Genomic DNA, 55,646 nt, shown 5'->3' on the forward strand with positions numbered 1-55,646 from the left:
GCCGGAGGGCCGCGCCCGGTGAGGGGCAGACATAATGCTAGATCATCGTGCGTCATATTTGGCGCACGATGATCTAGTCGGCATTCGAAACGAAGACGGCGGCATCCGCGAGGGTGCCGCCGTTTTTGTTGGGAGGAGGCGATGTCTTGGAGCGCGGGCTGCCTCGCCCGCTACAGCAGAACCCCCACCAGGGCGGCGGTCAGGCAACTGGCCAGGGTGCCCGACACGATGGCCTTGCCGCCCAGCGCCACGATCTCGGAGCGGCGTTCCGGCGCCATCACCGACAGACCGGCGATGAGAATCCCCAGCGAGCCCAGATTGGCGAAGCCGCACAGGCCATAGGTCATGATCAGGCGCGAGCGCTCGCTCAACGCCCCCGGCGGCAGGCGGGCCAGTTCCAGATAGGCCAGCAGCTCGTTGAGCACGATCTTGGTGCCCATCAGGGCTCCGGCGGTGACCATCTCGTCGGACGGCACCCCCATCAGCCAGGCCACCGGAGCCATGGCCCAGCCCAGCAGGCGCTGCAGGGTCAGGGGCGCGTCGAACACGGCGGGCCCCAGCTTCAGCAGGCCGTTGGCGAGGCTGACCAGGGCCACCAGCACGATCAGCATGGCCACGATGCCCACCAACAGCCGCACCCCGTCCAGGGTGCCCTTGACCACCGCGTCCATGGCGCCTTCGTAGGAATGGGCGGCGCTCAGGGAATGGGCGCCGGTGCGCGACTCGTCGGGAATCATGATCTTGCCGATCATCAGGGCGGCGGGCACCGAGATCAGCGAGGCCGTCAGCAGATGGCCGATGGGATCGGGCACCACGCCAGCCAGGAAGGTGGCGTACAGCACCATGACGGTTCCGGCGATGGTGGCCATGCCGGTGGTCATCACCAGGAACAGCTCGCCCCGCGACAGCTTGGCCAGATAGGGCCTAACCAGCAGCGGCGCCTCGATCATTCCGATGAAGGCGGTGGCCGACGCCGAGATGCCGACGGCGCCGCCCACCCCCATGCTGCGTTCCAACAGGCGCGACGCCGCCTTGACCACCACCGGCAGGATGCGCCAGTGATACAGCAGGGCGGAAACCGCGCTGATCAGCAGCACCATGGGCAGCGCCTGGAAGGCCAGCACGAAACCGGCCGCCGGGTCGTTCACGGTCCAGGGCGCAGGGCCGCCGCCCACATAGCCGAACACGAAGGAGGTTCCCGCCCGCGTCGCCGATTGCAGGGCCTCGACGGCGTGGTTGAGCGCCAGGAACAGGGTCTTGGCGGCGGGAACCTTCAGCAGCAGCAGGGCCAGCAGGATCTGGACGCCCAGACCGGCGGCGACCACCCGCCAAGAAACGCGGCGTCGATCCTCGGACAGGGCGATGGCGACCGCGACCAAGGCGATGATACCCAAGAGACTTTGGAGCATGTTCTTCCCCCCCCCATCAGCAACAAAAAGCCCCTCCCCTTTGATGGGGAGGGGTTGGGGTGGGGTGATCGTGTCGGCGGACGTTCGTTCGGTGGCCCCCACCCCGGCCCTCCCCGCGAGGGGGAGGGGGAATGTCGGTTTCTACTCCGCCGCCGCCGGTTTCTCGGTGTGATAGATCTCGGCGCCGTCCTTGACGAACTTGTCGCTCATCTCGGCCATGCCCTGTTCGGCGGCGGCGAAGTCGCGGACCTCCTGGCTGATCTTCATGGAGCAGAACTTGGGTCCGCACATGGAGCAGAAATGGGCCAGCTTGGCGCCCTCGGCGGGCAGGTGCTGGTCGTGGAAGGCCAGCGCCTTCTCCGGGTCCAGCGACAGGTTGAACTGATCCTTCCAGCGGAACTCGAAGCGGGCGCGGGACAAGGCGTTGTCGCGCAACTGGGCGCCGGGATGGCCCTTGGCCAGATCGGCGGCATGGGCGGCCAGCTTGTAGGTGACGACGCCTTCGCGCACGTCCTGCTTGTCGGGCAGGCCGAGATGCTCCTTGGGCGTCACGTAGCACAGCATGGCGGTGCCGAACCAGCCGATCATGGCGGCGCCGATGGCGCTGGTGATGTGGTCGTAGCCCGGCGCGATGTCGGTGACCAGCGGCCCGAGGGTGTAGAACGGCGCCTCGCCGCACAGCTCGATCTGCTTTTCCACGTTCTTCTTGATCTTGTGCATGGGCACATGACCGGGGCCTTCGATGATGACCTGGCAGTCATGGGCCCAGGCCTTGTGGGTCAGCTCGCCCAGGGTCTCCAGCTCGCCGAACTGGGCGGCGTCGTTGGCGTCGGCGATGGAGCCGGGCCGCAACCCGTCGCCCAGCGAGAAGCCGACGTCATAGGCCTTCAGCAGCTCGCAGATGTCCTCGAAATGGGTGTAGAGGAAGTTTTCCTTGTGATGGGCCAGACACCATTTCGCCATGATGGAGCCGCCCCGGCTGACGATGCCGGTGGTGCGCTTGGCAGTCAGCGGGATATAGCGCAACAGCACGCCCGCATGGATGGTGAAGTAGTCGACGCCTTGCTCGGCCTGCTCGATCAGGGTGTCGCGGAAGATTTCCCAGCTCAGCTCCTCGGCCTTGCCGTCGACCTTTTCCAGCGCCTGATAGATCGGCACGGTGCCGATGGGAACCGGGGAATTGCGGATGATCCATTCGCGGGTGGCGTGGATATGCCGCCCGGTGGACAGGTCCATCACCGTGTCGGCGCCCCAGCGGGTGGCCCAGACCATCTTCTCCACCTCTTCCTCGACGGACGAGGCGACGGCGGAATTGCCGATATTGGCGTTGATCTTGGTCAGGAAGTTGCGCCCGATGATCATGGGCTCGGCTTCGGGGTGGTTGACATTGGCGGGCAGCACGGCGCGGCCGCGCGCGATCTCGGAGCGCACGAATTCCGGGGTTACCTCGTCGGGGATGTCGGCGCCGAAATCCTCGCCGTCGCGCGCGGTTTCGGCCCGCTTCATGTTCTCGCGGATGGCGACGTATTCCATCTCGGGGGTGATGATGCCGGCCCGGGCATAGGCCAGTTGGGTGGGCGCCTTGCCCGACTTGCCGCGCAGGGGGCGGCGGCCGGTGCGGTCGAACACCGGAACCGAGATGGTCTCGCCCGGCTTCAGCCCGTCATCCTCGGGGCGATGGGCGCGGCCCTCGTAATGCTCCACGTCGCCGCGTTCCAGGATCCATTGGGCGCGCAGCGCCGGAACGCCCTTGGCGATGTCGACGCGCAGGGCCGGGTCGGTGAAGGGGCCGGAACAGTCATAGACGCGCACCGGCGCTTCGCCGCAGGCGGCTTCCAGGGCGATTTCGCGCATGGCGACCCGAATGTCGGGGCGCGAGCCCTCCACATAGATCTTGCGGGAACCGGGCAGGGGGCCGGTGGTGATCTTGGGCAGCGGGGCGGTATCGGGCATCGTCGTGTTCTTTCCACCAAGGGCATGGGGGCCATGGCGACGACGGAAAGCGGAAGCATTGGTTCCGATCCCTTCGCCGGAATGACCCGGATCAGGTTCCAAGGGTCGCCGGATTGGGCACCGGCCTCTCAGCCCCTATTGCCTGGGGCTCCCCTTCGGAGAAGTGAAACAGTGGGACGCTTGGCCCGTGAAAGTCAAGCTTTGCAAGACCTTACTTTTCAGTCGTCTTCGTAGATGCCCTTTTCCGCCGCCGGGTGGCAGGCGACGCAGTTGGACTTGGTCACCACGCCGGGGCGCTTCCACACCCGCTCGGGCAGATCGTGCTTGCGCTGAAACCATGCTGTTTCGGTGATACGCAGCGGCGTGGCGCCCGCCGCTTGGCGCTTCATCACCTTCGATCCCATTCGGCCACCATTGGTATCGGCGGCGCCGTCCATCAGCACCTTGCGGATCTGGGCCGCCTTGTCGGGCGCCATGGTGGCGTTGTCGCCGAAATGGTCTGCCGGATTGGCCATCATCTTGTCCCAGGATCGGGCGGGCAGGAAGGAGGGCTGGAAGGCCATATGGCATTCGCCGCAGGCCTTCAGCGTCACGGGATCGGTGATGGGCGGAGCGAAATCGGCCAGGGCGGGCGAAGCGGCAAGGCAGAAGGCGAGGGCGAACTTCTTCATGATGGCGTTCCTTACTTCGCGGCCAGGAAGGTCACGTAATCGCCCTTTTCCAGGGCGGAGCAGGCGCGTCCCAGCACCGTCTGGCAGTCGCGGGTAAAGCGTTCCTCCACCTTGGCCGCATCGGTGAAGCGCTTGGGATTGGCCGAGACCGCCACCGGCTCGATCACCCGTCCGGTCTTGGCGTGCTGGCCGCGCGCGGCGGGGTCGTTGGTGTGGCAGGTGGCGCAGGATGCGAAATCGGGGCTGGCGGTGTTCTTGGACCGATACAGAGCCTCGCCCCGCGCCGCCGAGAACGGCTGGCCCGCTTCCTTGGCGTATGCGGCCAGGATGGCGTCGCGGGCGGGGTCGCCCGCCTGGGCCGGTCCCGCCGCCAGCACGGCGGCGATCAGGGCGGCTCCGCTCAGGAATTCGCGGATGCGCCTGCCCTGGAAGATCCAGGCGATGGTGGCGGCATGGGCGATCACCAGCCACAGCCCAGCCTGGGCCAGGCCTTCGTGCAGATCCTCGGCCTTGGGGATGCCGTCGGCGATGATGCCCGAAACGGCGCCCAGCGCCAGGGCGGGCAGCAGCAGCGCCGCCATCCAGGCGAACAGCGGGTTGCGGCCGGGTTTCCCGAACGACAGGCTGGGGCGGCGCAGCCGCAGCGGTCCGGCCTCCGAACCGGCCAGCGCCAGCAGCAGCCGCGAGGCCAGGGCGCCCAGCACCCAATAGCCCGCGAAGACATGCATGCGGTAGGTATCCTCGTCGGCGGTCACATAGGCCACCACGAAGCCGCCCGCCAGGGCCGCGTGCCACAGGCGCAGCAGGGTGAATTCCAGCTTCGGGCTCATGATGCGGCCTCCGAATGGGTGGAGGCCGGGACCGGCGTCTTGGCGGAAGCGGCATAGCCGAAGGCGAGCACCGCGACGATCACCGTCGCCGCCAGACCCTGTAGTATCATCTTGCCGATCATGGCAAATCACTCCTTTGCTCGATCATCTGGGGCAACCATAGGCGAGGACGCCTGAACCGACGGTGACGCAGCGGTTCATGGACGGTTCATGAAAACAGGATCAAGCTGGCGCCATGAAATACGCCCTTCTCCTTCTGATGCTGGTTGTCGGCCTGCCCGCCCGGGCGCACGACCATGACGACGCCCGCCGGGCGGTGCAGGCGGGCGAGATATTGCCGCTGTCGGCCATTCTGGAACGGGTCAATGCCGAGTATTCCGGCGATCTGATCGAGGCGGAGCTGGAACGCAAGCACGGACGGCCGGTCTACGAGATCAAGCTGCTGAGCAAGGACGGCAAGCTGTTGAAGCTGCATTACGACGCTCGTGACGGCAGCGCCCTGCCGGGCAAGGGGCGGCCATGAGGCTCCTGGTGGTGGAGGACGAGCCGCAACTGACCCTGCGTCTGCAACAGGCGCTGGAAGCGGTGGGTTTCGCGGTCGACGTGGCCTATGACGGCGAGGAAGGCCTCTATCTCGGCGAGACCGAGGCCTATGACGCGGTGGTGCTGGATCTGGGCCTGCCCAAGCTGGACGGCGTCAGCGTGCTGGGCCGCTGGCGCGAAATGGGGCGCGCCATGCCGGTGCTGGTGCTGACGGCGCGCAACCGCTGGGCCGACAAATCCGCCGCCTTCGCCGCCGGGGCCGACGACTACGTCACCAAGCCGTTCGAGATGGACGAGGTGGTGACCCGCATCCGCGCCCTGATCCGCCGCGCCGCCGGTCACGCCTCGCCGGAGATCACCTGCGGCCCGCTGCGGCTCGACACCATCGGCGGCCGGGTCAGCCTGGACGGCATGCCGGTGCAATTGACCGCCCAGGAATTCCGCATCCTGTCCTATCTGGCCCATCACCAGGGCCGGGTGGTGGGGCGCGGCGAGTTGGTGGAGCATGTCTACGACCGCAACGCCGATCCCGATTCCAACGTGCTGGACGTGCTGGTGGCCCGCATCCGCCGCAAGCTGAAGGCGGACCTCATCCATACGATGCGCGGCCAGGGCTGGCGCATGGAGCCGCCGAATAATGCCGGCTAGATCGCTCCGGCAGCGCCTGATCCTCGGAGCCGGATTGTGGCTGGCCCTGGCGCTTGGCGTCGGCGGGGTGGTGCTTGGACTGGCCTTCCGCGACGCGGCCGAACACGGCTTCCACGAACGGCTGGATGCCTATTTGCGCGCATTGTCGGCGGTGGTCGAGATCAATGCCGACGGTTCGGTCGCCGTGGGCAAGCCGGTGGGCGACCCCCGGTTCGAACAGGCCTATTCCGGTTGGTACTGGCAGGTGTCCGATGGGGCGGAGGTCCGGGCGCGGTCCCGCTCGCTGTGGGATTTCGCCCTGCCGGTGGGCGGGCCCGTCGCCGCCGGGCAGATGCATGCCCGCCGCGACACGGGGCCGCGTGGCGAAAGCCTCGCGGTGGTGGAGCGCGACCTGCTGTTTCCCGACGGCATCCGGCCGCTGCATCTGAGCGTCGCCGCCAATCGGCGCGAGGTGGAGGCCGAGGTGGCCCGCTTCGATCTGCTGCTGGCGCTGGCCCTGGGTGGGCTGGGCCTGGGGCTGATCATCGCCATCGCGCTACAGGTGGGCTATGGCTTGCGGCCGCTGGCGCGTTTGACCGGCGAGTTGGAAGAGGTGCGGGTCTCGGGCGGGCGCATCGGCGAGGCCTATCCCGGCGAGGTGGCGCCATTGGTGCTGGCCATGAATCAGGTGCTCGACCATGACGCCCGGCTGATCGAACGGGCCCGTGCCCATGTGGGCAATCTTGCCCATGGGCTGAAGACGCCGCTGGCGGTGCTGGAAGCGGAACTGGCGAGCCCAAGTCCCGATCATGGGGTGCTGGGCGATCAGCTGGACCGCCTGAACCGGCTGGTGGACATCCATTTGGGTCGCGCCCGCGCCGAGGCGGTCTCCGCCGAACCGGCCAGGGCCAAGGTCGCGGTGGGCGAGGTGGCCAATGACATCGCCGCCGCGCTTCGGAAAATCTATGCCGAGCGGGGGCTGAGCCTTTCGGTGGATTGCGCCCCTGGGGCGCGCTTTCCCGGCAATGGCGACGATCTGGCGGAAATCCTCGGCAATCTGATGGACAATGCCTGCAAATGGGCGTCCTCCCAAGTGCGGATCACCGCCGATACCGTCTCCCTCACGGTGGAGGACGACGGCCCCGGCCTGACGCCCGCCCAGGCGGAAACCGCCACCAGGCGCGGCTTGCGGCTGGATGAATCGGCGCCCGGCTCCGGCCTCGGCCTCGCCATCGTCGCCGATCTGGCGGGAATGATGGGGCTCGATGTGCGGTTCGGCCGTTCCGACCTGGGCGGTCTGTGCGTGCGCGTCGCCTTTCCGGCTGCTAGACTCCCCCCGACATAACGGAGCGACGGATATGGCCGCGAAGACGGTGATGCTGGTTCTCGACGACGAGCTTGCCCAACGGTTCGAACGCTTCGCCAGGGAGCACGGCCATGACGAGGCCGGGGCGCTGGACCATGCCCTGCGCGCCTTCCTCGACGCCGAGGACAAGGCGCGGAATGCCACGGAGGTCATGCTGGCGGCGGCCCAGGAGGGCGAGGCCACATCCGGTTTCGGGCTGGCGTCCCATCACGACGATATCCGCCGCTGGCTGCTGAGCTGGGGGTCGGAAGCCGAACGCAAGCGGCCGCGCTCGTGCTGAGCTGGGCCGATTCCGCCCTGGACGATCTCCACCTGATCCGCGCCGGTCTGGCCACGGAGGCGGCGGCGCGGGTGGGACGCATCATCGCCGAGGCCAGCGACGTGCTGACGGAATTTCCCGATCGCGGCCGGGTGGGAAAGGTGCCCGACACCCGCGAACTTCCGCTGCCGGGATTGCCGTGGCGGCTGGTCTATCGGATCGGGGGCAAGGGACGGCTGACGGTGCTGCGGGTGCTGGCCTAGGCCTTGTCCGCGGCCTTCTTCTCGGCCTCGGCGGCGGCGGCGTCCTGCTTGGCCTTGCGGATGGCGCGCGGCACCGCCATGCCGGCGGCGAGGGCCGGGCTCAGATAGGGGCTGCGGCCTTCGGGCAGGCGCACGGGCTGTAGTCCCGCATCGGACAAGGCGGAGATGATTTCCCGAAATTCTGCCGGTCCCAGCATCATTGGCCTCGGTTCATTGACGACGGCTTCAGTCTGCACCAATTCGGGCAGCGGAAGCGAGATGATTTTGTGCGCTGCAACATTGTCATGGCGACATAGCCGCCACGAGGGATGACTCTAGCAGAAATCCGGGCTAACTTCCCGCTCTTCTCTTGCATGGAAAGCATGTTGCCATGACCGACCTCGCCCAATTCGCCCGTACCGCTTCCGCCTGGCCGTTCCAGGAGGCCCGTTCCCTGCTGGACGATCGGCTGAAGGGCGCGAAACCGGAAAAGGGCTATGTGCTGTTCGAGACCGGCTATGGCCCGTCGGGCCTGCCCCATATCGGCACCTTCGGCGAGGTGGCGCGCACCACCATGGTGCGGCGCGCCTTTTCCATCCTGGCGCCCGAGATTCCCACCCGCCTGTTCGCCTTTTCCGACGACATGGACGGGCTGCGCAAAGTGCCCGACAACATCCCCAACAAGGAGATGGTGGCGAAGCATCTGGGCAAGCCGCTGACCCGCATTCCCGATCCCTTCGGCACCCATGAAAGCTTCGGCCATCACAACAACGCCCGGCTGCGGTCGTTCCTCGACACCTTCGGGTTCGAGTACGAGTTCCAGTCGGCCACCGACTGGTACACCTCGGGCCGTTTCGATCAGGCCCTGCTCGGGGTGCTGCGCCACTATGACGAGGTCATCAACGTGGTGCTGCCGACGCTCGGCGACGAGCGCCGCGCCACCTATTCCCCTTTCCTGCCAGTCTGTCCCAAGACCGGAGTGGTGCTGCAGGTGCCGGTCGTCGAGCGCGATGCGGACGCGGGCACCATCGTCTACAGGAACGAGGACGGCACCCTGGTGGAGACGCCGGTCACCGGCGGCGCCTGCAAACTGCAATGGAAGGCCGATTGGGGCATGCGCTGGGTGGCGCTGGGCGTCGATTACGAGATGAGCGGCAAGGATCTGATTCCGTCGGTGCAACTGTCCACCCGTATCGCCACCATCCTGGGCGGCCGCCCGCCCATGAACCTGACCTACGAGCTGTTCCTGGACGATCAGGGCCAGAAGATCTCAAAGTCCAAGGGCAATGGGCTGGCCGTCGAGGATTGGCTGAAATACGCCCCGGCCGAAAGTCTTGCCCTGTTCATGTACCAAAAGCCCAAGACCGCCAAGCGGCTGTATTTCGACGCCATCCCCCGGGTGGTGGACGACTACCTGACCTTCCTCGGCAAGTTCCCCGCCGAGGAGCCCGCCAAGCAGTTGGACAATCCGGTCTGGCACATCCACGGCGGCAAGCCGCCCGCCGAGGACGCCCATCTGTCCTTCAACATCCTGATGAATCTGGTGGGCGTCTGCCATTCGGAAGACCCGGCGGTGATCTGGGGCTTCATCCAGCGCTACGCGCCGGGCGCGGCGCCCGCGACGGCGCCGATCCTGGGCGGGCTGGTGGGCTATGCCATCGCCTATTATCGCGACTTCGTGAAGCCCAACATGAAGTATCGCAAGGCGAGCCCCGACGAGGCCGCCGCCTTCGCCGACCTCAAGGCGGGCCTGGAAAAGCTGGGCGCCGATGCCAGCGGCGAGGATCTGCAGAATCTGGTCTACGAGATCGGCAAGCGCGACTGCTTCGCCGATCTCAAATCCTGGTTCAAGGCCTGCTACGAGGTGCTGCTGGGCAGCGACCAGGGGCCACGCATGGGCAGCTTCATCAAGCTGTACGGAATCACGGAGACCATCGCCCTGCTGGACAAGGCCATCGCCGGCGAGGACATGTAGGGTACGTTCATTGATCGTTTCGGCTTCGGCGCGTATAGTCAACGTAGATACGCGCGGGAGGCCGGTATGCGAACGCAGATTTCTCGCTGGGGCAACAGCCTTGCCGTCCGTCTGCCCCGGCAGGTGGCCGAGGGGGCTGGCCTGGGCGAGGGTACCACCGTGGAATTGGATGTGGTCGATGGCGTTGTCCGGCTGACGCCCACGCGCCCGAGCTATACCCTGGCGGACTTGCTGGTCGGCGTTACCGCCGAAAACGTTCCCGACAGCTTCGACGATTCACCGCATGGGGCAGAACTTCTGTAATGGCGGCGCCTGATCGCGGCGATCTGGTTTGGATCGACTTCGATCCTCAGTCCGGGCGCGAACAAGCCGGGCGACGTCCGGCATTGGTGCTCTCGCCTCGGGCCTATCATCAAGTGACCCGCTATGCGGTGGTCTGCCCGATCACCAGCACCCGCAAGGGCTATCCGTTCGAGGTGGACTTGCCCGACGGACTGCCGGTGTCCGGCGTGGTTCTGGCCGATCAGGTTAAGAGCATCGATCGTCACGCCCGCCGGATCGAGCGGATCGGCAGTGTTCCCAAGAGCGTCATGGATGAGGTGGTGGCCCGGCTAAGGCCACTGTTCCTGGACTGATCCCCTCGTCCAAGGACGAGGGGATCGCGCGTCCTATTCACCGCTGGCGATGCGGTCCACCAGTTGCTTCACCGTCGGGATGAAGCCGTTGGCATAGAAGGGGTCCGAGCCGAAGCGATAGGCGTTGTGGCCGGCGAACATCAGTTCGTGCTCCACGTCGCCGCCATGGCCGATATTCTGTAGGGTCTTCTGGATGCAGAAGCTGCGCGGGTCGGCCTTCTTGCCGTTGGTGCCCGCCTCGTTCTGCGCCCAGTTGGAGAACATGCACTGGGACAGGCAGCCCATGCAGTTGACCTGATCGACGCGGATTTCCTCGGCCTTGTCGGGATCGACGAAGATCAGGGTCGAATCCGGGGTGCGCAGCGCCTCGGTGAAGCCTTGCGCCATCCAGCCCAGGGCGCGGTCGCGGTCATGGGGGGTGACCCAGACGATGCGCTTACGCGCGCCGATGGGCAGTTCCGCCTCGTGATCGCCGACGCATTCGCTGGAATAGGGGATCTGGTGTTCCAGGCGCTGGCACAGTTCCTCGATGAAGCCGTTCTTCACCGCCGATGAATAGAAGCCGGTGGGGCTGAAATGGTGCAGCAGCACATCGCCCGGCTTCAAGGTCAACAGTCGGTGCTTCCAGGCGTCGGAAATGGGGCTTTCCTTGGTCAGCAGCGGCCTTGTGCCGTATTGGAAGGCGATGGGGCCCAGTTCGGGATTGCCGATCCAGTCGTCCCATTCCTTCAGCCACCACACGCCGCCCGCCATGAAGATGGGGGTCTGGTTCAGGCCGCATTCGTTCATGACGTTGCGCAGTTCGCGCACCCGGCCATAGGGGGGTTCCGGCTTCCTGGGGTCTTCGCTGTTGGACAGGCCGTTATGGCCGCCCGCCAGCCAGGGGTCTTCGTAGACAACGCCGCCCAGCAGTTGGCCGTATTTGTGGTAGGCACGCTTCCACAGGGCGCGGAAGGCGCGGGCCGAGGACACGATGGGATAGTAGTAGACGCCGTAATGGGCGGCGATCTCGGCCACCTTGTAGGGCATGCCCGCGCCGCAGGTGACGCCGTGGATCAGGCCCTTGGCGCCGTCCAGCACGCCTTCCAGGATGGCCTCGGCACCGCCCATCTCCCACAGCACGTTCATGTGGATGCGGCCCTTGCCGCCGGAGATGTCATGGGCGATGCGGGCCTGGGCGATGCCGCCCTTGATGCCGTAGGCGATCAGCTCGTGATGTTTTTCGGTCCGCGTCTTGCCGTGATAGACCATGTCGATGCGGTTGCCGTTCTCGTCATAGAGGTCGGCATTGACGCCCGAGAAGGTGGCGACGCCCCCGGCGGCAGCCCAGGCGCCGGAGCTTTCTCCGTTGGAGACGTTGATGCCCTTGCCGCCCTCGACGATGGGCAGGACTTCACGACCGGAAATGAGAATGGGATCGAGCGGTTTCAAGGCGACGATCACTCCTTAAGGCAGGCGGCTATCCGAGACGGGACTTATATAGTGCCAGACGGAAGCCGTCACCAGTGACGTTACGGAATCATGACGAATGAGGAAAATCGGTGAATACGGAGGAAACGCCCATTCCCCGCAACGCTTCTTCCCGTCGGGCGTCATTGACCGTGTAGGCCAGTACACATAGCCCGGAAGACGTGACCTCGGCAACCCGTCCCGCATCAAGATCGCGATGATCGGCATGGATGGCTTTGCAGCCGTAGCGTTCGGCATGGCTTCGCCAGTCGGCGGGAATGGCGCCCACCAACAGTCCGCGCGGCCATTCCGGCGCCGTCGCGCGGGCCACCTCCAGGCAATCCCAGGCGAAACTTGAAATCAGCGGCAAGGGCCGATTGTCCGGCCACAGGGCCAAGGCATGGTCCAGGGCGACGCGGCCGGTTTCCCCCTCGCGCCCGGCATCGGGCTTGATCTCCATATTGATGCCCAGGCCAAGGTCCAGGCACAGGCGCAGCACCTCGTCCAGGGTGGGAACGCTCTCGCCCGCGAAGTCGGGGCCGAACCATGATCCGGCGTCCAGCGTCTTGATCCGGTCCAGCCCTTGGGCCGCCACCGGTCCCGTGCCGGTGCTGGTGCGGTCCAGATCGTCGTCATGAAAGACCACCGGATGGCCATCGGCGCTCAGGCGGACGTCGAATTCCACCATGGCGGCGCCCAGGGCGGCGGCCCGGCGAAACGAGGCGAGGGTATTTTCCGGGGCCACGCCGCAGGCGCCGCGATGGCCGATAACCGGCGGTAGGATCACGGCTGGGCGAGCATGGCCCGCACCCGCTCCGTCACCGTATCCACCGAAATGGCGGTCATGCAGCGCGCCTCGGTGCAGGCGGATTTGCGGTGGTTGAAGGCCGAAACGCAGGGCGAGCACGCCAAGCCGGCCGTGATGAATTGGGCATTGGGATTCAAGGCGCCGTACAGCGCCGGGGTCTCGGGGCCGAACAGCACGATGGTCTTCAGGCCGGTGGGGGCGGCGAAGTGGGCGGGGCCGCTGTCGTTGGTCACCATCAAGGAGCACAGCGTATAGAGCGGCACCAGATCGTCCATGCCGGTGAAACCGGCCAGATTGGCGACACGGTCGCTGCCCGCCGCCGCGCACAGGCGCTTGGCCTCGTCGTGCTCTGACCGCACGCCGGAAATCAGGATGGCGAGGTCGGGATCTTCCAGCAGGCGCCGGGCCAGTTCGGTATAGCGCTCCACCGGCCAGCGGCGCAGCGGCATCAGCTCGCTGGCATTGGGGTTGAGCAGCACCCACTTGCTCGCCTTGGCCAGCGCCGGGAAGGCGGCCGCCAAGCGGGCGCGGAATGTGTCCACCGACGCGGTCGACGGCGAAAGCGGCGCCAGCCGGATTTCCTCGTCGGAAAAGGCGATCTTGGTGTGGGGGATGGTCCCGGCGGGCTCGGTCAGGCAATGGACCAGCGCCAGGAAGCTCTTGGCCACGTGGTGATGCGGGTTGAACAGCACCCGGTGGGTCAGCAGCTCGCCGCGATACAGACCCTCGCAATGGAAGCGGTGAAAGCCCACCCGATTGCGGGCGCCGCTGAAAAACGTCAGCAGGGCGGTAAAGCGCGAGAACATTTCCATGTCGATGGCGGCGAACAGGTCGAGGCGGCGCATGGCGATGATGGCGCGCACGGTATCGACCACCAGGGTGACCAGATTGTCGGCGCGGATGGTCAGGGTGTTCTCGGGCCGGATGGTGCCGATGATGTCCAGGCTGGGACGGTTCTTGGCGAAGATCAGGAAATACAGGCGGGCATCGGGGAACAGGGTCTGGGCGCGGCGAAAGGCGGAATCGGCGATGACGGTGCTGCCCATCTCGGACAGTTCGATGAATAGGATGTCGCGACCATTGCCGGGTTTCTCAGGGCTGAACAGGCGCCACAGGCGATGGCAGAGGGACACGACGGCGCAGAGCGGAACCCCCACCCAGTAATCGATCTGGCGCATCCTATCGACGTTCACTTCGGCCCCCGTCCTTGTTACTGCTCGAGTTCCTTGAAGGTTCCCTGGCGATAGCCCTCGCCCAGCCAGATCTCGTAGTGGTCGATCACCCGCCCCCCCCAGGCACGATCCAGGCTGCCGACCAGTGTCATCCTGTCGAAAAAGCGTCCCGCGTCTTCCACCCCTCGGTGGCTGGCGCGGCTGACGAACAGGCCGTTCCGGCCCTTCAGGCCATCCACGTCCCTGGCATCATACGAAGGAATTCTGGGAATGCCAGCCGAACCGGTCAGGAACACCTTGGGATGATCGGGAAGGTAATAGCTGAGAATGCCGCTCAGCTCATGCTTCTGGACGAAGACGAAGGCGTCCGGATGAAGCCTGCGCTGGGCATCGACCGCCTCGGCCACCTTGTCCCAGCCGCCCAGCCGACCGAGAGGATCGGCCTTGCCCGGAATGGGAAGGATGGCGCTTGCCATCTGGACATAGACCGCCACCACCATGACACCGCCCAGGATGGGGGCGGCGAGGAACAGGCGGCGCAGCCACGGGCGGCGGGCCGCCAGACGGAAACCGCCCACCGCCGCCATGGTGGCGCCCAGATAGGCCGGTCCCGACCAATGGGGCTGAACCAGCCCGCCCAGGCTGTGCTTGATGAAGAAGATCAATACCGGCGCCGAGGTGGCCCCCAGCAGGAACCATTCCGGCCGCTTGCTCCGCCAACCGCGCCACAGAGCCCAACCCATGCCCCACAGCACGAAGCCAAGCAGCAGCGGCGTCATCACGCCGATTTGGGTGGCGAGGAAGGTCGCCAAGCTCTTCAGCGGGCTGGTCACCGGGGTGTCGAAGGAGTGGGCCAACTGCTTCTTGAACGACATCCAGTCATTCATCAGGTTCCACAGCAGGACCGGCGCGGTGCAGGCCAATGCAAGGGCGATGGCCAGATAGAAGTGGCGGCTGCGCAGCCAGACGCGCCCTTGCGGAAACAGAACGAAGACGGCCAGCACGCCGGGCGCGATCAGCACCATGGTGTATTTGCTGATAAATCCCAACCCCAGGGCCGCCCCCAGGGCATAGATCCAGATGGGATGGCCGCTCTTCAGCAAGCGGATCATCGCCCACAGGGCGGTGGTCCAGAACACCAGAAGCGGGGCGTCGGGGGTGGCGGTGACGGAGGCGGCGCCGAACAGGATGGTGGCGTTGAGCCACAGCGCCGCCAAAAGCCCGGTCCAGGCGTCGTCGAAGGCGGTCCTGGCCGCGTCGAACACCAGCCAGCTGACGACGGCGCCCGAGATGACGGTGGGCAGGCGCACCGCCAGCTCCGAGTCGCCGAAGACCCAGTTGGAGGCGGCCATTCCCCAAGCCATCATGCCGGGATGGTCGAAATAGGATAGCTGCAAGCGGCGCGACCACAGCCAGTAATAGGCTTCGTCTCCCGACAGCAGGGACGCCCCCGCGACGCCGAGGCGCATCGCCGTAATGGCCGCGATCGCCGCCAACAGAAAGACGGCGGGATCGAGCGGCTTGGGCGTCGGGCTCGACGCGGTTGTCAAGAACCTGCCTCCGGTGCACGGGATATCGCGGCGCCCGGCAATAGCACGAAACCCCTTGCCAATCCAGATGGCTCGGTTGTCGAACCGCCGACATCCCTCTATATGAGATGACGCATCAAGGGAGGGTCGATCATGATTGGAATTCATCGCGCGGGAACGCTGTCCCTGGTTCTCGCCGCCTGTGCCGCGCTTGCCGCCTGCGACGGCGATCCGTCGGATGCGGATATGAAGGCGGCGGTGGAGCAGACCTATGGCTCCATCAACAAGGAGCTGGGAAGCGTCGGCAAGATGATCGGCAAGGATCTGACCACCACCATCAAGGCCTTCAAGAAGCTGGGCTGCGCCAAGGCCGAGGGCAATCCCGGCTATCGCTGCGACTTCGAGATGACGCTGAACGGCCCCTTGGGGGAAAAGACCGAAAAGGCCTCGGGCCGCTTCGTCAAGGGCGACAAGGGCTGGGCCGTCATGGAAAAGTGATCAGGCCCGCTGCGCCTTGCGGGTGACCTGAATGCGCAGCTCCCCCGGCAATTGCTCCAGCAGGCGCAGCAGGGCGCCGACCCCGATGGGAACGCGCGATCGCCCGTCGGCCCAGCGCCAGACGGTGGTGGGGGCCGGTTGCTGCTCGCCAAGGTCGTCGAGAAGCCGGGCCAGGGCCGCCTGGGACAGGCCAAGACGCTGTAAAGTTTCGGTGAATTCTTCTTCGGTCATTTCACTCTCATCCCGGCGATGCCGTGTGCGTGGCGCAAACGAGTCTCGGCATGAGTGAAAAATGCATAGGTAAGTCAGCGGTGTCAATCTCCGGCATAGGCCATAAGTAATAATTCTTATCGACCAATAGCCTGCCGAGAGACAATTGAGGATCGTCCCGTAGCCCTATTCTTCTTTTAGGATATTCCCCTTCTCGCGGATTGCCAGTTCGGCGAGGGGGTGGTGCCGCTGGACCAGCCGGATGCGGCTTGCGTCGAGCACATGGGTATAGATCTCGGTGGTGGCGATGTCGGCATGGCCCAGCATCTGCTGGACGCTACGAAGATCGGCGCCGCCCGCCAGCAGATGGCTGGCGAAGGAATGGCGCAGCACATGCGGCGACACCCGCGCCGGCTCGAGCCCGGCGGCCAGGGCGACGCGCGCCAGCATCTTGGCGAAGCCGGACCGGGTCAGGTGCCCGCTGCCGCCATGGGAGGGAAACAGCCAGCGGGACGAATTGCCCTTGGGCAGGGCCGCGTCGCGTACCGAGCACCATGCGGCCAAGGCGGCGCGGGCAGGGTCCGACAGCGGCACCATGCGCTCCTTATCGCCCTTGCCGCGCACGATCAGCACGCTGGGATCGCGGGCGACGGCGCTGACGGGCAGCGTCATCAGTTCGGAAACCCGCATGCCGGTGGCGTAAAGGGTTTCCAGCAAGGCGCCCATCAGCACGCCCGCTTCGCCGTCCAGGGCCTTGGCCGCCGCCAGCATGGCCTCGACCTCTGCCTCGCTCAGATATTTGGGCAGCGGCCGACCCAGGCGGGGGGAATCGATATTGGCGGTGGGGTCGTCGGTCCGCAGGCCCTCGGCGAACAGGAAGCGGTAGAACTGGCGAATGCAGGACAGCCTGCGGGCCTGGGTGCGGGGCGCCATGCCCAGGGCCGCCTGACGGCCCAGCCAGGCCTTGATGGCCTTGGCGTCGGCGGCCATTGGATCGCCGACGCATTCTTGCAGGTCGTCGAGATCGCGGCGATAGGCGTCAAGGGTGTTGGCCGCCGCGCCGCGCTCGGCGGCCAACATTTCCAGGAAGGACTCGGTGTGTCGGGTCATGATGCGGCCCGTCCTCTTTCGCCGGAATGCGGCTGGGACGGCCGCGCTCCAAGCATGACGCCACTCCGGGAGCGCGGGCTTCCAGCCCGCAAGTGTCACGCCTATGGGCCTACTTCTCCCGGCCGGATGCTCCGCAATCGCTGATGGCCTTACCCAGTTCATGGCAGATCCGTTTGCCCGCGGCCTCGTCGGCGGCGGGGGCGAACAGGCGGATGAACTTGCCCTTGCCCTTGAGATCGACGGCATGGGTCACCGGTTGCAGCGCTTTCAGACTGGCCGATTGAGCGGCGAGGATGCCCCAGCCCTTCTTGGCCCAGGCCTCGGTCTTGTAGGAGGCGAGATAGACCAGTTTGGGCGGGGCGGCGGGCGCCGCCGGAGGGTCCATGGCGATGGCGGGCGCCGCTATTGCCATGTGCGCTACCGGGGCCATGTGCGCTTCCGGGGCCATGGACGGTTCCGGCGCCATGGGGGCAGGCCGGGCCGCCAGCTTCTCGCCGTGCTCCAGACGCAGAAGCCATGGCCCATGGCGGGTCAGCATGCTGCCGTCGGCCAGCACCGCATAGGTGGCGAAGCGCTGTCCGGCGCAGGTCACCTCCAAGACGCCGACCGGGGACTCCAAGGATTGCGGCAGCGGCGAGGTGATTGCCCCCACCACGGAGCCGAGAACCCCCTTGGAATCGCCATAGCTGGGCCAGGGACAGGCGCGCCCGGCCACGTCACCCGCCATGGCGGCGTCCATGCGGACCATCTGTCCCAAGGGGGACGACCCCATATCGGTGACACCGCCCGCCGGGAAGGAATCGGTGACGACCCAGGTGCCCCCGAAGGCGGTGGCGGGACTGTCCATGGTCGTCGGTCCGGAGGAGCAGGCGGCCAGCAGCAGCGCCACCGGCGCCGCCGCTGTCCAATGCCGAGGAAGACTGGGCCAGAGAAGACGGGGCTTCATCGGCGACCTCACATCACGTCAAGCAGAAGTTTGCGGCGGTTCAGCGGCATCACCGGCCGCGCATTCATGGGGAACAGCTTGGCGAAGCGGGCGATCTGGTCGGCCGAGGCGGTGATGGCCTGGCGGAACACCACCCACTGCACCACCTCCGAACAGGGCGGCGTGGTCAGGGAACCGGCATAGCGGAATGACAAGGTTTCCTTGGGCAGCAGCATGGAGGCATCCAGCATGCCCGGCGCGTTGACCGATTCACCACCCTTGGTCGGCATCACCTGCCAGATGGCTTCCAGGGCCGGATTGGCGGCGCCCTTGGCGATCATCACGCCTAGCACGGCAAGACCGCCGTCGGCCGCCTTATGGACGAAATGGCATTCCATGTCGAAGGCGGCGCCGTCGACGGTGTGTTCGCTGGGGGTATGAAAATGGAATTGCAGCAGGTCGTAGGACTTGCCGTCCAGCGCCAGATTGCCGCCACCGGCGCAATCCACCTGAATGGTGTGTCCGTTGTTCTGCACCTTCAGCGGCATCGGCCGCCACGACGGCACCGGGTCGCCCATGATGGCGGCGACGGGCTTGGTCAGATCGATGGGAGACTGTTCCTTGCCCATGGAGCAGGCGGCGTATTCGGGGGCCAGCGAGCCCCATTCCTTGGGACCGCCATGGCCTTCATAGGCCCAATGGGCGCCTTCCGCCGCGACGGCGTTGGCGATGCTTCCACCACAAGCGCCGCACAGGCAGGCGGCTCCGGTGGCGTGACGCAGAAACGAACGACGGTCCATGGGCAATCCTCCCGAGATTAAGCCGAATTCATGATCAGCCTATCTCGGAAGGTGGGGGGCGTCCATCCTCGTTGCGACGACGCAATTGCCCTGGGCTACTCCGCCGCGACGATCCGATCGCGGCCGACCGGGTGTTCCAGCCGGGCCAGCATCTCCTTGGGCGCCACCTGCCAGAACTTCGGCAACTCGCGGTCCCAGTCGGTCAGGATGGCCTCGGCCCAGGCCGATTGGGTGGCCTCGGCATGTTCGCGCACCAGATCCTTCAGCACGCCCTGCCAGTATTCGGTCTCGGGCCGCAGCCAGATCACCGATTCCGGATTGGCCCGCTTGGGGAAGCTGGCGTCGGCATCGTAGACGAAGGCCATGCCGCCGGTCATGCCAGCGGCGAAATTGGCCCCGACGGCGCCCAGGATCACCACGGTGCCGCCGGTCATGTATTCGCAGCCATTGGAGCCGCAGCCCTCGATCACCGTCACCGCGCCGGAATTGCGCACGGCGAAGCGCTCGCCCGCCTGACCGGCGGCGAACAGCTTGCCCGCCGTGGCGCCGTACAGAACGGTGTTGCCGATGATGGTGTTCTCGTTGCTCTTCAGCCTGGCGGCCACGGGCGGGCGCACGATGATGGTGCCGCCCGACAATCCCTTGCCCACATAGTCGTTGGAATCGCCGAACACCTCCAAGGTCAGGCCCTGGACGGCGAAGGCGCCCAGGCTTTGCCCGGCCGAACCGCGCAGCCGCACGGTGACATGGCCGGGGGCCAGTCCGGTCATGCCGTGCTTCTTGAAGATCTTGTGGGACAGCTTGGTTCCCACCGCGCGTTCCACATTGCGGACATTGTAGTCCAACTGCATCTTCTCGCTGCCTTCCAGGGCGGGCTTGGCGTCCTGGATCATGCGGGCGTCCAGGGTCTCGGGCACCGCGTTGGCGGTCTCCTCGACGCAATAGCGCGGGAAGCCGCCGGTATCGGCCTGGGCCAGCAGCGGGTTCAGATCCAGATCGTCCAGATGCGACGCGCCACGGCTGACCTGGGACAGCAGGTCAGAGCGGCCGATCACCTCGGCCAGCGACTTGGCGCCCAGCGAGGCCAGGATTTCGCGGACCTCCTCGGCGATGAAGCTGAACAGGTTGACCACCTTTTCCGGGCTGCCGGTGAACTTGCCGCGTAGCGCCAGATCCTGGGTGCACACGCCCACCGGGCAGGTGTTGGAATGGCACTGGCGCACCATGATGCAGCCCATGGCCACCAGGGACGAGGTGCCGATGCCGAATTCCTCGGCCCCCAGCATGGCGGCGATGACGATGTCGCGCCCGGTTTTCAGACCGCCGTCGGTGCGCAGGCGGACCCGGTGGCGCAGGCGGTTGAGCGTCAACACCTGATGGGCTTCGCTCAGGCCCAGCTCCCACGGCAGACCGGCGAACTTGATGGAGGTCTGGGGCGAGGCGCCGGTTCCCCCCACATGGCCGGAGACCAGGATGGTGTCGGCCTTGGCCTTGGCGACGCCCGCCGCGATGGTGCCGATGCCCGAGCGCGAGACCAGCTTGACGGTGACGCGGGCCTCCGGGTTGATCTGCTTCAGGTCGTAGATGAGCTGGGCCAGATCCTCGATGGAATAGATGTCGTGATGGGGCGGCGGGCTGATGAGCATGACGCCGGGGGTGGCGTGACGCAGCTTGGCGATCTCCACCGTCACCTTGAAGCCGGGCAACTGGCCGCCCTCGCCGGGCTTGGCGCCCTGGGCGACCTTGATCTCGATCTCGCGGCACATGTTGAGGTATTCGGCGGTGACGCCGAACCGGCCCGAGGCGATCTGCTTGACCGCCGAATTGGCGTTGTCGCCGTTGGGACGGGGGCGATAGCGTTCGCGGTCCTCGCCGCCTTCGCCCGACACGCTTTTGGCGCCGATGCGGTTCATGGCGATGTTCAGGGTGCCGTGGGCCTCGGGGCTCAGCGCGCCCAGGCTCATGCCCGGGGTCAGGAAGCGCTTGCGGATCTCGGTGATGCTTTCCACCTCGTCCAGACGGACCGGCTGGGCCAGGGGCTTCAGGTCCAGCAGGTCGCGGATGGTGATGGGCGGCAGCCTGCGCATGCCGTCGGAATACTTCTTGTAGAGCGCGTAGGAATCGTCGGACACCGCCATTTGCAGCATATGGATCAGGGGGCCGTCGAAGGAATGGGCCTCGCCGCCGCGCCGCACGCGGTAGAAGCCGCCGATGGGCAGCACCGGGGCGGCGCCGCCGAAACCGACGGCGTGCTGTTCGATGCTCTTCTTCTGGATGCCGGTCAGGCCGATGCCGGAAATGCGGGACGTCATGCCGGGGAAGAACTCGGCCACCAGGGTGCGCGACAGGCCCACCGCCTCGAAATTATAGCCGCCGCGATAGGAGCTGACCACCGAGATGCCCATCTTGGCCATGATCTTCAGCAGGCCCTGATCCAGGGCGTATTTGTAGCGCCGGACGCATTCTTCCAGCGACATGGCGCCGAACAATCCGCGCCGCTGGCGGTCCGCGATGGCTTCCTGGGCCAGATAGGCGTTGACGGTGGTGGCGCCGACGCCGATCAGGACCGCGAAGTAATGCACGTCCAGGCACTCGCCCGAGCGGACATTGAGCGAGGTCCAGGTGCGCAGATGCTCGCGCACCAGATGGGAATGCACCCCGCCCGCCGCCAGGATCATGGGGATGGCGGCGCGGTCGGGACCGGCGCCTTCGTCGGTGAGGATCAGATGGGTGCAGCCGCCGCGAACCCGGTCCTCGGATTCACGCCGCACCCGCGCCAGGGCGTCCTTCAGGGCGTTGTCGCCGCCCTTGGGGTCGAAGGTGCAGTCGATGACGGCGGCCGCCGCGCCCATGTATTTGCGCATGGCGACGAGTTCGGCGTTGGACAGCACCGGGCTTTCCAACTGCAACAGGTCGCACTGGCTTTCATCCTCGTCGAGGATGTTGCCCAGATTGCCCAGCCGGGTCCGCAGGCTCATGACGCGGGACTCGCGCAAGCTGTCGATGGGCGGATTGGTGACTTGGCTGAAATTCTGCTTGAAGAAATGGTGCAGGCCGCGATAGCCCTCGGACAGCACCGCCAGCGGCGTGTCGTCGCCCATGGAGCCGATGGCTTCCTTGGCGTCTTCCACCATGGGGTGCAGGATCAGCTCCATGTCCTCCATGGTCAGCCCATAGGTGGATTGGCGGCGCTTCAGCGCCTCGGCCGACAGCTCGGCCGGTTCCGGCGCCCCGGTGCGCACCAGGGAATCCAGTTCGGTGATGCGCTTGATCCAGGCGGAGTAGTTGCGCCGCGCCGACAGCAGATCCTTTAATTCGCCGTCGCGATAGAAGCGTCCGGCTTCCAGGTCGATGGCGATGCTCTGGCCGGGGCCGACGCGGCCCTTTTCCACCACATCGGCATCGGCCACCTTCACCATGCCGGTCTCGGAGCCCAGGATCAGCAATCCGTCCCGCGTGATGGTGAAACGCATGGGCCGAAGGCCGTTGCGATCCACGCCCGCCACCACCCAGGCGCCGTCGGTGGCGCAGATGGCCGCCGGGCCGTCCCACGGCTCGATCACCGAATTGCAATAGCCGAAGAAGGTGCGATGGGCCTCGGGCATCAGGGCGTTGGAACCCAGGCTTTCCGGGATCAGCATCTGCTTGACCAGCGGCGCCGGGCGACCGGCGCGGCACATGACCTCGAACACGTTGTCGAGCGCCGCCGAGTCGGAGCCGCCGGGCTGGACGATGGGCTTTAGATCCTCCATGGCGGTGCCGAAGCTCTCGTGCTCCATGCGGGGCTCGTGGGCCTTCATCCAGTTGATATTGCCGGTCAGCGTGTTGATCTCGCCGTTATGGGCCAGCATGCGGAACGGCTGGGCCAGGCGCCAGGTGGGGAAGGTGTTGGTGGAATAGCGTTGGTGATAGATGGCGAAGCGCGACGCGAAGCGTTCGTCCAGCAGATCGGGATAGAAGGTGGTCAACTGCTCGGCCAGGAACATGCCCTTATAGATTACCGAGCGGCAGGACAGCGAGCAGATGTAGAAGTCGGTCACATGCTCGGCCAGCACCCGCTTCTCGATGCGGCGGCGGATGATGAACAGGTCGCTTTCGAAGCGGTCCTCGGGCGTGCCCAGCGTGTTGGCCACCATGATCTGTTCGATCTCGGGGCGGGTCGCGTTGGCCTTTTCGCCGATGATGGAGACATCCACCGGCACCTGACGCCAGCCATAGATGGCATAGCCGAAATTCAGGATCTCGGTCTCGACGATGCAGCGGCAGGTCTCCTGCGCGCCCAGATCGGTCTTGGGCAGGAACACCATGCCCACCGCCAGATGACCGGGCTTGGGCTCGTGGCCCTGATGGCGGATGTGATCCTTGAAGAAGTCCTGGGGGATTTCCACATGGATGCCCGCGCCGTCGCCGGTCTTGCCGTCGGCATCCACCGCGCCGCGATGGAACAGAACCTTCAGCGCCTCGATACCGGCGACCACCACGTCGCGCCTTGCCTTGCCGTCCAGGGCCGCCACCATGCCGACGCCGCAGGCGTCATGCGGGCTGGTGTCGATGCCGGCCGCTTCCAGGATTGCCTGGTTGGCGCGGTATTGGGAGACGAAATCGGACATAATGCTCTCCTCGACCCTTGGGGCCAGACCCTGACGGGGGTATTCACCACGAAGGCGCGAAGGCACGAAGAAAAGGGGAAGGATGACTTTCTTCTGTTCTCTTCTCTTCTCTTCTCTTCGTGTCTTCGTGCCTTCGTGGTTAATTTAATTTATTCAGCGGCCTGAGCGATCTTCGCCGACACGTAACGGTGAATGGCGTCGGCGGCGTCGCGGCCGTCCTTGATGGCCCAGACCACCAGCGAGGCGCCGCGCATGATGTCGCCCGCGGCGAAGACGCCGTCCAGGCTGGTCATCAGGCTTTCGTCGGTCTCGACGGTGCCCCATTTGGAGACCTTGAGATCGGGGGCGCCGAACAGGGCGGGCACGTCCTCGGGGTCGAAGCCCAGGGCGGCGATCACCATGTCGGCGGGCAGGCTGAAGGTGGAGCCCTCGATCACCACCGGGCTTTGGCGACCCGAGGAATCGGGCATGCCCAGATGCATGCGGTTGGCCTTGACCCCCTCGGCGCTGACGGATTCGGGGGCGGCCATCCAGACGAAGTCGACGCCTTCCTCCTCGGCATGGGCGACCTCGCGCTTGGAGCCGGGCATATTGGCGCGGTCACGGCGATAGAGGCATTTCACCGACTTGGCGCCCTGGCGGATGGCGGTGCGCACGCAGTCCATGGCGGTGTCGCCGCCGCCGATCACCACCACCGACTTGCCCCTGGCATCCAGTTCCGCCGGGGTTCCGGAATCGCCAAGCCCCTTGCGGTTCTGGGCGATCAGGTAGTCCAGGGCGGCATGCACATGGGGAAGCCCGGCGCCGGGAATGCCCAGCGGCTTGGCCTTGTAGACGCCGGTGGCGATGAGGATGGCGTCGTGACGGGCGCGCAGCTCGTCGAACCCGACGGTCTTGCCGATTTCGGTATTGGGGGCAAAGGCGATTCCGGCTTCGGCCAGCAGGCGGATGCGGCGTTCCACCACCTCCTTTTCCAGCTTGAAGCCGGGAATGCCGTAGATCAGCAGGCCGCCCATGCGGTCGTGGCGGTCATAGACGGTGACGCCGTAGCCCCGGCGGCGCAGCGCCTCGGCCGCCGCCAGACCGGCGGGGCCGCCGCCGATGATGCCGATGGTGCGGCCCAATTCGGCGGTGGGCAGCACCGGCTTGACCCAGCCCTGGGCGAAGGCATGTTCGGTGATGTGCTTTTCCACCGCGCCGATGGTGACATTGCCGTGCCTGGACTGTTCCAGCACGCAAGACCCCTCGCACAGGCGATCCTGCGGGCAGATGCGGCCGCAGATTTCCGGGAAGGTATTGGTGGCGGAGGAGACGGCATAGGCCTCTTCCAGGCGGCCCTGGGCCGACAGCATCAGCCAGTCGGGGATATTGTTGCCCAGTGGACAGTGGATGGAGCAAAACGGGATGCCGCACTGTTCGCAGCGGGACGACTGGTCGCCCGCCGTGGCGGGGGCGAAGGCCTCGCTGATCTCGCCGAAATCGCCGCGCCGCTCGGCCGCTCCACGCTTTTCGGGCATGCGCTGATGAAGATGGGTGAATTGCAGCATCTTGCGGGTCATGGCGGGATCCTTCGCACCGAAACGGCGGAAATTTACGTCAGAAGCGCTGGCTGTTCAATGGAAAAGGAGATTATTGGACAGCTTTGCTGTCATTAAACTGCGGCTATTTCAGCATGGCCGCCATGCGCTCTCCGTGCAAAGCGGAGCTTCTGACGAAATTAGTCCCATATCGGACCTATCAAGACTCTCTTTCGAGCCGTGCCGTGGGAGTGATATAAGGGCTTGGGCGTATAGGGGGGATACCCTGGTGACCTTGCTTGATGTTCTGGTCGTTGCCCTAATCCAAGGGCTGGGGGAAGTGCTGCCGCTGGGCGCCTCGGGCGTGCTGGCGGCGCTGCCCATGCTCGCGGGCGGTCCGGAAGCCCGCGCCGCCCTCTCGGTCGCGGCCCATCTCGGCATTCTGCTGGCGTTGATGCTCTATTTCTGGCGCGAAGTGGCGGCCATGACCGTCGGCATCTGGCGCTTGGGCAAGGGCAAGCCGGACGGGGGCTCTTATTTGTTCCTGCATGTGGCTGTGGGGACCGTTCCGGCGGCACTGGCCGGATGGTTTCTGTTCGACCTCGTCTTTGGACTTTATGGTCCGCTGACGGTGGGCGTGGTGATCGTGGTCGGCGGCTTGCTGCTGCTCGCCTGCGACAAGCTGGGCGTGACGGTCCGCCGTATCGAGCATGTGGGATTCATCGGCTCGCTCTTCCTGGGCGCCTTGCAGGTTCTGGCGCTGCTGCCCGGCGTCTCGCGCACCGGCATCACCATCACGATCGCGCGGCTGCTGGGTTGGGAGCGTCAGTCGGCGGCGCGGTTCTCGCTGCTGCTGGCCATACCGCTGATCGCGGGCCATGCGGGCAGGACTTTCTGGGGGGTGTCGCAGCGGGCGGAGCTGATCTTGTCCGCCGATCTGGGCATTGCCGCCGCCGCCGCCTTCCTTGCCGCCCTGCTGGCGGCGGCCTTCATGATGGCATGGGTCGAACGCCGCACCTTCCTGCCCTTCGCGGTGGCGCGGGTGGCGATCGGTGTCGGCGCCCTGACCCTGGCGTTGTGGATGAAATAGCCCTCAAGCGCCGGGCGTTCGCGCCACGAGGCGCGTCGACCCGTTACGCCGCCGCGTCGGCGTCCGGCTGGTTGTGCTTGCCGTAGCGCTTCATATAGAGCGGCAGCACGGTTTCGGCCGCCACCGGCGTGATGCCGAGATCGGCGAGGCCCGGCTTGCCGCCGCGCACCACGTTGTCCACCTTCATCAGGCGAACCTGATCCTTGGTCAGCATGGGCTTGGGCAGCATCTGCAGGAAGGTGGCCTGAAGCATGCCGAGGCCAAACGGCACCGGGACCAGATGGCTGCGCTGTCCGGTGGTGGCCAGCACAAGCTCCATGATCTCCTTCATGGAGTAGCGGCGCGGGCCGCCCAATTCATAGACCTTGCCCGCCAGCCGGGAATCGTCGAGCACCTTGGCGATGGCGCCCGAGACGTCGCCCACATGGATGGGCTGGAAGGTGGGGCCGCCCGAGCCGAACAGGTCGATGGAGCAGCCATGCTCGGTGCAGACCGGCTTGAAGCCGTCACCGGTGAAAACGGGAAGCACCGGCGAGATCATGGCCATCTTGCCGAAGCGGTTGAAGAAATCGTCATCGGGGCCGAACACCACCGAGGGCCGGAAGATGGTGGCGCCGGGGAAGGCGGCCAGCACCGCTTCCTCGCCCGCCGCCTTGCTTTGGGCGTACAAGGATTCCGAATTCTTGTCGGCGCCCAGGGCGGACATATGGACCAGCCTGGCGACGCCTGCCGCCTTGGCGGCGGCGGCCACGTTGGCGGCGCCCTTGACGTGGACGGCATCAAAGCTGCGACGCCCGCTCTCGTAAAGGATGCCCACCAGATTGACCACCGCGTCGGCCCCGGCCACGGCGGCGGCCACCGCCTTGGGGTCGGTGATATCGGCGCGCAGCGGCGTCACTTGCCCCACATCGCCCATGGGCTTGAGGAATTCCGCGGCGATAGGGTCGCGCACCGCGGCGCGGACGACCCATCCTTGCGCGGCGAGCCGACGCACCAACGTCCTGCCGATGAAACCCGAACCGCCGAACACCGTGACAACGCGTCGAGCCATCTTGAACCCCCCTCTATCGCCAAGGGACCGGCACCCGCCGCCCCGCTAGATTCGAAGTGGAAGCTAGCCCATAAATCCGAATTGTGTAAAGTGCGGGCGCGATGAAAAAGAATCGGGCGGACAAAACATCGTTGACAGTCCGGGCCGGGTCGCCTATTTCTTCGCGCCTCGGACGGCTTGGCTGGTTCGAGAGCTACCTGCCCAGGTGGCGGAATTGGTAGACGCGCACGGTTCAGGTCCGTGTGGCAGTGATGTCGTGGAAGTTCGAGTCTTCTCCTGGGCACCATCTCCTCTCCCCGTTCGCGGGGGTGGATGATGGGATGACGGACGCGGAGCCGCCCGCCCCAGCTGGGGAAACAAAGGAGCCGCCCCGTGACCGTTTTCTATCATCAGAACGATCTCCCCGCCGATGTGGACCTTGGCTCCGTCATCGCCATCGATTCCGAGACCATGGGTCTTAAGATCCATCGCGACCGGCTGTGCGTGATCCAGCTGTCGTCGGGCGACGGCAACGCCCATGTGGTGCACTACCCCGAGCCCAAGTGGCACTCGCCCAATCTGGTGCGTCAGCTCTCCGATCCCAAGCGGGTCAAGCTGTTCCACTTCGCCCGCTTCGATCTCGCCATGATCCGCCATCACCTGGGGGTGCGCTGCGCCCCGGTGTTCTGCACCAAGATCGCCTCGCGGCTGACCCGGACCAATACCGATAGCCACAGCCTCAAGACCCTGTGCAAGGAATATCTGGGGGTCGATCTGTCCAAGCTGCAGCAAAGCTCCGACTGGGGCGCGCCCGTGCTGAATCAGGACCAACTGGCCTATGCCGCCTCGGACGTTCTGTATCTGCACCAGTTGAAGGCCAAGTTCGACGAACTGCTGGACCGCGACGGCCGCCGCGCCCTGGCGGAAGCCTGCTTCAACTTCCTGCCCGACCGCGCCGAACTGGACATCGCGGGCTGGCCGGAAGAAGACATCTTCTCCCACTAAGTTTTGTCCGTCATTCCCGCGAAGGCGGGAATCCATGTGTCGCTAGGTTCGGTTTCCGGCCCACAAATCTCATCTTGCCAACCATGGATCCCCGCTTTCGCGGGGATGATGATGGCAATAGGTTGCCCACCCCTCCTTGCGGCTTGGCTTCGGGCGGCCTATAACCGACGCGGTTCACACCTCTCGGAGAGTGAGATGATCCTCGTCACCGGCGGCGCCGGCTTCATCGGGTCCAATATCCTCGCAGCCCTGGAAGATCGCGGCGTCGGCAAGCTGGTGGTCTGCGACCGGCTGCGCAGCGGCACCAAATGGCGCAATATCGCCAAGCGCGAACTGGCCGACGTGGTCCATCCCGAGCAGATCTTCCAGTTCCTGGAAGCCAATCACAAGCGCATGGAAGTGGTCATCCACATGGGCGCCATCTCGGCCACCACCGAGACCGACGCCGACAAGATCCTGACCAACAATTTCGCGCTGTCCCAGGCGCTGTGGAAGTGGTGCGCCATGCACAATGTGCGCTTCATCTACGCGTCCTCGGCCGCCACCTATGGCGACGGCGCCCAAGGGTTCGACGACGATGCCTCGGTCAAGCATCTGGCCAAGCTGCATCCGCTCAACGCCTATGGCTGGTCCAAGCATCTGTTCGACCGCCGGGTGGCGCGCAAGGTCACGGCGGGCTCGCGCACGCCGCCGCAATGGGCGGGGCTCAAATTCTTCAACGTCTACGGCCCCAACGAGTACCACAAGGGCAGCCAGCAAAGCGTGGTGGCCCAGGTCTATCCCCATGCCGAGAAGAACGCCGCCTATCAGCTGTTCAAGTCGCACAATCCCAAATACGCCGATGGCGGCCAGTTGCGCGATTTCATCTGGGTCGGCGACGTGGTCGACGTGGTGATGTGGCTGCTGGAAAATCCCAAGGTCAGCGGGTTGTTCAACGTGGGCACCGGCCAGGCGCGGTCCTTCCTCGATCTGGCGAATGCGGTCTATCGGGCGGTGGGACGCGAGCCGCAGATCAAGTTCCGCGACACCCCCATCGAGATCCGCGACAAGTACCAGTACTTCACCCAGGCCAGGATGGAGCGTCTGCGCGAGGCGGGTTATTCCAAGCCCTTCACCAGCCTGGAGGAGGGCGTCGAGGATTATGTGAAGCGCTTCCTCGCCGCCGCCGATCAGTATCGCTGATGCTGACCTTCCCCCAGATCGACCCCATCGCCGTGCAACTGGGGCCGTTCGGCATCCGGTGGTACGCCCTGGCCTATATCACCGGCCTGATGATGGGCTGGCGCGTCGTCAAGTTCCTGGTGGCGCGGCCGCCCTTCGCCATGAGCCAGGAACAGGTGGACGACTTCCTGGTCTGGGCCACCATGGGTGTGGTCCTCGGCGGGCGCCTGGGCTATGTCATCTTCTACAAGCCGCTGCATTATCTGGCCAATCCGCTGGAAATCCCCATGCTGTGGCAAGGCGGCATGTCGTTCCACGGCGGGGCGCTGGGGGTGATTTTCGCCATCATCCTGTATTCCAGGATGCGGGGGCGGAATCTGTTCCAGGTGGGCGACGTCATCTGCTGCGTGGTGCCCATCGGCCTGTTCTTCGGCCGCATCGCCAATTTCATCAATGGCGAGCTGTTCGGCCGCATCGCCCTCGATGCCACCCTGGCCATGGTCTTTCCCCATGGCGGTCCGTTTCCGCGCCATCCCAGCCAGTTGTACGAGGCCGGGCTGGAAGGCGCCGCCCTGTTCACCGTCATGATGCTGCTGTGGCGCTTTACCGATATCCGCAACCGCTTCGGCGCCCTGTCGGGGGTGTTCCTGGCCGGTTACGGGCTGGCCCGCATTGTCTGCGAATTCTTCCGTCAGCCCGACGCCCATCTGGGATTCCTGTGGGGTGGCGCCACCATGGGCCAATTGCTGTCCATGCCGCAGGTGGTGGTCGGACTGGTGATGCTGGCTTGGGCGTGGCGGCGCAACGCGCCCAAGGCTGAATAATGGCCCTGGCCGAGATCCTGGCCGAGCGCATCCGTGCCGACGGCCCGATCCCGGTGTCGGACTTCATGGCCCAGGCGCTGGGCCATCCCCAGCACGGCTACTACATGCACCGCGACCCGTTCGGGACCGGCGGCGATTTCACCACGGCGCCCGAGATCAGCCAGATGTTCGGCGAATTGATCGGGTTGTGGTGCGCCATCGTCTGGCAAGGCATGGGCTCGCCGTCGAGGGTGGTGCTGGCCGAGATCGGGCCGGGACGCGGCACCCTGATGGCCGATCTGCTGCGCGCCGCGCGCACGTTGCCCGCCTTCGCCTCGGCGGTGGAGACTTGGCTGGTGGAGACCAGCCCGGCTCTTCGCAATCGCCAGGCCCAGACCCTGGCGGCGGAAAAGGTCCAATGGGTCGAACGCTTCGAGCAATTGCCCGACGGGCCGCTGCTGCTGGTGGCCAACGAATTGTTCGACGCCCTGCCCATCCGCCAGTTGGAGAAACAGGCGGGGGTGTGGCGCGAACGGCTGGTGGGCTTGGACAAGGGCGGTAAATTCGTCTTTCGGCTCGGCGATGCGGTGGACTCTCCCCAGGTTGCCCCCGCCCCCCAGGTTGCCCCCGCCCCCCAGGTTGCCCCCGCCCCCCAGGTTGCCCCTGACGGCGCGGTGGCGGAGATTTGCCAGCCCGGCCGCGACTTGGCCGCCGCCATCGGTCGCCGGGTGGTCAAGGGCGGCGGCGCGGCGCTGATCATCGATTACGGCGCGCCGGTCAGCGGCACCGGCGACACCTTGCAGGCGGTCAAGGGACATGCCTATCACCCGGCCCTGGCCGATCCCGGACAAGTGGACCTGACCGCCCATGTGGATTTCCAGGCCCTGGCCGAAGCGGCGACGGCGGCGGGCGCCAAGGTGCATGGGCCGGTCTCCCAGGGGCGCTTCCTGCTGCGGCTGGGGATCGAGGAACGAACCGTCATGCTGATGCGCCATGCGAATCCGGAACAGGCGGCCGACATGGCGGGTCGCGCGCGGCGCTTGATCGATCCCGCCGAAATGGGCACCCTGTTCCAGGTACTCGCCCTGGCGAATCCGCTTCTTTCCCTGCCTCCCGGTCTGGATCCAGCATGATCACCCTGTCGGCCTTGAATGATTTCACGCGTATCCGCCACGGGTTCTTCACCCGCGAGGGCGGCGTGTCCGAGGGGATATACGCCTCGCTCAACTGCGGGGCGGGCTCCAAGGATGATCCCAAGGCGGTGGTGGAGAATCGTCGCCGCGCCATGGCTCTGCTGGACCTGCCGGTCGAGGCGCTCTGCACCGTCTACCAGACCCATAGCAGCGACGTGGTGGTGGTGACGGAGCCTTTGGCGGCGGGGCAGCCTGCCCGCGCCGATGCCATGGTGACCAACCGGCCGGGCATCGCGCTGGGCATCCTGACCGCCGATTGCGCGCCGGTGCTGCTGGCCGATGGCAAGGCGGGCATCGTCGGTGCCGCCCATGCCGGGTGGAAGGGCGCCCTGGGCGGCGTGCTGGACAACACGGTCAAGGCCATGGTGGCGCTGGGCGCCAAGCCCGCCAATATCGTCGCCGCCATGGGGCCGTGCATCGGCCATCGCTCCTATGAGGTGGGGCCGGAATTCCCGGCGCCCTTCCTGGCCGAGGATAAGGCCAATCTGGACTTCTTCGCCCCGTCGCCCCGCGAGCGTCACGCCCTGTTCGACCTGCCCGGTTACATTTCGCGCAAGCTGGCGGGGCTGGGGGTGATCGAGGTCACCCGCGTGCCCGCCGACACCTTGCGCGACGGCTCCCGCTTCTTCAGCTACCGCCGGGCGACCCTGAACGGAGAGCCGGACTACGGTCGCCAATTGTCGGCCATCGTCCTTGAACGATGATTGGGCGCGTTAACGGCGGGCGGGACGCCCGCGCTCCACGCATGGCGCGAATCTGGGAGCGCGGGCGTCTCGCCCGCCCCCTCGTCGCCATGGTGGCGGCATTCTTTCTGCTGACCGCCTGCGGCGACATTCCGCAGCCGTTTCGCCATGAAGGCTTGAACCATGCCGTCGCCCCCTCGGCGGGGCGGGGCATCGTGGTGCGGCCGCTGGACGATTCGGCGCGGTCCGTCCAATTGGCCGAAGCGGTGGTGCGCAAGCTGCTGGAGGTGGAAATTCCCGCCTCCACCCGGCCGGTGGTGGCCGGTGCCTGGGTGATCGCCGCCCAGGCTGAACCCGGCCCCACCGCCACCGCCCTTCACTGGACGCTGACCCGATCGGACGGCGAGGAATTGGGGGGCGTGGACCAATCCATCCCCGCCGGGCCCTGGGGGCGGGCGACACCCCGGACTCTCGATCTCATCGCCGCCGAGGTGGTGGACAAGCTGTCGGGCGCGCTGACCGGCGGAGCCATGGGCAAGGCCGAGGCCGCTCCGGTGACGGCTGGCCCCACGGTCCAACTGCTGGCCTTGGGCGGCTTGCCGGGAGACGGCGACAAGGCGCTGTGGGCCGCCATGCGCAGGATGCTGGACTCCGGCGGGCTGAGGCTTGTGGAGGGTGAGGCGGACTTTCGGGTGCGCGGCCAGGTGACCGTTTCCCCCGGCACGCCGGGCGAGGAGATTCTGGCAGTGGCCTGGACGGTGATGGGCCGGGATGGTCAAGCGCTGGGGACCGCCGCCCAGCAAGGCGGTGTTCCCAAGGGGCGCCTGTCGGGCGCTTGGGGGGGGCTTGCCTCCGACATCGCGGCGGGGGGCGCGGATGGCGTGATGGAGATCATTCGCGCCGCATTCGGCAAATGAAATCTTTTTTACAAGGCAAGCCCGTTTACAGAAGAGGGTTCCGACTGGTATACGGGTGCCGATTTTTCGGAGCGCTTCGGCGCGTGCCAACCCGGTGGCGTCAACCATGAAAATCCTTGCCTGCAACAGCAATCGGCCCCTCGCGGAAGCGATCGCTGAATACCTCACCATGTCCATCACCAAGGCGGTCATCCGCCGGTTCTCGGACATGGAGGTGTTCGTCGAGATCCACGAGAACGTCCGTGGCGAGGATGTCTTCGTCATCCAATCCACCTGCTATCCCGCCAACGACAATCTGATGGAACTGCTGGTGACGCTGGACGCGCTGCGTCGCGGCTCGGCCCGGCGCATCACGGCGGTGATCCCCTATTTCGGCTATGCCCGCCAGGATCGCAAGTCCAGCCCGCGCTCGCCCATCTCGGCCAAGCTGGTCGCCAATCTGATCACCACCGCAGGCGCCGACCGGGTGGTGACGCTGGACCTCCATTCCGGCCAGATCCAGGGCTTCTTCGATATTCCGCTGGATAATCTCTATGCCGCCCCGGTGTTCACCAACGACATCCGCGCCCGCTATCAGGGCGACGACGTCATGGTGGTTTCGCCCGATGTGGGCGGCGTGGTTCGCGCCCGCGCCATCGCGCGCCGCATCGATGCCGATCTGGCCATCATCGACAAGCGCCGCGAAAAGGCGGGCGTGTCCGAGGTCATGAACATCATCGGCGACGTCCGCGGTCGGCGCTGCATCATGGTCGACGACATCGTCGATTCCGCTGGAACGCTCTGCAATGCGGCCGAGGCCCTGATGAAGGCCGGCGCCGTCTCGGTGGCGGCGTTCGTGACCCACGGCGTCCTGTCGGGCGGCGCGGTCGCCCGCGTCACCGCTTCGCCCCTGGAGGAATTGGTGATCACCGATTCCATTCCGGCCACCGAGGCGGTGAAACTGGCCCACAATATCCGCCAGGTCACCATCGCGCCGCTGATGGCGGAATCCATCCAGCGCATCAGCGAGGAACGTTCGGTTTCCAGCCTGTTCGATTGAACGGCGGACACGGACACGAAATCTTTATGTTGCAATGCAGCATAAAGCTCCTATGTCTTGGGCATGGCTCCAACCAGGAGGTCCGCCATGCTGGTCCGTAAGCTTTATGCGCACGAACGATCGCTCTATGCCGACCATCTGAAGCGGTTGCCGGACAATGACCGGCGGCTGCGGTTCGCCAGCGCCGCCGTCTCGGAAACCTGGATCGACCGCTATGTGGACGGCATCAGGGACGATGATCTTATTCTCGCCGCCGTCGAATCCGACAAGGTGGTGGGAGCCGTCCATGTGGCCGTCAACGGCGCCGTGGCCGAAATCGGCATCAGCGTCGATGCCGACCACCGTGCCACGGGCATGGGCTCGGAACTGCTGACCCAGGCGGTGGCCTTCGCCCGCAACCGCCGGGCCGAGAAGCTTTATACCCTGTGCCTGTCGGAAAACCGGTCCATGGTGGCGCTGGCCAAGCGCAGCGGCATGGAACTGCATTGCGATTCGGGCGAGGCCGAGGCCTTTCTCGACCTGCCGCCGCCCGATCCGCTGACGGTCTCGCAAGAGGTTCAGACCGGCCTGTTCGCCATGTTCCACAGTTGGGCGGAAATGGTCGATGCCTATGGCGAGGCCGTGGTGAACGGCCTGCTGCCCAAGGATCAGGTGTCCAAGGGATAGACCAGCCGTTCCGGAATCTGGTGAAAGGCGAAGTTGTTCTTGCCCGCGCCCTTGACCGTGTACATGGCGCGGTCGGCCAGGCGGATCAGCATGGCGGCGTCGTCGGCGTCATCGGGGAACATGGCGATCCCGATACTGGCCTGGACATTGGCCTGATGCCCGTCGAGATCAAAGGTCTCGGCCAGCCGATTGACCATCTTCGAGGCCACCAGGGCGACTTCGTCGCGGCCTTCGATATCATGCAGGATGACGATGAATTCGTCGCCCGACAGCCGCGCCACCGTGTCCGATGAGCGCACCGCCAACAAAAGTCGGGTCGCCGTGGCCTGCAAGAGCAGGTCGCCGACGGCGTGGCCAAAGCTGTCGTTGATGGCCTTGAACCCGTCCAGATCGATGAACATCAGGGCGAAGCGGGTGCGGTCGCGCCGCGCCGCCTTGACCGCTTGGCCCAGGCGGTCAAGGAACAGCGAGCGGTTGGGAAGACCGGTCAGGGCGTCGAAATTGGCCTGACGCCAGACCTTTTCCTCATCTTCCTTGCGCGCCGTGATATCGGAAAACACCCCCAGGATATGGGAAACGTTGCCCGTGGCGTCGCGCACGGTGGCGATGGACAGCCACTCGATGAAAACCTCGCCGGTCTGCCGACGATTCCACACCTCGCCTTGCCACTGGCCGTTATCGAGCAGCGAGCGCCACATGTCGCGATAGAAGTCCTGGTCGTGGCGGCCAGACTTCAAGATGCTGGGCTTCTTGCCGACCGCCTCGTCGGGGGAATATCCGGTGATGCGGGTGAAGGCGGTATTGACCGCCTCGATGGTCCCGTCCGCACCGGTGATCATGATGCCTTCGTTGGCGGTCTCGACCACCTTGGCGGCCAGTTGCAGCCGCTCTTCCGAGGTCTTGCGCTCGGTGATGTCGTAGATCCAGGCCAGATTGACCGGCTCGCCCCCATAGGTGTTCTCGCGGATGGTCAGCAGCGACCAGAACGGCGTGCCGTCGGCCCGACGGAACTGCACCTCGGCGTGATCGACGCTGCCATGGCGGCGCAGATGCTTGATCACCACCGCGCGCTGATCGTCATCCACATAATAGTCGCGGGCCTTGGTCCCCAGCAGCGATTGGCGGGGCACGCCGATCAGTTCGGTGAAGGTGTGATTGGCGAAGACGATGACCCCGTCCCGGCGCCGCGATATGGATACGCCGATCGGACTGTCTTCGAGAACGCCGGCCAGACCGCTGAGGTCAAGCTCGATCATGCTGAGCGTCCCGCATGCGCGAGAGTCATGGTTCCCCCCTTTGCGGCTTATTGCCCGAGCGTCGGCCTCATCCCTCCGACCTTCGGAATACCGCTTCCGTCTGTATACCAGAGGTGGAGCGTCGGGGGCAATCGCGCCAAAAGTCGGTCGAGGCAACCGTGAATTAGGCACTAAAGCACTCAATGGTAGGCGTCGATGCGGCGGTTATCCCAATGCCCAGAATTCATTCTTAAAGTGGCAACGTCATAGGGTGGCTGGACCATCCCAAGACATAGGTATAGTGTTTATGGCTCGTCGCAGGCCTGCTGGGGTATGGCCCATGAAAAAGATCCTGATCGCGGTTGCCGCTCTGATGGTTTTGATCGTCGGGGCGTTGGTGGTGCTTCCCATGATGGTACCCGCCGATAAGATCAAGGACGAGGTGGTGGCCGGAGTGAAGGGCGCCACCGGCCGTGATCTGTCCATTCAGGGCAAGGTTTCCGTGTCCGCCTTTCCGTCGCTTTCGGTGCAGGTGGGCAATGTCGCCTTGTCCAATCCCCAGGGCTATTCCAGCAAGGATCTGATTCGTCTGGGCGCGGTGGATGTGCGCCTGAAACTATTGCCGCTGCTGGGTGGCAAGGTGGAGGTGGACAGCTTCGTCCTGGTGGACCCGGTGATCACGCTGGAAACCGACCGGCAGGGCAAGGGCAATTGGGTCTTCGATACGCCCGCCGCCAAGGACGACGGGAAGCCCGCCGCCAAACCAGCCGATAAACCCGCCGCCGCTCCGGCCGCATCCGGGGGTGGCCTTCCCGATATCCGCCTGGGCGACGTGCGCATCAGCAACGGCCGTCTGACCCAGATCGACGGCAAGACCGGCGCCAAGCAGGAGATCGGCGACATCAACCTTCAGGTCGGGCTGAAAAGCCTGGATTCGCCGTTCACCGCCAAGGGCTCCCTGGTGTGGAACGCCAAGAAGGTGGAAATCACCGTCGATGTCGCCAGCTTGAAGGCGGTCATGGCGGGCGAGGCCTCGGCCACCAATCTGGCCATCACCTCGGAACCGGTGAAGCTTGGCTTCAAGGGAACCGCCAAGGGCGGTTCGGCGGCCGGCCTTGTCGGTGATCTCGATTTCGGCGTGCCGTCCATCCGCGCCTTGGCCGCCTGGGCGGGTTCGCCCATCACCATGGCGGGCAGCGGCCTGGGGCCGATTGCCATCAAGGGCAAGCTGGCGGCGGGTGCCACCCAGATCGCCTTCACCCAGGCCAGCATCGACATCGACGCCATCAAGAGCAAGGGCGAGGTCACCGTCAATACCGGCGGCGCCAAACCGGCCGTCAAGGGCCGCCTCGACGTGGAGATGCTCGACCTTAACCCCTATCTGCCGCCCGACGGCGCGCCGCAAACGGCCAAAGCGGGCGGCGGCGAGGCTAAGCCCGCGCCGACAGGGCAAGCGGCGGCCAAAAGCGGCTGGAGCGACGATCCCATCGATGCGTCGGGGCTCAAATCCGCCGAGGTGGATTTCCAGCTCACCTGTGGCGGCATCCTGGTCAAGAAGATCAAGGTGGGCAAAAGCGCCCTGAAGCTGGCGCTGCATGACGGCAAGATGGTGGCCGATCTGACCGAACTGGCCCTGTACCAGGGCAGCGGCAAGGGCCGGGTGGCGCTGGACGGCTCCCAGCCCGGCGTCGGGCTCGACGCCAATTTCCTGCTCAAGGGCCTGCAGGCGGAACCCTTCCTGACCGATGCCGCCGATAGCGACAGGCTGTCGGGCACCGGCAATTTCGACATCAACGTGACCGGGCGCGGCAAGAGCCAGCGCCAGATCGTCTCCTCGCTGGACGGCAAGGGGGCGCTGTCCTTCCTCAACGGCGCCATCAAGGGCATCAATCTGGCCGCCATGGCGCGCAACGTGACCTCGGCCTTCACCGGTGGCGCCGCCTCGGAGAAGACCGATTTCGCGGAACTGGGCGGCACCTACTCCATCGCCAAGGGTATTGTGACCAACACCGATCTGGCCATGAAGTCGCCGCTGCTGCGGGTGGAGGGCAAGGGGACCGTCGATCTGCCCAGCCGCAGCGTCAATTATCGCATCGACCCCAAGCTCGTCGCCTCGTTGCAGGGACAAGGGGGAAGCGATGCCGCCGGGCTCGCCGTTCCGATCCTGGTCAGCGGACCGTGGGACAATCTCAGCTACCGTCCCGATCTGGAAGCGCTGGTCAAGCAGAACGCCCAGAATATCGGCAAGGCCGTGGGCGGCGCCGTTGGCGGCGCTGTCGGCGGTCTGCTGGGCGGCGGCAAGAACGACCAGGGCGGGGGCAAGCCGAGCGATCCCGCCGGGGGCCTTAATCCCATGAAACTCTTCGGCCGTTAACCTCTTTCAACCCAAAAGACAATCTGGAGACATCGCACATGAAAAGCCTGCGTCTTGCGACCATCATCGGCATGACCGCCCTCGCCACCGCCTGCGCCACCCCCTGGGACGTCGCCGAGGTGAACGAGATCACGGCGGCCCCGGCCCCCACCGTCGGCAGCGCCTTCACCAAGGCCCTGTTCGCCGAGTACAAGGCCTATGCCATTCACGAGGCCAAGGACGAGTTCGAGTGGGACGACGCCGCCATCTTCGCTCGCAAGGGTCTGAGGGCCGCCACCGGCGAAATGGTCGCCCCCGAGGAATTCGCCAACTGGGACGTCCCCGCCGCTCGCGTCAAGGAATTGACCGATGCCCGCGCCCGTCTGGTGGGCTATTTCGGTAACGGCGCGCGTGAGCGCGTTCCCGCCGCCGCCGCCAAGGCCCAGGTCATGTTCGACTGCTGGGTCGAGGAAGAGCACGAGGGCGACACCACTTCCGATTGCCGCGCCGCCTTCTTGAAGGTCGAGCCGGAACTGATGGTCAAGCCGGCTCCGGTGGCCGCCGCCCCGAAGATCGTCAAGACCTTCATCGTCTATTTCGACTTCAACAAGGCGACCTTGACCAAGCAGGCCATGAAGACCCTGAAGGAAGTCGCCGTCGCCAGTGGTGAAGTCAAGCCGACCAGCATCTATGTGGCCGGTCATACCGACACCGTCGGCAACAACGCCTATAACGACAAGCTGTCGGCCAAGCGGGCCAAGGCCGTCGGCGATGCCCTGGCGAAGATGAAGGTCGTCACCAAGCTGGACCAGAAGTCCTTCGGCGAGGCCAAGCTGGCCGTGCCGACCAAGGACAACATGAAGGAAGGCAAGAACCGCCGCGTCGAGATCTCGTTCGAGAAGTAAGGCGCGCTCGGTTTGACGATGGGCCCGCGTCCTTACGGATGCGGGCCTTTTCGTTAGGTGAGTCCCTCATTCGCCGGGCGCACGCCTCCGCGTGCTTGGCTCCCGCGCCACGAGGCGCGCCGGGCTTTGCCCGCAACTCCTCGCCAATGAAGATATTCATTGGCTCGCTGGGCTTATTTCACCCCGCAGATCACCGCGAAGCTGGCATTCTTGTAGCGGCATTCCACTTCGCGCAGACCGGCCTCCCGCAGCCAGGCCAATTGCGGCTCTAGGGGCGCGCGGCGGTCCAGCTTCTGCCGTTCGATGGCGGCGTCGATGGAGGATTTGGAGAGGCCGCTGGCCGAGATGGAACGGAACCAGTGTTGCCAATAGCGGCCTTCCATGGCGGGGGTATCGCCCGACACCTGATCGGCATTGACGAACAGCCCGCCGGGTCTCAGGGCGCGGACGCTGGCGGCGTATAGGGCGCGCTTGCCGTCGTCTTCAAGATGGTGGATGGACAGGCCCGACATGACGACGTCGAATGCTCCGGTATCCGCCAGCGCCAGATGATCCATCACGCGGATCGACGCTTGGGTCGCGGTTCCGGCGAATCGCTCCCGTGCATGGGCCAGCATGCCCTCCGACAGATCCGATAGGGTAAAGGCGGCATCCGGTAACGCCTGGGCCACCAAGGCGCTCAGCAGGCCGGTGCCCGCCCCCAGGTCGAGAATGCGGGCGTCGGCGGGGGCGAATTCCGCCACCAGACCGACCGCCGCGCCGTAAAAGTCGGTGAAGCAGGGGATCAACTGGCGCCGCTCGCCGTCATAGGAGCGGGCGGCGCTATCGAAGGCGGTTTGAATGTCCAGCGTCATATTATGGAGTCCTGAAATAAGCATCTTTCCAATGCCAGGGTATCTTCGACTATCATGCGCGTCACCCATCGCATAGACGCAGAGGCAGACCGTGACCCAGGAACATCCCTTCGCCCCATTCGTGCGCATTCTCGGCAAGGGGCCGCGCCTGTCGCGGCCGCTGACCTTCGAGGAGGCCCGCGACGGCTTCGGCATGGTCATGCGCGGCGAGGTGGAGCCGGTGCAACTGGGCGCCTTCCTCTGCCTGCTCCGCGTCAAGACCGAAACGCCCGAGGAAGCCGCCGGTCTGGCCGCCGCCATCCGCCAAAGCGTGGCGCCGCCCAAGGGCTCGCCCAAGGTGGACCTGGACTGGTCGTCCTATGCGGGAAAGACCCGGCAACTGCCCTATTACATCCTTGCGGCGCTGATGCTGGCCGGTCACGGCATCCGGGTGTTCATGCACGGATCGGAGCATCACACCGCGGGTCGGGTGTGGACATCGGAAGCCCTGGCGGCGCTGGGCATTCCCGTCTCCACCTCTTCCGCCGACGCCGTGAAGCGTTTGGAATCGGCCAATTTCGCCTATATGACGCTGGAACACCTGTCGCCGGAACTGCACGGCATCATGGAACTGCGCCATCTGCTGGGCCTGCGCTCTCCCATTCATACGGTTGCGCGGCTGATCAATCCGTTCCGCGCCGATTGCTCCATCAACTCCGTCTCGCATCCGCCCTATGCCCCGGTGCATCAACTGGCCGCCCGCATGCTGGGCGAGTCCCGCATGGCGGTGTTCAAGGGCGAGGGCGGCGAGGTGGAGCGGCGGCCGGAAAAGTCCTGCGAGGTGCTGTCCCTGGTGGATGGCGAACCCGTGACCGAGGACTGGCCCGCCCTGATCTCCGGCACCCGTGCCCATGAGGAAAGCCTCGACCTCAATCGTCTGAAGGCGTTGTGGAGCGGCGCGGAAAGCGACGAGGCCGCCACCGCCGTCATCACCGGCACCGCCGCCATCGCGCTCCGCGCCATGGGCCGGGCCGTCTCCGTCGACGAGGCCGAGGGCATGGCGCTGGCCATGTGGCATGACCGGGCCAAGGCCAAGGTTCCGGGGGCGGCTTGAACACCCGTCCAGCCCCCCGCCTGCTGATCTCGGCCGCCCATAAGTCGTCGGGCAAGACCACGGTGACGGTCGGGCTTGCCGCCGCCCTGACGGCGCGCGGGCTGGCGGTGCAGCCGTTCAAGAAGGGGCCGGATTATATCGACCCGCTGTGGCTGTCCGCCGCCACCGGCCGGGCCTGCCGCAACCTGGACTTCCATACCCAGCCGCCCCGCCTGATCCGCGAGACCTTCGAACGGGATTCGCGGGGCGCCGATATCAGCCTGATCGAGGGCAACAAGGGCCTGTTCGACGGCGTCGATCTGGAAGGGGCGAATTCGTCCGCCATGCTGGCCAATTGGCTGGAAGCGCCGGTGCTGCTGGTGGTGGATTGCGCCGGAATGACGCGGGGCATCGCGCCGCTGCTGATCGGCTATCAGGCCTTCGACCCCACGCTGCGCATCGCGGGCGTCATCCTCAACAAGGTCAGCGGCCCCCGCCACGAAAAGAAGCTTCGCGAGGTGGTCGCGCACTACACCCGCATCCCGGTGCTGGGCGCGGTGCATCGCCGCCCCGCCATGGAGATCATGGAACGCCATCTGGGACTGGTGCCCGCCAACGAGGCCGAGGCCGCCGCCGAGGCCATCGGACGCCTGGCCGAGGCGGTGGCCTCCCAGGTGGATCTCGACGTCCTGCTGGACTTGGCCCGGCAAGCGCCACCGACCGAGGTGTTCGACGATTCTCTGCAAGCCCTGCCCAAGCCCGATCTGCGGATCGGCGTGGCGCGCGATGCCGCCTTCGGCTTCTACTATCCCGACGACATGGAGGCCTTGCGCCGCGCCGGGGCGGAACTGGTGGCCTTCGACGCGTTGCGCGATCCGTGTCTGCCGCCCGATCTCGACGGGCTGTTCATCGGCGGCGGCTTCCCCGAGACGCAGGCCGAGGCGCTGGAGGCCAATCGCGGCCTGCGCGCCGAAATCCGGGCCAAGGGCGAGGCGGGGCTGCCCATCTACGCCGAATGCGGCGGGCTGATGTATCTGTCGCGGGCCATTGTGTGGAACGGCCAGCGGCGCGACATGGTCGGGCTGATCCCCGGCGACGCGGTCATGCACAAGGCGCCCCAGGGGCGCGGCTATGTGCGGCTGCGCGAGACCGGGGACTTTCCCTGGCCCCGGCTGGAAGACGGCCCCGGCGTGATGCCCGCCCACGAATTCCATCACTCGCGGCTGGAAAACATCGAGGGTCGGCCCCGCTTCGCCTATGAGGTGGTGCGCGGCGCAGGCATCGCAGAAAAGCAAGACGGCATCATCATCGGCAACACGCTGGCCACCTATGCCCATATGCGCAGCGTCGGCGCCAATCCCTGGGCGCCGCGCTTCGTGGCGTTCGTGAGGGCTGTTCGCGCAATGAAGTCTTGAGAAATTTTAATGTAGCTCTCCGTCGGTAGGTCTTTACCCTGTGGGCGGGCTGTGAAAGAGTGCCCGGCCATGATCACCATCGAAAATCTGACCCACGTCTATCCCGGCACGCGCAAGCTTGCGCCGCGTACCGCCATCTCCGATCTGACGCTGGAGGTCAAGGACGGCGAGTTCGCCATCCTGTCCGGTCCCAACGGCAGCGGCAAATCCACCTTGTTCCGCATCCTGTGCGGTCTGGCCCTGCCCAGTTCGGGCAAGGTCAGCGTCGCCGGTTTCGACCTCTTCGCCCAACCGGCCAAGGTCCGCGAAGTGATGGGCGTGGTGTTCCAAAGCCCGGCGGTGGACAAGCATTTGTCCGTGGCGGAAAACCTGAAGATTCACGCCGACCTTTACGGCCTGGGTGGGGCCGGGTTCACCCGTCGCCGCGACGAGGCGCTGTCCTGGACCGATCTGGTCGATCGCCTGGACCAGCAGGTCGCCACCCTGTCGGGCGGTCTGGCCCGCCAGGTGGAACTGGCCAAGGTGCTGATGACCGATCCCAAGGTGCTGCTGCTGGACGAGCCCACCACCGGGCTGGACCCGGTGTCGCGCCGCAATTTCCTCGACGCCCTGCACAAGTTGCAGAAGCAGCGCGGCATGACCGTGCTGATGACCAGCCACGTCTTCGCCGAGGCCGACGACGTGGACCGGGTCGCCATCATGCGTGAAGGCAAGCTTTTGGCCCATGACACGCCGACCGCGCTGAAGGCCATGATCGGCACCGAGATGGTGGTGATCCAGGCCAAGGACACCGAGGGTCTGGCCGCCAAGCTGCGCGCCGAGATGGGCCTTGCGGTGCGCTGCATCGGCGACGAGGTCCGCCTGGAGGAGACCGAGAACGGCGAAAGCCTGCCGCTGCTGGAAAAGATCCTGGAACGCTACCGCCCCGAGGTGCAATCCATCTCCATCAAGCAGCCGGGCCTGGACGACGTCTTCGTCCATGTCACCAGCAAGGCGGTGCCCGATCACGCCCTGGCGATCGATCTGAAGAGGACCGGCACATGAGCGAGCCGAAGGTGAGCGCGGGCGCATTGAGCGCCCCGGAGCGCAGCGAAGGAGCCAAGCCCACGGACGTGGGCGCCCGGCGTCTGAGGGACATTCAATGAGCGCCCTGATCCGCGTCGCCGCCGCCCTGGCCAAGCGGGAATTCACCCGCTTCATCCGCCAGCCCCAGCGGGTGATCGGCACGGTGGCGCAGCCGCTGCTGTTCTGGCTGTTCCTGGGCGCCGGTTTCGGCGGCTCGTTCCGCCCGGCGGGCATGGAAAACGTCAGCTATCTCGAATATTTCTATCCCGGCGTCATGCTGATGATGATGCTGTTCGCCTCCATCTTCTCGTCCATCACCATCATCGAGGACCGCGACGCCGGTTTCCTCCAGGGTGTGCTGGTGGCGCCGGTCTCGCGGCTGGCCATCGTGCTGGGCAAGGTGGTGGGCTGCACCTCCATCGCCATGGTCCAGACCCTGATCTTCACCATCGCCGCGCCGTTCCTGGGGCTGCATCTGGGCTTCGGCAGCCTGATTCTGCTGCTGATGGGCTTCGTGCTGACCGGCATCGGCTTTTCGGCGCTGGGCTTCCTGCTGGCCTGGGGGATGAAGTCCACCTCGGCCTTCCACGCGGTGATGATGGTCTTCCTGATGCCGCTGTGGATGCTGTCGGGCGCCCTGTTCCCGCTGGGCAACGTGCCCCAGGCCCTGAAATTCGTCATGCTGGCCAATCCGGTCAGCCACGCCCTGATCATCATCCGCGCCCCGTTCTATTACGGACCGGAAGCGCTGTTCGGCGACGGTCATTACCTGACCTCGCTGGCCGTCACTATCACCTGGGCGGTGCTGTGCCTGGGCCTGTCCATGGCCCGCGTCAACAAGCGGGAAAAGGGCGTGGCGGCCTAGTTTATTGTCCCTCAGTCGCCGGGCGCGCGCCTCCGCGCGCTTGGCTTTCGCGGCAGGAGCCGCGCCGGGCCTTCCCTTAGGTCTCGCAGGGCCACTGGCCCTGCTGAGGGCCCGCAACTCCTCGCCTTTGGCTCGTCGGGGGAGCGCCCTCCCTGGCAGGAGCGCGGCCGTCCCGGCCGCAATCTCACGCCAGTTCCGTCGCCAGCCGTTCCTGCAACTGGGCGGCTTCCTGCTGTTTCTTCCACATTCCGGCATAGGCGCCGCCTGCGGCCAGCAACTGGTCGTGGCGGCCGCGCTCGACGATGCGGCCGTGGTCGAGCACCAGGATCTCGTCGGCATCCACCACGGTGGACAGGCGGTGCGCCACGATCAGGGTGGTGCGGTCGCGCGAGACCTCGCGCAAGCTGACCTGGATTTCCTTCTCGGTATGGGTGTCGAGCGCGCTGGTGGCTTCGTCGAAGATCAGGATACCGGGCGCCTTCAGGATGGTCCGGGCGATGGCGACCCGCTGCTTCTCGCCGCCCGACAGCTTCAGTCCGCGCTCGCCGACGCGGGTGTCATAGCCCTGGGGCAGGCCGGTCACGAAGTCGTGGATGCGGGCCAGCCGGGCGGCCTGCTCGATCTCCTCCTGGGATGCGCCCGGTTTGCCGTAGGCGATGTTGTAGCGGATGGAATCGTTGAACAGCACGGTGTCTTGGGGGACGATGCCGATGGCGCGGCGCAAGCTGGCCTGGGTCACGTCGCGGATGTCCTGGCCGTCGATGCGCACGGCGCCGCCATGGACATCGTAGAAGCGGAACAACAGGCGCGAGATGGTGCTTTTGCCCGCCCCCGACGGGCCGACGATGGCGACGGTGCGCCCGGCGGGAACGGTGAAGCCGACGCCGCCCAGGATCTCACGGTCGGAATCATAGCCGAAATGGACATCGTCGAAGCTGACCGCGCCACCCTTTAAATCCAGCGGTCGCGCATGGGCGGAATCCTCGATCTCGGCGTTTTCCCGCAGCAGCCGGAACATGCTTTCCATGTCGGTCAGCGACTGCTTGATCTCGCGGTAGACGAAGCCCAGGAAATTCAGCGGCATGTAGAGCTGAACCAGATAGGCATTGACCAGCACGAAGTCGCCCAGGGTCATGGTCCCGGCGGCGACGCCCTTGGCGGCCTGGATCATCACCAGGGTCAGGCCGATGGCGATGACGGCGCCCTGGCCCATATTGAGCATGGACAGGGTGACCTTGCTCTTGGTCGCCGCGCCCTCGTAACGGGCCAGGGCCTTGTCGTAGCGGCCCGATTCATGGTCCTCGTTGCAGAAATATTTGACCGTCTCGAAGTTCAGCAGGGAATCGATGGCCTTGGTGGAGGCTTCGGAATCCATTTCGTTCATGGTGCGGCGGTACTTGGTCCGCCACTCGGTCACCCCCAGGGTGAAGCCCACATAGCAAGCGATGGTCGCCGCCGTGATCAGGGCGAAGCTGATGTCGTAGAGCGCCCACAGCACCGCCGTCACCAGGGCGATCTCCAACAGGGTGGGGATGATGTTGAACAGCATGAACTGCAACAGGAATTCGATGCCCTTGGTGCCGCGCTCGATGGCGCGGGACACGCCGCCGGTCTGGCGGTCGAGATGAAAGCGCAGCCCCAGGCGGTGCAGATGCTTGAACACCTTCAGCCCCACCGCACGGATGGCGCGCTGCGCCACCTTGGCGAAGACGATGTCGCGCAATTCCCCGAAGGCGCCGCCCAGGATGCGGGCCACGCCATAGGCCAGCAGCATGGCGATGGGCACCACCACGATCATGTCGGGCTTGGCGGTCAAGGCGTCCACCGCCTGCTTGTAGATCAGCGGCACCACCACGCCGACCGCCTTGGCCGCCACCAGGAAGGCCATGGCCACCACCACGCGAAGGCGCAGGCGAGCCTCGCCCGGCGGCCACAGATAGGGCAGCAGCGAGCGGATGGTTGTCCAATCGGCGGAGGGGCCAAGGCCCCGCGCCTTGTCGTAGGTGGAGGGGGTGCGAATTCTCATGAATGTAACATGAGGCTCGTCACGCCTCGACGCAACCCGACACGGCTCGGCAATTGCTCTTGCCGATGGGCTTCACTATGGTGGGGGGAGGGGAAGGCCATGGCGGGAACCATGGCGGAAGACACGAGGGCACTGGATTTATGCGTCATCCGACCGTCGGCAGTCATGACACGGACTGGAAGAATGTCCGTATTCTGGTGTTCGGCCAGGATGACCAGTTCCGCTTCCTGGCGCGTCAGACCTTTCGCAAATTGATGGTGCGCGACGTCACCGCCTTCAGCGAGATCGGCGACATTCCCCTGCTGCTGGGCCGGGGCGTCGATCTGTTGCTGGTGGATCTGGGCGGCAAGGCGGCCGACGGACTGGCGGTGATCGAAAAGCTGCGCCTGCCCAAGGACAATCCCCATGGGGCGGTTCCGGTCCTGGTCGTGGTGCCGCCGTCCCAGAAGGACGATGCCGAACGCGCCAAGATGCTGGGCATCGAAGGCGTCATCCCCAAGCCGGTCTCGGGCCATGAATTGGCCCATCGCGCCGCCGATACCCTGGCCAATCCCCAGCGCATGGCGCCGCCCGCCGTGGCGCCGCCCAAGCCCAAGCTGAACGCCATCAAGACCCCCGATCCGCTGCCCGATCTCGGCGTCAAGCCCGGCCAGACCCCGGTGGTGGTGGTTCCCGATCAGCCCAAGGAGGCTATCCCCGAGGTGGCCGCCCTGGCCGAACGGCTGGCGGCGCGTGCCGCAGGGTCGCCGCCGTCGCCTGCCAATCCCGATCGTGCGGAACGCACCGGCCCGTGGAGCGGCATGGTCAAGCCGGAAGCGCCCGCCACGGTCTCGGCCGCGCCCTCTCCCGCCAAACCGGCGCAACCCGCCGCCCCGCGTCCGGCGGCACCCGCCGCTCCACGTCCCGCCGCCCCACATCCGGTCGCCACCACGGCCGCCACCACGGCCGCTCCGGCACCGTCACCCCGTCCCGCCACGGGTGGCGGTTTTGCCGGGGGTGATCTCGCCCAGGCCGCCAAGCGGCCATCGGGCGGTAGCCTGGATCTGGACGATCTCGCCCCAATCGCCAAGAAACCGGGCGGCGGCAAGCTGGAGCTGGACGATCTTGCTCCGCTCAAAGCCAGCGGCGGCAAGCTGAGCGATGCCGACATGGCGCCGGTGAAGCCCGACCTCGAGGCCGAAGCCAAGCGCCGCGCCGCTGAAAAGCGCCGCCAGCAGTGGAAGGACGCCATGGAGGCGTCCGGTCACAAGGCCCGCAAAGGCGGCGACGTGGCGACGCTGGATCTCTCCGCCGTGGTGGCCGAGCATGCCCAGTGGCTGCAGACCAGCGGCGCCGAGGGCAAGCGCGCCACTTTCGTCGGCATGGATCTGGCGGGCGCCGATCTGTCGGGGGCCTTGCTGCCCAACGCCACCTTCAAGGAAGTGGATCTGTCGGACGCCTGTCTGGCCGATGCCCGCCTCGACGGCTCCGACTTCCGCTACGCCAAGATGGAAGCCACCGATCTGGGCGGCGCCAATCTGGGGGTGGCGGCGCTGCGCCATGCCAAGCTGCGTCTGTGCAATCTGGAAGGCGCCGTGCTGCGCGGCACCGATCTGTCGGGCGCCACCCTGACGGGGGCGCGCATGGCGGGGGCCGATTTCAAGGGCGCCATCCTGATCGGCGCCGACCTGCGCGAGGCGGATCTGTCCAAGGTCGAGGGACTGACGCAGGGCCAGGTGGAAAAGTCGCTGTGCGACCTGGCCACCCGCATGCCCCCGGGCATATCGCGACCCGCCAGGGATTAATCCTTGCAGACGGCCTTGCCGTCCTTGGCGACGCAATCGGCGCGCAGGCGCAGGGTCATGTCGTCGCCGCCGTCATAGCTGCACACCACCCGGGTCATGGAACCGATCTTGCCCACCCCCAGCTGGACCAGCTTGGCCGATTTGTGCTGCTCGACCGGGCGCGAGCAATGCAGATAGCCGTGGAACTCCCCGGCCTCCCACAGGGCCACGTCCTTCAGCTTGCGGTAATTGTCCATGCTGACGCAGGTGTCGCCGTCGGGATTGGACTTGTCGTAGAGCCGGGCGTTGTCGCCGCAATAGCCGTCATAGCCCCATTTCAGTTCCTGCTCGCTGGGGCATTGCCCCACCTGGACGGCGGAAGACATGTCGGGACAGGAGATTTCACCGCCCAGGGCGGGAAAGGCGAATAGGCAGGTGAGCATGGCGAGACGGCGGATCATGGATCATTCCCCCAGAGTATCCGGCAATTTAAGCCGATCCCTTCGGGGTATGATCTGACAAAGGTCAAGTGATCGAGCGGGCGGCGCTGTCCAGCAACCCCTGCAGGATGTAGGCGGCGGCCATCTTGTCCACCACCTCGGCCCGGCGGGCACGCGACGAATCCGCTTCCAGCAAAGTGCGGGTGACGGCGGCCGTGGACAGGCGTTCGTCCCAGAAGGCGATGGGCAGATCGCGCAGCTTCATCAGATTGGCGGCGAAGGCGCGTGCCGACTGGCAGCGGGCGCCCTCGACGCCGTCCATCTCCACCGGCAAGCCCAGAACCAACCCGCCGATTCCGTGCTTGTCCACCAGGGCCAGCAGATCGGTGGCGTCCTTGGTGAACTTGGCGCGGCGGATGGTCTCGAACGGGGTGGCGATGGTGCGGCTGACATCGGACAGCGCCAGCCCGATGGTCTTGGTGCCGAGATCAAGCCCCATCAGCCGCTGGTCGCGGGTGAGAAGGCTTAGCAGCTCGGCGGGGGCAAAGATGGGCATGCACAGTTCCTTGCACCCGACGGCGGTAAAAATCAAGGGGGCGTTGCCCTGGCCCGCCGCAGCGGCTACAAGTCGGCCATGACCGAGACAATTCCGCCGCCCGAGGCCGAGACTCCCGCCGATTGCCCGTCGTGTTGCAAGCCTGCGGCGCTGTGCGTCTGCGACGGCGTGGTTCCCATCGAGAACCGCATTGCGCTCCTGGTGCTGCAACACCCGCAGGAGCAGGACAAGACCCTGGGCACCGCCCGGCTGCTGACGCTGCATTTCACCAATGCGGTGATGAAGGTGGGCCTGTCCTGGCCCAGCCTCGCCAAGGCGCTGGGCCGCCCGGCCGATCCCCTGCGTTGGGCGGTGCTCTATCTGGGTTCGGCCAATGCGGCCGCCCTGGCGCCTGAGCAGGAGGTGGTGGCGCTGACCGCCAAGGGCGCGCTTTGTCCCGATCAGGCCAAGGCGCTGGCCGGTATCGAGGGCGTCATCGTGCTGGACGGCACCTGGAGTCAGGCCAAGGCGCTGTGGTGGCGCAATCCCTGGGTGCTGAAATGCAAGCGGGTGATCCTGGGGCCGAAGCATCCGTCCCGCTATGGCAGGGTGCGCACCGAGCCCCGCGCCGACAGCCTGTCCACCATCGAGGCGGCCGGGCTGTTGCTGTCGCGGCTGGAAGCCCGCCCCGAAATCGAAAGCCGGTTGGACGAGACCTTCCAGCGCATGCTGGACGCCTTCAAGGCCGCCAAGGCCAGACTGCCCAAACCACCCGCCGCCGACCGCAGGCGGTTCCATCCCCGGGGACGGGGGAAGCGGTAGGGGCGGGCGAGACGCCCGCGCTCCGGTTGGTGCCGTCACGAGGAGCGCGGGCGTCTCGCCCGCCTACTTGCAGCCCGCCTACTTACAGACGGTGACGCCGGGGCCGCCCTCGACGCAGATAAGGCGGCGATTGCCCAGCTTGCCCGCCGCCATGCCCTGGGCGCGGATGATCATCAGCTTCTCCGCGCCGATCATGCCGAAGGTGTTGCCCTGGCCGTCGCTGTGAAGGCTCAGGCTTTCGCCGGTCGGCGGGGCGACGCCGCGCAGGATCGTGATTTCCATGCCTTCGGTGCAGCGGAGATCGGGGCCTTGCTGGATGCAGCCCGCCGCCGCCGCGGGCAACGCGGCCAGCAGGCAACAGGCGAAGGCCGCAAGGCGGATCAATGCAGTTCCGCCCGGATCTTCTGGCGCAGCACGTCGATGGGCATGAACTCGTCCTGCCCGGCCAGGAAATGCCAGAAGGTCCAGCCGTTGCAGGCGGGCGCGCCCTGCACCAGGGCGCCCACCTTGTGGATGGAACCGCGATGGATGTCGGTGATCAGGGTGCCGTCGGCGCGGACCTTGGCGACCTTGTCGTGGCGGGTGCCGCCGAACAGCAGGTCGCCGGGGGTCAGCAGGCCGCGTTCCAGCACCGAGCCGAACGGGATGCGCGGCTCGGACCGCTTGGAGATCGACATCAGGACGGTGGGGTCGGCGACCGGGATCACCTTGGCGATGCGTTCCTTGGCCGCCGCGATGTATTCGGGATCGCGCTCGCAGCCGATGAAGTTGCGGCCCAGCTTCTTGGCCACCGCGCCGGTGGTGCCGGTGCCGAAGAAGGGGTCCAGCACCACGTCGCCCGGCTTGGTCGACGCCATGATGACGCGGTACAGCAGGCTTTCCGGCTTCTGGGTGGGGTGGGTCTTGCGGCCGGAACTCTTCAGCCGCTCGCCGCCGGTGCACAGCGGCAGCGTCCAGTCGCTGCGCATCTGCAGGTCGTCGTTGAGCGACTTCATGGAATCGTAGTTGAAGGTGTAGCGCGCCTCGGCCGACTTGGCGCACCAGATCAGGGTCTCGTGGGCATTGGTGAAGCGGGTGCCGCGGAAATTGGGCATGGGATTGGTCTTGCGCCAGACGATGTCGTTCAGCATCCAGAAGCCCAGATCCTGAAGCGTGGCGCCGACCCGGAAGATATTGTGATAGCTGCCGATCACCCACAGGGCGCCGTCGTCCTTCAAGATGCGGCGCGCCGATTTCAGCCAGGCGCGGGTGAAGTCGTCATAGGCGCCGAAATCGCTGAAGCGGTCCCACTCCTCGTCGACGCCGTCCACCTTGGAATTGTTGGGACGCAGCAGCTCGCCGCCCAATTGCAGATTGTAGGGCGGGTCGGCGAAGACCAGATCCACCGATTTGGCGGGCAGCGAATCCATCATGGCGATGCAGTCGCCCGTCAGGATGGTGTTCAACGGCAAGGTCATGGCGGACCGGTCCCCAGTGGTAGTTAGGGGATTCAATTTGAGTCAAACATGAGAGTCCGTCAAGAACCTATTGGAATCACACATTATTTTCCACAGGTAGTATTTGGCCGCCCTCTAAAGCGGCATATATTGCGCCACCGGGGCGAAGGAGCGGCGGTGATGGGGCGTCGGACCGAGGCGTTTCAGGGCGTCCAGATGCTCCGCCGTGCCGTATCCGGCATTCCTTTCCCAGCCATAGCCGGGATAGGCCAGGGCCAGCTCCGCCATCATGGCGTCTCGGCGCACCTTGGCCACCACCGAGGCCGCCGCGATGGACAGCGAGAGCGAATCGCCCTTGACGACGCAGCGTACCGGGCAGGGCAGATCGGGCGGGCGGTTGCCGTCCACCAGGGCGTGGTCGGCGGCGCGACCCATGGCGTCATAGGCGCGCCGCATGGCCAGCAGGGTGGCCTTCAGGATATTGAGCCGGTCGATTTCCGCGACCGAGCATTCGCCGAATCCCACCACGGCGGTCTGGGGAACCAAGTCCGCCAGTTCTTCCCGCAGCCGCTTGGACAGCGCCTTGGAATCGTCGAGCCGTTCCAGCAGCCGCCGGGGCAGCCGGGCGGGGTCGAGGATCACGGCGGCGGCCACCACCGGCCCGCATAATGGACCGCGTCCCACTTCGTCGATGCCGCAGACGATTCCACCCAATTGGATTTCGAGGGAAAGATCGGGCATGGGAGACTCCAATTAAGATCAGCATCTTGATCTTAGCTGTTGGGCGGGCTATCTTCGAATAAGATCATCACATTGATCCTAGGCATCGATCATGCGCGACATTACCGATATCCAAATCAAGAGGCGTCTGCAATTCGATAATCCGTGGTGGGGCGATCCAGCCGTTCTCGATCGCATCCTGGGAGATCGGCCGGAGCGGGCCTATCTGTCCCCCTTCCACGATCTGGTGACCAATCGGGGAGTCAATCGGGCGGTGGTGCTGATGGGGCCGCGCCGGGTCGGCAAGACGGTGATGCTGCAGCAAAGCATCAAACGTCTGCTGGTCAGCGGGGTCGAACGGACCCGCGTCTTCTTCGTCGATCTCCAGAACCCGGTCTATGTCGGACTCGGACTGCAACGGCTGTTGGATATGTTCCTGGAGATGTTCGGTCACGACCGCTTCAGCGATCTCTATGTCCTGTTCGACGAGATTCAGTATCTGAAGGAATGGGAGGTTCACCTCAAGGTGCTGGTGGATTCCTATCCCAGCATGCGCTTTGTCGTCTCTGGCTCGGCAGCCGCGGCCTTGAAGATGAAGAGTCGCGAATCGGGCGCTGGTCGCTTCACCGACTTCCTGCTGCCACCGCTGACCTTTGCCGAGTTCCTCAAATTCAGGGGCATCCCCGATGACGAGAGGGATATCGAGAGACTGAACGGCGAATTGCTGGCCTATGTGGAATTCGGCGGCTTTCCCGAAGCGGTGCTGGTGGATCAGGTCCGCGCCGATTTTCAGCGATTCGTCTCCTCCGACATCATCGAGAAGGTGCTTCTCAAGGATATTCCAAGCCTCTACGGCATCGACGATCCCCAGGAGCTCAACCGCTTCTTCACCATGCTGGCCTTCAACACCGGCAATGAAATCAGTCTGGACGAGTTGTCGAAGAAGTCGGGTGCGGCCAAGAACACCATCAAGAAGTACCTGGATTATCTCGAGGCCGCCTTCCTGATCCACCGGCTTTATCGGGTGGACCTCAATGCCCGCCACTTCCGCCGCGCCACCACCTTCAAGGTCTATCTGACCAATCCCTGCCTGCGGTCCGCCCTGTTCGGCATGCCCGAGGAGAAGGACATGCTGGGCCACTTGATCGAGACGGCGGTGGTGGCGCAGTTCATTCATCATGCTGGCGTCGGAAACCTGCACTATGCCCGATGGAAGGATGGCGAGGTTGATCTCGTCGCGTTGAATGCGGGGACACAAAAGCCGGTTTGGGCCTACGAGGTAAAATGGCGAGACAAACTGGCAACAGACGATTTCAATTCGATAATTAAGTTCTGTCATAATAACGGCATCACAAATTGCCTTGTCTCATCAGAGACAATTCATTATGCAGGCGAAGTGCATGGCATGCAGGTTCAAATAGCTCCGGTGAGCGACACTTGCCGGGATTTCGGGCTATGGCTGAACCAAGAATATATGAGCAAGGGCATCCATCCGCGCCGCCTGTTGCCAGAAGAATAGCCCGAACCCCCTTACCAGACTCCCCCACTCGTGCTTAAATCCCTGACGGGAGAGCAGGGAGAGCGCGTTTGAGCGAAGCCGAGACCGTTCGCGTGATCATCGAGGGCCGGGTCCAGGGCGTGTGGTTTCGCGGCTGGACCATCGAGCAGGCCGCCGCGCGCGGATTGGCCGGTTGGGTCAGGAACCGCTCGGACGGCTCGGTGGAGGCGGTGTTCCACGGGCCCAAGGTCACCGTGGACGACATGGTCAAGGCCTGCCATCACGGCCCGCCCGGCGCTTCCGTCAGCCGTATTTCGGTCGAACCCTCCGTCGAGGCGGTCGGCCACGATTTTCACCAGCGCCCCACCGCATGATTTCCCGTCGTCAAGTCCTAGCCGGAGCCGCCGCCATGACCATCGCCGCCAAAGCCGACGCCAAGACGCTCGCCCGTCAGTTCCCCACGGATTTCTTCTGGGGCGCCTCCACCGCCGCCTATCAGATCGAGGGGGCTTACGACACCGACGGGCGCGGCATGACCATCTGGGACACCTTCACCGCTCAGGGCAAGATCCAGGACGGCAGCAGCGCCAAGGTGGCCTGCGACCACTATCACCGCTACCCGGAAGACATCGCCCTGATGAAGGCGGCGGGCTTTTCCGCCTATCGCTTCTCGCTGGCCTGGCCGCGCATCATCCCCGCCGGGACCGGGGCGGTGAACCAGAAGGGCCTCGATTTCTACGACCGGCTGGTGGACAAGATCCTGGAAGCGGGCATCAAGCCCATGGCCTGCCTCTATCACTGGGATCTGCCGCAGCCGCTGGAGGACAAGGGCGGCTGGCAGGGGCGCGAGATCGTCGGCCCCTTCGCCGAATACGCCGCCATCGCGTCCAAGCGCCTGGGCGACCGGGTCAAGGACTGGTACATGCTGAACGAGCCGAACGTTGTCGCCATCATCGGCTACGGCATCGGCGAGCACGCGCCCGGCTACAAGCTGGGCGAGGACGGCATCCTGAAGGCGCTGCACCACCAGAACCTGGCCCAGGGTGCGGCGCTGCGCGCCATTCGGGCCGAATATCCCAAGGCGACCCTGGGGACCGTCATCAACCTGCAGCCCTGCCGCTCCCAGGACGACGACCCCAAGAACAAGGCCGCCGCCATCCGCTGGGACGCGGTGTGGAACCGGGTGCCGCTGGACGGCGTCATGCGCGGCGCCATTCCCGACGTGCTGGCCGACAAGATGAAGCACATCGTCAAGCCGGGCGATCTGGAGGCCATCAAGTTCCCCATCGACATGCTGGGCATCAACTACTATTCCCGCATGACCATGAAGCACGAGGAAGGCCACCCCTTCGACGTGTTCTGGGGTGACGCCCATTGCGACCGCTGGACCGCCATGGCCTGGCCGGTGCAGCCCGACGGGCTTTACGACCTGCTGCGCGAGTTCAAGGAGCTGTACGGCAATCCGGCGGTCTTCATCGCCGAGAACGGCGCCGCCTATGACGACGTGGTCAGCCCCGACGGGCAAATCCATGACGCGGACCGGGTGGCCTTCATCAAGGACCATGTGGCGGAAGTGGCCCGGGCCTTGAAGGACGGTTGCAACGTCAAGGGCTATCTGGCTTGGTCGCTGCTGGACAATTTCGAATGGGCGTTCGGCCTCTCGAAGCGGTTCGGCATCGTCAGGGTGGATTACGACACGCTGAAACGCACGCCCAAGGATAGCTATAAATGGTTCGCCGAAACCATACGGACAGGCCGGGTGTAACGGACCGAAGGTTTGGGAGTTCGAATCTATTGACTCCTTGGGCCGGTCCGTGCGAACGACACATCCGACCGCATGTGTCTTGAGGGGGTTAGGATCGCAGGCGGGTTCGGTAGGAGGGTTTTGTGATGGCGCGTGGTCTGGTTTCCGTCGCG

The 55,646-nt window shown here is 65.7% G+C and carries 55 protein-coding genes, 1 tRNA gene and 1 riboswitch (1 of these 57 running past the window's edge); of the genes, 31 read left to right on the forward strand and 25 right to left on the reverse strand.

Annotated features, from left to right (window positions below):
- Positions 1 to 170: 170 nt before the first annotated feature.
- The 5 genes from CU669_RS02635 to CU669_RS21965 form a co-directional block, all read right to left on the reverse strand.
- The gene (locus CU669_RS02635) at positions 171 to 1,409 is read right to left on the reverse strand and encodes a NupC/NupG family nucleoside CNT transporter (RefSeq protein ID WP_112142277.1); all 1,239 of its coding nucleotides are present in this window, start codon (positions 1,407 to 1,409) and stop codon (positions 171 to 173) included.
- A 141-nt stretch (positions 1,410 to 1,550) separates the two neighbouring features.
- Entirely contained in the window at positions 1,551 to 3,362 is a 1,812-nt protein-coding gene (gene thiC / locus CU669_RS02640) for a phosphomethylpyrimidine synthase ThiC (RefSeq protein WP_112142278.1), read from the reverse strand.
- Positions 3,363 to 3,413: 51 nt separating this feature from the next.
- Positions 3,414 to 3,527: riboswitch (TPP riboswitch) on the reverse strand.
- A 53-nt stretch (positions 3,528 to 3,580) separates the two neighbouring features.
- Positions 3,581 to 4,033 carry a diheme cytochrome c gene (locus CU669_RS02645; protein ID WP_112142279.1) on the reverse strand — a complete coding sequence of 151 codons (453 nt, stop codon included), beginning with the start codon at positions 4,031 to 4,033 and terminating at the stop codon, positions 3,581 to 3,583.
- 11 nt (positions 4,034 to 4,044) lie between these two features.
- A complete protein-coding gene (locus CU669_RS02650; protein WP_112142280.1) occupies positions 4,045 to 4,863 on the reverse strand; it encodes a DUF1924 domain-containing protein in 819 nt (272 codons plus the stop codon).
- Entirely contained in the window at positions 4,860 to 4,985 is a 126-nt protein-coding gene (locus tag CU669_RS21965; RefSeq protein WP_275667796.1) for a hypothetical protein, read from the reverse strand. The genes CU669_RS02650 and CU669_RS21965 overlap by 4 nt, the downstream gene beginning before the upstream one ends.
- 113 nt (positions 4,986 to 5,098) lie before the next feature.
- Between CU669_RS21965 and CU669_RS02655 the strand changes: the two genes are divergently transcribed.
- The 5 genes from CU669_RS02655 to CU669_RS02675 are packed head-to-tail and all read left to right on the forward strand — an operon-like array spanning position 5,099 to position 7,921.
- On the forward strand, positions 5,099 to 5,386 hold the full coding sequence (locus tag CU669_RS02655; RefSeq protein ID WP_112142281.1) for a PepSY domain-containing protein: 288 nt from the start codon (positions 5,099 to 5,101) through the stop codon (positions 5,384 to 5,386).
- Positions 5,383 to 6,054: a response regulator transcription factor gene (locus CU669_RS02660; protein ID WP_112142282.1), complete on the forward strand. Its 672-nt coding sequence runs from the start codon at positions 5,383 to 5,385 to the stop codon at positions 6,052 to 6,054. Before CU669_RS02655 ends, CU669_RS02660 begins: the two co-directional genes overlap by 4 nt.
- Positions 6,044 to 7,378 carry a sensor histidine kinase gene (locus tag CU669_RS02665; protein WP_112142283.1) on the forward strand — a complete coding sequence of 445 codons (1,335 nt, stop codon included), beginning with the start codon at positions 6,044 to 6,046 and terminating at the stop codon, positions 7,376 to 7,378. The genes CU669_RS02660 and CU669_RS02665 overlap by 11 nt, the downstream gene beginning before the upstream one ends.
- Positions 7,379 to 7,391: 13 nt before the next feature.
- Positions 7,392 to 7,679 (forward strand): transcriptional regulator, encoded by a 288-nt coding sequence (locus CU669_RS02670; protein ID WP_112142284.1) that lies wholly within the window; start codon positions 7,392 to 7,394, stop codon positions 7,677 to 7,679.
- Complete coding sequence (locus tag CU669_RS02675) at positions 7,673 to 7,921, forward strand: type II toxin-antitoxin system RelE/ParE family toxin (protein ID WP_161539564.1); 249 nt, start codon at positions 7,673 to 7,675, stop codon at positions 7,919 to 7,921. The genes CU669_RS02670 and CU669_RS02675 overlap by 7 nt, the downstream gene beginning before the upstream one ends.
- On the opposite strand, the gene CU669_RS02680 is transcribed toward CU669_RS02675, so the two are convergent.
- Positions 7,918 to 8,121 (reverse strand): hypothetical protein, encoded by a 204-nt coding sequence (locus CU669_RS02680; protein ID WP_239988502.1) that lies wholly within the window; start codon positions 8,119 to 8,121, stop codon positions 7,918 to 7,920. The two genes, CU669_RS02675 and CU669_RS02680, sit on opposite strands and share 4 nt — an antisense overlap.
- A 170-nt stretch (positions 8,122 to 8,291) precedes the next feature.
- Here CU669_RS02680 and CU669_RS02685 point away from each other — a divergent pair, with 170 nt between their 5' ends.
- The 3 genes from CU669_RS02685 (at position 8,292) to mazF (ending at position 10,510) form a co-directional block, all read left to right on the forward strand.
- The gene (locus CU669_RS02685) at positions 8,292 to 9,875 is read left to right on the forward strand and encodes a lysine--tRNA ligase (RefSeq protein WP_112142286.1); all 1,584 of its coding nucleotides are present in this window, start codon (positions 8,292 to 8,294) and stop codon (positions 9,873 to 9,875) included.
- Positions 9,876 to 9,941: 66 nt separating this feature from the next.
- Positions 9,942 to 10,178, forward strand: coding sequence for an AbrB/MazE/SpoVT family DNA-binding domain-containing protein (locus tag CU669_RS02690; RefSeq protein WP_112142287.1), 237 nt, complete (start codon positions 9,942 to 9,944; stop codon positions 10,176 to 10,178).
- Complete coding sequence (gene mazF, locus CU669_RS02695) at positions 10,178 to 10,510, forward strand: endoribonuclease MazF (RefSeq protein WP_112142288.1); 333 nt, start codon at positions 10,178 to 10,180, stop codon at positions 10,508 to 10,510. The genes CU669_RS02690 and mazF overlap by 1 nt, the downstream gene beginning before the upstream one ends.
- A 33-nt stretch (positions 10,511 to 10,543) precedes the next feature.
- Here mazF and CU669_RS02700 read toward each other — a convergent pair whose 3' ends face one another.
- The 4 genes from CU669_RS02700 to CU669_RS02715 form a co-directional block, all read right to left on the reverse strand.
- Positions 10,544 to 11,941, reverse strand: a complete 1,398-nt coding sequence (locus tag CU669_RS02700) for an NAD(P)H-dependent flavin oxidoreductase (RefSeq protein ID WP_112142668.1) — start codon at positions 11,939 to 11,941, stop codon at positions 10,544 to 10,546.
- 88 nt (positions 11,942 to 12,029) lie between these two features.
- Positions 12,030 to 12,746: a glycerophosphodiester phosphodiesterase gene (ugpQ, locus tag CU669_RS02705; protein WP_112142289.1), complete on the reverse strand. Its 717-nt coding sequence runs from the start codon at positions 12,744 to 12,746 to the stop codon at positions 12,030 to 12,032.
- Complete coding sequence (locus CU669_RS02710; protein WP_239988503.1) at positions 12,743 to 13,960, reverse strand: glycosyltransferase family 9 protein; 1,218 nt, start codon at positions 13,958 to 13,960, stop codon at positions 12,743 to 12,745. The genes ugpQ and CU669_RS02710 overlap by 4 nt, the downstream gene beginning before the upstream one ends.
- A gap of 17 nt (positions 13,961 to 13,977) precedes the next feature.
- Entirely contained in the window at positions 13,978 to 15,489 is a 1,512-nt protein-coding gene (locus CU669_RS02715; RefSeq protein ID WP_239988504.1) for an ArnT family glycosyltransferase, read from the reverse strand.
- 132 nt (positions 15,490 to 15,621) lie between these two features.
- On the opposite strand from CU669_RS02715, the gene CU669_RS02720 reads away from it, so the two are divergent.
- On the forward strand, positions 15,622 to 15,966 hold the full coding sequence (locus CU669_RS02720) for a hypothetical protein (protein WP_112142291.1): 345 nt from the start codon (positions 15,622 to 15,624) through the stop codon (positions 15,964 to 15,966).
- Here CU669_RS02720 and CU669_RS02725 read toward each other — a convergent pair whose 3' ends face one another.
- The 6 genes from CU669_RS02725 to CU669_RS02750 all read right to left on the reverse strand — a co-directional run bounded on the left by CU669_RS02725 (position 15,967) and on the right by CU669_RS02750 (position 25,180).
- On the reverse strand, positions 15,967 to 16,197 hold the full coding sequence (locus CU669_RS02725; RefSeq protein WP_112142292.1) for a helix-turn-helix domain-containing protein: 231 nt from the start codon (positions 16,195 to 16,197) through the stop codon (positions 15,967 to 15,969).
- A 165-nt stretch (positions 16,198 to 16,362) separates the two neighbouring features.
- Positions 16,363 to 17,286, reverse strand: a complete 924-nt coding sequence (locus CU669_RS02730; RefSeq protein ID WP_112142293.1) for a site-specific tyrosine recombinase XerD — start codon at positions 17,284 to 17,286, stop codon at positions 16,363 to 16,365.
- Positions 17,287 to 17,395: 109 nt separating this feature from the next.
- Complete coding sequence (locus CU669_RS02735; protein WP_112142294.1) at positions 17,396 to 18,232, reverse strand: hypothetical protein; 837 nt, start codon at positions 18,230 to 18,232, stop codon at positions 17,396 to 17,398.
- Between the two features lie 8 nt (positions 18,233 to 18,240).
- Complete coding sequence (locus CU669_RS02740) at positions 18,241 to 19,011, reverse strand: carbonic anhydrase (protein WP_112142295.1); 771 nt, start codon at positions 19,009 to 19,011, stop codon at positions 18,241 to 18,243.
- A 95-nt stretch (positions 19,012 to 19,106) separates the two neighbouring features.
- Positions 19,107 to 23,621, reverse strand: coding sequence for a glutamate synthase large subunit (gene gltB / locus CU669_RS02745; RefSeq protein WP_112142296.1), 4,515 nt, complete (start codon positions 23,619 to 23,621; stop codon positions 19,107 to 19,109).
- Between the two features lie 149 nt (positions 23,622 to 23,770).
- Positions 23,771 to 25,180: an NAD(P)-dependent oxidoreductase gene (locus tag CU669_RS02750; protein ID WP_112142297.1), complete on the reverse strand. Its 1,410-nt coding sequence runs from the start codon at positions 25,178 to 25,180 to the stop codon at positions 23,771 to 23,773.
- 247 nt (positions 25,181 to 25,427) lie between these two features.
- Between CU669_RS02750 and CU669_RS02755 the strand changes: the two genes are divergently transcribed.
- Positions 25,428 to 26,228: an undecaprenyl-diphosphate phosphatase gene (locus tag CU669_RS02755; RefSeq protein ID WP_112142298.1), complete on the forward strand. Its 801-nt coding sequence runs from the start codon at positions 25,428 to 25,430 to the stop codon at positions 26,226 to 26,228.
- A gap of 43 nt (positions 26,229 to 26,271) precedes the next feature.
- Here the strand turns inward: CU669_RS02755 and CU669_RS02760 are convergent, their stop codons facing one another.
- Complete coding sequence (locus CU669_RS02760) at positions 26,272 to 27,279, reverse strand: complex I NDUFA9 subunit family protein (RefSeq protein ID WP_112142299.1); 1,008 nt, start codon at positions 27,277 to 27,279, stop codon at positions 26,272 to 26,274.
- A 199-nt stretch (positions 27,280 to 27,478) separates the two neighbouring features.
- On the opposite strand from CU669_RS02760, the gene CU669_RS02765 reads away from it, so the two are divergent.
- The 9 genes from CU669_RS02765 to CU669_RS02805 all read left to right on the forward strand — a co-directional run bounded on the left by CU669_RS02765 (position 27,479) and on the right by CU669_RS02805 (position 34,725).
- Positions 27,479 to 27,565: transfer RNA gene (locus CU669_RS02765), tRNA-Leu, on the forward strand.
- A gap of 86 nt (positions 27,566 to 27,651) precedes the next feature.
- Positions 27,652 to 28,263: a ribonuclease D gene (locus CU669_RS02770; protein WP_112142300.1), complete on the forward strand. Its 612-nt coding sequence runs from the start codon at positions 27,652 to 27,654 to the stop codon at positions 28,261 to 28,263.
- Positions 28,264 to 28,458: 195 nt separating this feature from the next.
- Positions 28,459 to 29,445, forward strand: a complete 987-nt coding sequence (rfaD, locus tag CU669_RS02775) for an ADP-glyceromanno-heptose 6-epimerase (RefSeq protein WP_112142301.1) — start codon at positions 28,459 to 28,461, stop codon at positions 29,443 to 29,445.
- Positions 29,445 to 30,248 (forward strand): prolipoprotein diacylglyceryl transferase, encoded by an 804-nt coding sequence (gene lgt / locus CU669_RS02780; RefSeq protein ID WP_112142302.1) that lies wholly within the window; start codon positions 29,445 to 29,447, stop codon positions 30,246 to 30,248. Before rfaD ends, lgt begins: the two co-directional genes overlap by 1 nt.
- Entirely contained in the window at positions 30,248 to 31,360 is a 1,113-nt protein-coding gene (locus CU669_RS02785; RefSeq protein ID WP_112142303.1) for a class I SAM-dependent methyltransferase, read from the forward strand. The genes lgt and CU669_RS02785 overlap by 1 nt, the downstream gene beginning before the upstream one ends.
- A complete protein-coding gene (gene pgeF / locus CU669_RS02790) occupies positions 31,357 to 32,124 on the forward strand; it encodes a peptidoglycan editing factor PgeF (protein ID WP_112142304.1) in 768 nt (255 codons plus the stop codon). Before CU669_RS02785 ends, pgeF begins: the two co-directional genes overlap by 4 nt.
- Before the next feature lie 41 nt (positions 32,125 to 32,165).
- Positions 32,166 to 33,020: a hypothetical protein gene (locus CU669_RS02795; protein ID WP_239988505.1), complete on the forward strand. Its 855-nt coding sequence runs from the start codon at positions 32,166 to 32,168 to the stop codon at positions 33,018 to 33,020.
- Between the two features lie 106 nt (positions 33,021 to 33,126).
- A complete protein-coding gene (locus CU669_RS02800) occupies positions 33,127 to 34,059 on the forward strand; it encodes a ribose-phosphate pyrophosphokinase (protein ID WP_112142306.1) in 933 nt (310 codons plus the stop codon).
- 87 nt (positions 34,060 to 34,146) lie between these two features.
- Positions 34,147 to 34,725: a GNAT family N-acetyltransferase gene (locus CU669_RS02805; RefSeq protein ID WP_112142307.1), complete on the forward strand. Its 579-nt coding sequence runs from the start codon at positions 34,147 to 34,149 to the stop codon at positions 34,723 to 34,725.
- Here the strand turns inward: CU669_RS02805 and CU669_RS02810 are convergent.
- Entirely contained in the window at positions 34,707 to 35,981 is a 1,275-nt protein-coding gene (locus CU669_RS02810) for a diguanylate cyclase domain-containing protein (RefSeq protein ID WP_112142308.1), read from the reverse strand. The genes CU669_RS02805 and CU669_RS02810 overlap by 19 nt on opposite strands.
- Positions 35,982 to 36,300: 319 nt before the next feature.
- Here CU669_RS02810 and CU669_RS02815 point away from each other — a divergent pair, with 319 nt between their 5' ends.
- Complete coding sequence (locus CU669_RS02815) at positions 36,301 to 38,334, forward strand: AsmA family protein (protein WP_112142309.1); 2,034 nt, start codon at positions 36,301 to 36,303, stop codon at positions 38,332 to 38,334.
- A gap of 38 nt (positions 38,335 to 38,372) precedes the next feature.
- Positions 38,373 to 39,218, forward strand: coding sequence for an OmpA family protein (locus tag CU669_RS02820; protein ID WP_112142310.1), 846 nt, complete (start codon positions 38,373 to 38,375; stop codon positions 39,216 to 39,218).
- Positions 39,219 to 39,391: 173 nt separating this feature from the next.
- Here CU669_RS02820 and CU669_RS02825 read toward each other — a convergent pair whose 3' ends face one another.
- A complete protein-coding gene (locus CU669_RS02825) occupies positions 39,392 to 40,072 on the reverse strand; it encodes a class I SAM-dependent methyltransferase (RefSeq protein ID WP_112142311.1) in 681 nt (226 codons plus the stop codon).
- A 91-nt stretch (positions 40,073 to 40,163) separates the two neighbouring features.
- Between CU669_RS02825 and CU669_RS02830 the strand changes: the two genes are divergently transcribed.
- From CU669_RS02830 to CU669_RS02845, 4 genes are all read left to right on the forward strand, one after another.
- Positions 40,164 to 41,165, forward strand: a complete 1,002-nt coding sequence (locus tag CU669_RS02830) for a glycosyl transferase family protein (protein WP_112142312.1) — start codon at positions 40,164 to 40,166, stop codon at positions 41,163 to 41,165.
- Positions 41,162 to 42,559 (forward strand): cobyrinate a,c-diamide synthase, encoded by a 1,398-nt coding sequence (locus CU669_RS02835; RefSeq protein ID WP_112142313.1) that lies wholly within the window; start codon positions 41,162 to 41,164, stop codon positions 42,557 to 42,559. The genes CU669_RS02830 and CU669_RS02835 overlap by 4 nt, the downstream gene beginning before the upstream one ends.
- Before the next feature lie 69 nt (positions 42,560 to 42,628).
- Positions 42,629 to 43,603 (forward strand): ABC transporter ATP-binding protein, encoded by a 975-nt coding sequence (locus CU669_RS02840; protein ID WP_112142314.1) that lies wholly within the window; start codon positions 42,629 to 42,631, stop codon positions 43,601 to 43,603.
- Between the two features lie 97 nt (positions 43,604 to 43,700).
- On the forward strand, positions 43,701 to 44,489 hold the full coding sequence (locus CU669_RS02845) for an ABC transporter permease (RefSeq protein WP_112142315.1): 789 nt from the start codon (positions 43,701 to 43,703) through the stop codon (positions 44,487 to 44,489).
- A 184-nt stretch (positions 44,490 to 44,673) separates the two neighbouring features.
- Here CU669_RS02845 and CU669_RS02850 read toward each other — a convergent pair whose 3' ends face one another.
- Positions 44,674 to 46,515 carry an ABCB family ABC transporter ATP-binding protein/permease gene (locus CU669_RS02850; RefSeq protein ID WP_112142316.1) on the reverse strand — a complete coding sequence of 614 codons (1,842 nt, stop codon included), beginning with the start codon at positions 46,513 to 46,515 and terminating at the stop codon, positions 44,674 to 44,676.
- 140 nt (positions 46,516 to 46,655) lie between these two features.
- Between CU669_RS02850 and CU669_RS02855 the strand changes: the two genes are divergently transcribed.
- Complete coding sequence (locus CU669_RS02855) at positions 46,656 to 48,299, forward strand: pentapeptide repeat-containing protein (RefSeq protein WP_112142317.1); 1,644 nt, start codon at positions 46,656 to 46,658, stop codon at positions 48,297 to 48,299.
- Here CU669_RS02855 and CU669_RS02860 read toward each other — a convergent pair.
- Positions 48,296 to 48,739 (reverse strand): hypothetical protein, encoded by a 444-nt coding sequence (locus CU669_RS02860; protein WP_112142318.1) that lies wholly within the window; start codon positions 48,737 to 48,739, stop codon positions 48,296 to 48,298. The genes CU669_RS02855 and CU669_RS02860 overlap by 4 nt on opposite strands.
- Before the next feature lie 64 nt (positions 48,740 to 48,803).
- Positions 48,804 to 49,274 (reverse strand): Holliday junction resolvase RuvX, encoded by a 471-nt coding sequence (ruvX, locus tag CU669_RS02865; protein WP_112142319.1) that lies wholly within the window; start codon positions 49,272 to 49,274, stop codon positions 48,804 to 48,806.
- Positions 49,275 to 49,352: 78 nt separating this feature from the next.
- On the opposite strand from ruvX, the gene CU669_RS02870 reads away from it, so the two are divergent.
- Positions 49,353 to 50,075, forward strand: a complete 723-nt coding sequence (locus CU669_RS02870; RefSeq protein WP_112142320.1) for a tRNA-uridine aminocarboxypropyltransferase — start codon at positions 49,353 to 49,355, stop codon at positions 50,073 to 50,075.
- Between the two features lie 78 nt (positions 50,076 to 50,153).
- On the opposite strand, the gene CU669_RS02875 is transcribed toward CU669_RS02870, so the two are convergent.
- From CU669_RS02875 to CU669_RS02885, 3 genes are all read right to left on the reverse strand, one after another.
- Positions 50,154 to 50,459, reverse strand: a complete 306-nt coding sequence (locus tag CU669_RS02875; protein WP_112142321.1) for a hypothetical protein — start codon at positions 50,457 to 50,459, stop codon at positions 50,154 to 50,156.
- On the reverse strand, positions 50,456 to 51,532 hold the full coding sequence (locus CU669_RS02880) for a site-specific DNA-methyltransferase (RefSeq protein WP_112142322.1): 1,077 nt from the start codon (positions 51,530 to 51,532) through the stop codon (positions 50,456 to 50,458). The genes CU669_RS02875 and CU669_RS02880 overlap by 4 nt, the downstream gene beginning before the upstream one ends.
- Positions 51,533 to 51,646: 114 nt before the next feature.
- Positions 51,647 to 52,252, reverse strand: a complete 606-nt coding sequence (locus CU669_RS02885; protein WP_112142323.1) for a ribonuclease HII — start codon at positions 52,250 to 52,252, stop codon at positions 51,647 to 51,649.
- Positions 52,253 to 52,343: 91 nt separating this feature from the next.
- Here CU669_RS02885 and CU669_RS02890 point away from each other — a divergent pair, with 91 nt between their 5' ends.
- The 4 genes from CU669_RS02890 to CU669_RS02905 form a co-directional block, all read left to right on the forward strand.
- Positions 52,344 to 53,750, forward strand: a complete 1,407-nt coding sequence (locus tag CU669_RS02890) for an ATP-binding protein (RefSeq protein ID WP_112142324.1) — start codon at positions 52,344 to 52,346, stop codon at positions 53,748 to 53,750.
- A gap of 68 nt (positions 53,751 to 53,818) precedes the next feature.
- Complete coding sequence (locus CU669_RS02895; RefSeq protein ID WP_112142325.1) at positions 53,819 to 54,103, forward strand: acylphosphatase; 285 nt, start codon at positions 53,819 to 53,821, stop codon at positions 54,101 to 54,103.
- 35 nt (positions 54,104 to 54,138) lie between these two features.
- On the forward strand, positions 54,139 to 55,494 hold the full coding sequence (locus tag CU669_RS02900; RefSeq protein ID WP_112142326.1) for a GH1 family beta-glucosidase: 1,356 nt from the start codon (positions 54,139 to 54,141) through the stop codon (positions 55,492 to 55,494).
- A gap of 125 nt (positions 55,495 to 55,619) precedes the next feature.
- A protein-coding gene (locus CU669_RS02905) for an MlaA family lipoprotein (RefSeq protein ID WP_112142327.1) crosses the window boundary here: on the forward strand, positions 55,620 to 55,646 show its 5' end (the start). Its footprint extends 894 nt past the window's final position; 27 of the gene's 921 nt are visible here — the first part of the coding sequence; the start codon lies at positions 55,620 to 55,622; its stop codon lies off the right edge, out of view.

Source organism: Paramagnetospirillum kuznetsovii (assembly GCF_003284725.1).
Taxonomy (GTDB): Bacteria; Pseudomonadota; Alphaproteobacteria; order Rhodospirillales; family Magnetospirillaceae; genus Phaeospirillum; species Phaeospirillum kuznetsovii.

What these genes read in the sequence shown, in the direction of transcription:
- CU669_RS02635 (WP_112142277.1), bottom strand. Translation starts at nt 1,409, where the DNA reads ATGCTCCAAAGTCTCTTGGGTATCATCGCCTTGGTCGCGGTCGCCATC.
- thiC (WP_112142278.1), bottom strand. Translation starts at nt 3,362, where the DNA reads ATGCCCGATACCGCCCCGCTGCCCAAGATCACCACCGGCCCCCTGCCC.
- CU669_RS02645 (WP_112142279.1), bottom strand. Translation starts at nt 4,033, where the DNA reads ATGAAGAAGTTCGCCCTCGCCTTCTGCCTTGCCGCTTCGCCCGCCCTG.
- CU669_RS02650 (WP_112142280.1), bottom strand. Translation starts at nt 4,863, where the DNA reads ATGAGCCCGAAGCTGGAATTCACCCTGCTGCGCCTGTGGCACGCGGCC.
- CU669_RS21965 (WP_275667796.1), bottom strand. Translation starts at nt 4,985, where the DNA reads ATGATCGGCAAGATGATACTACAGGGTCTGGCGGCGACGGTGATCGTC.
- CU669_RS02655 (WP_112142281.1), top strand. Translation starts at nt 5,099, where the DNA reads ATGAAATACGCCCTTCTCCTTCTGATGCTGGTTGTCGGCCTGCCCGCC.
- CU669_RS02660 (WP_112142282.1), top strand. Translation starts at nt 5,383, where the DNA reads ATGAGGCTCCTGGTGGTGGAGGACGAGCCGCAACTGACCCTGCGTCTG.
- CU669_RS02665 (WP_112142283.1), top strand. Translation starts at nt 6,044, where the DNA reads ATGCCGGCTAGATCGCTCCGGCAGCGCCTGATCCTCGGAGCCGGATTG.
- CU669_RS02670 (WP_112142284.1), top strand. Translation starts at nt 7,392, where the DNA reads ATGGCCGCGAAGACGGTGATGCTGGTTCTCGACGACGAGCTTGCCCAA.
- CU669_RS02680 (WP_239988502.1), bottom strand. Translation starts at nt 8,121, where the DNA reads ATGATGCTGGGACCGGCAGAATTTCGGGAAATCATCTCCGCCTTGTCC.
- CU669_RS02685 (WP_112142286.1), top strand. Translation starts at nt 8,292, where the DNA reads ATGACCGACCTCGCCCAATTCGCCCGTACCGCTTCCGCCTGGCCGTTC.
- CU669_RS02690 (WP_112142287.1), top strand. Translation starts at nt 9,942, where the DNA reads ATGCGAACGCAGATTTCTCGCTGGGGCAACAGCCTTGCCGTCCGTCTG.
- mazF (WP_112142288.1), top strand. Translation starts at nt 10,178, where the DNA reads ATGGCGGCGCCTGATCGCGGCGATCTGGTTTGGATCGACTTCGATCCT.
- CU669_RS02720 (WP_112142291.1), top strand. Translation starts at nt 15,622, where the DNA reads ATGATTGGAATTCATCGCGCGGGAACGCTGTCCCTGGTTCTCGCCGCC.
- CU669_RS02725 (WP_112142292.1), bottom strand. Translation starts at nt 16,197, where the DNA reads ATGACCGAAGAAGAATTCACCGAAACTTTACAGCGTCTTGGCCTGTCC.
- CU669_RS02730 (WP_112142293.1), bottom strand. Translation starts at nt 17,286, where the DNA reads ATGACCCGACACACCGAGTCCTTCCTGGAAATGTTGGCCGCCGAGCGC.
- CU669_RS02735 (WP_112142294.1), bottom strand. Translation starts at nt 18,232, where the DNA reads ATGAAGCCCCGTCTTCTCTGGCCCAGTCTTCCTCGGCATTGGACAGCG.
- CU669_RS02740 (WP_112142295.1), bottom strand. Translation starts at nt 19,011, where the DNA reads ATGGACCGTCGTTCGTTTCTGCGTCACGCCACCGGAGCCGCCTGCCTG.
- gltB (WP_112142296.1), bottom strand. Translation starts at nt 23,621, where the DNA reads ATGTCCGATTTCGTCTCCCAATACCGCGCCAACCAGGCAATCCTGGAA.
- CU669_RS02750 (WP_112142297.1), bottom strand. Translation starts at nt 25,180, where the DNA reads ATGACCCGCAAGATGCTGCAATTCACCCATCTTCATCAGCGCATGCCC.
- CU669_RS02760 (WP_112142299.1), bottom strand. Translation starts at nt 27,279, where the DNA reads ATGGCTCGACGCGTTGTCACGGTGTTCGGCGGTTCGGGTTTCATCGGC.
- rfaD (WP_112142301.1), top strand. Translation starts at nt 28,459, where the DNA reads ATGATCCTCGTCACCGGCGGCGCCGGCTTCATCGGGTCCAATATCCTC.
- lgt (WP_112142302.1), top strand. Translation starts at nt 29,445, where the DNA reads ATGCTGACCTTCCCCCAGATCGACCCCATCGCCGTGCAACTGGGGCCG.
- CU669_RS02785 (WP_112142303.1), top strand. Translation starts at nt 30,248, where the DNA reads ATGGCCCTGGCCGAGATCCTGGCCGAGCGCATCCGTGCCGACGGCCCG.
- pgeF (WP_112142304.1), top strand. Translation starts at nt 31,357, where the DNA reads ATGATCACCCTGTCGGCCTTGAATGATTTCACGCGTATCCGCCACGGG.
- CU669_RS02795 (WP_239988505.1), top strand. Translation starts at nt 32,166, where the DNA reads ATGGCGCGAATCTGGGAGCGCGGGCGTCTCGCCCGCCCCCTCGTCGCC.
- CU669_RS02800 (WP_112142306.1), top strand. Translation starts at nt 33,127, where the DNA reads ATGAAAATCCTTGCCTGCAACAGCAATCGGCCCCTCGCGGAAGCGATC.
- CU669_RS02805 (WP_112142307.1), top strand. Translation starts at nt 34,147, where the DNA reads ATGCTGGTCCGTAAGCTTTATGCGCACGAACGATCGCTCTATGCCGAC.
- CU669_RS02810 (WP_112142308.1), bottom strand. Translation starts at nt 35,981, where the DNA reads ATGATCGAGCTTGACCTCAGCGGTCTGGCCGGCGTTCTCGAAGACAGT.
- CU669_RS02815 (WP_112142309.1), top strand. Translation starts at nt 36,301, where the DNA reads ATGAAAAAGATCCTGATCGCGGTTGCCGCTCTGATGGTTTTGATCGTC.
- CU669_RS02820 (WP_112142310.1), top strand. Translation starts at nt 38,373, where the DNA reads ATGAAAAGCCTGCGTCTTGCGACCATCATCGGCATGACCGCCCTCGCC.
- CU669_RS02825 (WP_112142311.1), bottom strand. Translation starts at nt 40,072, where the DNA reads ATGACGCTGGACATTCAAACCGCCTTCGATAGCGCCGCCCGCTCCTAT.
- CU669_RS02840 (WP_112142314.1), top strand. Translation starts at nt 42,629, where the DNA reads ATGATCACCATCGAAAATCTGACCCACGTCTATCCCGGCACGCGCAAG.
- CU669_RS02845 (WP_112142315.1), top strand. Translation starts at nt 43,701, where the DNA reads ATGAGCGCCCTGATCCGCGTCGCCGCCGCCCTGGCCAAGCGGGAATTC.
- CU669_RS02850 (WP_112142316.1), bottom strand. Translation starts at nt 46,515, where the DNA reads ATGAGAATTCGCACCCCCTCCACCTACGACAAGGCGCGGGGCCTTGGC.
- CU669_RS02855 (WP_112142317.1), top strand. Translation starts at nt 46,656, where the DNA reads ATGCGTCATCCGACCGTCGGCAGTCATGACACGGACTGGAAGAATGTC.
- CU669_RS02860 (WP_112142318.1), bottom strand. Translation starts at nt 48,739, where the DNA reads ATGATCCGCCGTCTCGCCATGCTCACCTGCCTATTCGCCTTTCCCGCC.
- ruvX (WP_112142319.1), bottom strand. Translation starts at nt 49,274, where the DNA reads ATGCCCATCTTTGCCCCCGCCGAGCTGCTAAGCCTTCTCACCCGCGAC.
- CU669_RS02870 (WP_112142320.1), top strand. Translation starts at nt 49,353, where the DNA reads ATGACCGAGACAATTCCGCCGCCCGAGGCCGAGACTCCCGCCGATTGC.
- CU669_RS02880 (WP_112142322.1), bottom strand. Translation starts at nt 51,532, where the DNA reads ATGACCTTGCCGTTGAACACCATCCTGACGGGCGACTGCATCGCCATG.
- CU669_RS02885 (WP_112142323.1), bottom strand. Translation starts at nt 52,252, where the DNA reads ATGCCCGATCTTTCCCTCGAAATCCAATTGGGTGGAATCGTCTGCGGC.
- CU669_RS02890 (WP_112142324.1), top strand. Translation starts at nt 52,344, where the DNA reads ATGCGCGACATTACCGATATCCAAATCAAGAGGCGTCTGCAATTCGAT.
- CU669_RS02900 (WP_112142326.1), top strand. Translation starts at nt 54,139, where the DNA reads ATGACCATCGCCGCCAAAGCCGACGCCAAGACGCTCGCCCGTCAGTTC.